The organism is Deinococcus misasensis DSM 22328 (assembly GCF_000745915.1).
Lineage (GTDB): Bacteria > Deinococcota > Deinococci > Deinococcales > Deinococcaceae > Deinococcus_C > Deinococcus_C misasensis.
In genome coordinates, this window is sequence record NZ_JQKG01000032.1 from 1 (window position 1) to 47,808 (window position 47,808).

A 47,808-nucleotide genomic window follows, 5' to 3' on the forward strand; every position below is an offset into this window, starting at 1 on the left:
AGGCTGGAGGACAGCGAGCATCAAGATGTTGAGGGGTGTTTGACCCAGCTCCCAGTTCGTACGGTCGAGAATGAGGGTCAGAGGTTCATCGTGTGGGAGGTTGTCGAGCAGGTAAGGTGCGGTGTGGTGCTGACTGAGGGGATGGGTGGAAAAGAAGCGTTCGACGCGTCTGAGCTTGGACGTGTTTTGAGCTTCTCCGGGGAGACGGTCAGCAATGCTCTGCTGGATGACATGTTTGCCCTCCAGGAGGGATTGGAGCACCTGACCGAGGGTATCGAGGTGATTCTTGCGGTAGGGAAAGTGTTCCCTCAGCAAGTCAGTTAGGGTATGCTGGTTTTTGCCAGACAGGGCGTAACTCATAGCAGATTTACTGTACCAGTCTGGCTTTTTTACGCCTCAATCAAACTGTCGGGTACTGAGCGATGCTCCTGAATTCGTGTTTGATGAACACGACCTTCCAGACAAGCAGCAGATCCTCGAATATTTCAAGCAAGGTCGCCAAATCATGCCCGGATTGATGATGGGACCCGTCACAGACATGATCGATCAGGAAAACACCGAAGTGATGGCTCTGAACGGCTTCTATACAGATGGTGTTTTTGTCTGGTGTCTGGATGTACCCTTTCATTTTAGGGCACACAACACTGCATTGCCCGAAATTCTTTTGAACCACATCAGAAGCTCGCAATACAAAGTACCAGAGCTGGATTCCGCACAACTTGACCTCATTGAGCATCAATACAGGGAAGAGATCAATGTGATTCTCGTGCATTCAAAAAAACACGAAAGCCCTTGCCAATAAGGCCCAAAGAGCAAAGCTCTGGAGTACATCACCATCCCTGAACAGCCTTTCTACGTCACTCAACCCAAACCCGAGGACCACCCAGACCGCAGTGACACTGAAGGTTGGGGAAAACTCAAGCAGGCCGATGGAACTCTGGGTGAGGTCAAGTACGTCAACACCATCCAAGAAGCAAGAACGATGTACAATCTGGAGGTTCAGGAAACCCACCCTTCTACGGTGGAACCCAGGGCTGGTTGGTACATAATGCAAAATGCAACCCCCTACAGCTTCATGAAAACGTAGGAGGACATTTGATTGAGCGGCACGTAGGCAGGACTCCCAATCAACTCTTTGATAGGATTCGTGCCAGTATAAAGCCAAACGGGCAATATAAGTTAAACACAACTTCTAGTTTTCTTGATCAACAGACCACACAGGCAGCTGTTGACCATATATTAAACGAGCCTAGTAATATTCAGTAAATTAATTCCTAGATAAATAGTGAATCGAATGTAAATTTAGTTCTCAAGTATCCAAGCAGATCAGGAGAAATGATCGGCTATGGCGTAAAGAGTGACGGCACTATGTTCCAGATCACAATGGCGCAGATAATCCTCAAGAAAGATGGAATTGGAAGTTGGTATATTCTCACTGATTACCCAACTCCTTAAAGAAAAATATTAGAATCAAATATAAGCGTTTTCTTGTTAATACTCTTGGTGGGGCATTCTATGATAGAGATGAAGATTTTGATGAAATTATTGGCGAGATAAAGACCTATGAAAAGAATATTGGTGATAAAATATTGGTGATAATTTCTCAGTATGATAACCAAGCGGACCATTACGAGATAAGAAATATTATTCAAGAGTATGTCAATTATAACTTCTCCGATGAATTTGAAGATCCTATTCAATGGTTGATTTATTTAGCTGAACTGCTTAATAAGTAATAAAGTGTATGGTTGGCTCTCCCGGTGCAGGGAGAGCTTTCATTTTGCCATAGCTGACGAATCAGCCGACCTCCAACCGATGATCTCACCCGAGCAGGAATGATCTCAGCCGACCAGAGGTGCAATTCCCTACGAATTTCCTCATTCATGACAAACAAACCCAATTCAGGGAGCAAATTTGAAACGAGAGCCTTTCTTCTATACCCCACCTCCATCACACCCCGACTTTCCCCCTCCAAATACACAAACGTCACAAAATCCCTCTCTTGAACCTTTGCAAATTTCATCCAGAGCTTCCTGCGCTGTTCCATCCACACGAAAACCTAGGTTTCTGTCCGTTTTCAAAACTTTCCCCAGTTACCATGAACCATGGTCATGCAAGCGTTTTCACTGTTTTTGCTGGGTGTGTATCCAGCATGAAATTCTTCAGCACACTCAAATCCCTGTTTCAAATTCCCGGTTATGGCGGTTTCAGTGCAGCCCTGATGATGTTCGGGATTGCCTACTCTTACGTGTTGCCTTACACCTCGCTTTTTGCGATCACCGAAGCCAAAATGAGCACCCGAGAACTCGGGATTTTCCTGACTTTGATGTCGGTGTCCAGCATCGTGATCAGCACTTACCTTGCGAGGGTGTCAGACCGAGGCAGCAACCGCAAGTGGATTTTGATGTTCGGCTTGCTTGCTTCTGCTGCGGGTTACTTGCTGTTCAGTGAAGTTCGCAATTTTTACCTGCTGGTCCTGATCGCTTGCACCTTGCTGGCGGTGGGTTCATCGGCTTTCCCTCAGCTTTTTGCTTTTGCAAGGACCCGACTCCAAGAGCAAGAGGTTGAGAAACCCGAGTTGGCCATCAGCACCCTGCGCACGTTTTTCTCTCTGGCGTGGGTGATTGGGCCTGCCACTGGAGCTTTGCTGCTGGGGGCTTTCGGGTTTCCGTGGCTGTACCGGGTTGCAGCTGCCTGCGCCATTGCTGCTGCTTTGATCGTGCTGCAATTCAAGACCACGCAGGCCAGAAACCAGAGCCAGACCCCTGTGCAACCGCTCGGGACGGTCCTGAGAAATCCCACGGTGGCTGCCATTTTTGGAGGGTTCACCTTGCTCAGTGTGGCTGGGGCACTCAGTCAGATTGCCTTGCCCCTCAGGGTGGTGAAGGACTTGCAGGGCTCTGAAACGCAGGTGGGTTTGCTGTTCAGCCTTGCTGCTGGATTGGAGATTCCTTTCATGGTGTTTTTTGGGGCGATTGCTTCCAGGTTGCCCAAAAGCCGTCTGATACTGGCGGCTGCGGTGCTGCAAGGGGTGTACTTTCTGGTGATCGGTCAGGCCACTGAAATCTGGCAGTTGTTCCCGGCGCAAATCCTGACTGCTCTGGTGGTGTCGATCACCATGGGACTGGGGATCAGTTACTTTCAGGACCTGCTGCCCGAGGCTCCCGGCCTTGCCACCACCCTGAATGCCAACAGCAGTCGGATGGGTTCGATCCTGAGTGGGTTGCTGTTTGGGACTCTGGGCAGTGTGCTCAGCCACGCACAGTTGTTTCTGGTGTGCATGGGGATGTGCTGGCTGTGCGCTGTGTTGTTGTTCTTTTTTGGCCGAGAAAAGCACCTGCAGGCTTACCACAAAGCCAGACTGTCTTGAAGTCTCAGGTCTTGCAGGCAACAAAAACAGCCAGAGGTTTTCTCTGGCTGTTTGCTTGCTGTGTTGAAATGCTTTAAAAGACAGGATTCAAACGGAAGCGACTTCTTTGAAGGCTTCGTCATCGAGGGTGGCTTGCACCCGCTCGTCCTGAGACAGTTTGGACAGTTCAATCACGCGGTTCAGATCGAGGTTCAGACCCTTGGCGACTCGGGTGCCGTAGTCCTCATCCACGAGGTAGAACAGGGCAGACTGGCGGTATTGCAGGCGTTTGATGGCTCCACCCAGCGCACCCACAATGTTCTCGATGAGTTGTTCACGCTTGTCTTCGGTCATGACTTCGCGGTACAGGATGCCGGGTTGCTCGAAGTCGGAGTTGGGGTGGGTGTACTCCTGACGCCCCATGTTGCCGATCATGGCCAGTTGGGGCACGGAGATGTCTGCTTTGACCTGAGGACCAGAGAAGGTGTTGGGGTAGTAGTTGGGGCTGCGTCCACCGTTGTTGCCGGTCATCATGGCCCCGTCACGCTGGTAGTTTTGCACACTGGTGCTCTTGGGGTTGTTGACGGGAATCAGGTGGTGGTTGGCCCCGAGGCGGTGGCGGTGGGTGTCTGCGTAGCTGAACAGGCGGCCTTGCAGCATCTTGTCAAAGCTGGGTCCGATGCCGGGCACCAAGTTGCTGGGGGCAAAAGCACTCTGTTCGGTCTCTGCAAAGTAATTTTCGGGGTTGCGGTTCAGGGTGAGGGTGCCCACGGGAATCAGGGGGAAGTCCTTCTGGCTGACCGTTTTGGTGACATCGAAGATGTCGTATTTGTAGTTGCGGGCCTCGTCTGGAGTGATGATCTGCACGAACACATCCCACACAGGGAAGTTGCCGTTTTCGATGTTATCGAACAGGTCGCGGGTGGCGTGGTCGGCATCCACGGCTTTCAGGCGGTCAGCTTCAGAGGCGTGCATGGTTTTGAAACCGCCTCTGGCCTTGAAGTGGTACTTGACCCACACGTAGTTGCTGGCATCGGTGTACCACATGAAGGTGTGGCTGCCGAAACCGTGCATTTCACGGTAGTTGGCTGGCGTTCCGCGGTCAGAGAACAGGATGGTGACCTGGTGGAGGCTCTCGGGGTGCAGGCTCCAGAAGTCCCACATCATGTTGGGGCTTTTCAGGTTGGTGCGGGGATCGCGCTTCTGGGTGTGAATGAAATCGGGGAATTTCAGGGGGTCACGGATGAAAAACACCGGGGTGTTGTTGCCCACCAGATCGTAGTTGCCCTCTTCGGTGTAGAACTTGAGTGCAAAGCCCCGAGGGTCACGCTCGGTGTCGGCACTGCCGCGTTCTCCTCCCACGGTGGAGAAACGCAGGAACACTTCGGTTTGCTTGCCGATTTCAGAAAGGAATTTGGCGCGGGTGTACTGGGTCACATCATGGGTGACTTCGAAGACCCCGTAGGCTCCGGCACCTTTGGCGTGCACGCGGCGCTCGGGGATCACTTCGCGGTCAAAGTGGGCCATTTTGTCAATGAAATGCACGTCTTGGAGCAAACTGGGGCCGGGCCAACCTGCGGTCTGGGTGTGGGTGTCGTTCTCAACTGGGGCACCATTGCTGGTGGTCATGGGTTTTTGATCGTCTGCCATCGTGCCCAACAGTCTAACACAAAACCATAATCATTATGAATATGAATAAAGTGCAGGCACAATCAGGCCGATTCCAGAGTTTCCTGCCCCTGACACTGGTTGCACAGGCCATCCAGATCCAACTGCACTTTGGAAACCTGCCACCCTTCCGCCTGCCCCAGAGCAGAAAGGCTGCCCAGCAAAGCCTCTGGCACTTCGATGTCCAGAATCCGGCCACAGGATGTGCAGTGCAAATGGTGGTGCACCCCGAGGTTGGCATCGTATCTGGAGGTGCCCTCCGAATCCACAAATTTGCGGATCAGACCGGCCTCTGAAAGCACCTGAAGGTTCTGGTACAACGTGGCAATGCTGATGGGACGCCCTTGCGCCTTGAAAGCGTCCAGCAATTCATAAGGGGTGGGATGGGTGCCACACGCTTGCAGATGTGCCAGAAGTGCCTTGCGCGGTGCACTCGGGCGGAGGCCACAGGCACTGAGTTTTCTGGCAATCTGTGAAAGGTCTTCCATAAAGTTTGATTGTACCAGACTCTGGAAACTGCAGGTGAAAGCCATCTGACCCACTTGCAGGGTAAGCACAAAGTCTGACTTTTGGCAGGTCACTTGAAAAAGCGTTCAGCGATCAGCCCTCAGCTTTCAGCAAAAAGCCCACCAAAAGGCTTTTGCAAACAGCAAAACAAAAAGCCACAAACGGAAAGCCACTCAGACTTTCCGTTCAAAAGGCAGCCAGAAAACTGTCCTGATTGCTGACGGCTGATCGCTGACGGCTGATGGCTCTCTCTGTTGGCATGGCCTGACAGTGACTTTGCGCTGACCCTGCATCTTCAAATCCAAGCGTTGGAAAAACACCAGATCGAATCGGCAAGTCAACACTGAAAACATTGTGGACAAAAACCACACATCAAGGACGAAACCACAAATGGGCCTGCTGCTCAGATCAACATGGCACATCGGGATGTTGTTTCAAGTTGTGAATGCGGTTCACTTGTGTGTCTTTTCCAGAGCAACTGGGTGAGCCCGGAACCAACACATCAATGGTTGTGCACCCAAACATTCAACCACAAAACACATCTTTTTGCCTGATCAAAATCAAACTCAACTTGTCAAGTCAACTTGCTGAAATCAAGCTGAAGACAGACTGATTTTAACTGTCTGGGATTTGATCTTGTAACCAAGTTCTTTACGATGCTTATCCAATCCATTCAACATGTTCTTGGGCTGTGGTTTTGAGAAAAATCACATGTCAGCCAAGAAAAAACCACCCCACAAAATCTTTTCACTCAGTTTCACTACAGCCAAGACGGGCCTCTTTTCACTTTAAAGTGCTTCCAAAAGCAAATATTCAAATGTTTCTGGTGATCTTCTTACACCATTTGACCTGTATCATTGATTTATAATTTTCGACCTGTTATCCTACACAACATGAAGCTACAAAAACTCAGTGAAGCCGTCAGTGGTCTGAATCATCCTCAACGCAGCGATCAGTTTGTTCGTGCATTTCGCAATGCTGTCCGCGATGAAATCTTTGATGCCGCAGAAATCGAAGGCCGATTCGAGTTGCCCAAAGAGTACAGCCGTCGCAGCAGTGGCGAAACCTACAAACGCCAGGCCAAAGAAATGATCTTTGAAGTCACCCCCGCTTACCAGAAATGGTACGAGGAAGTCATTCAGGACCTGAATTCCACCAAACGCCAGAAACGGGTCAAACCCACCCTCGAAGCATATGCAGCAGGCACCCTCGACTTCAAAGCCGCAGCCGCTGCCACCCGAGAAAAAATGAAGGCCAGCGAGCAAAAAGGCAAGAAGCTGGGCTCCAGCCGCAAGAAGAAATAAGCCTCCTCTGGCTGAAACCTCCTCTTCAATCCAGAGGAGGTTTTTTGTGGTCAAATCAACAGGACAATCTTCACATCACATGGCTGTTCGCAAAGAACAACTCAAATTGTCAAATCAGCTTTCGGAATCCATCATCATCTGACCCTGTTCTCAAAACCCACTTGACCTTTCATGACCCATGCGTCTTCTCTGATTCCATTCAGGTTTTCCAGACGGATGCTCACTTTGTCCTGTAACAATCTGTACATCCCTGCATCCCATCTGGTGTCAGCATGTCCTCGACAGACGGCTTGCCAAAACCGTCTGGAAAGGATGGTGAACATGCTTCGCACGAAGAAGTTTCTGCTGGTGATGACCACTTTGATGGGCACTGCTGTGGGGATGGCTCAAACCGATCCTGCTGCCCAGAGCACACCTCCCACCACAACCAATTTGCGGGTTCCCTTGCTGGACAAAGAACTGATTTTTTCTGACAAGCATTTTGTGACCATGCTGGCGCAAGGCAATGCTTACGAACTTGCTGCTGCTCAGATTGCTCTGGCCAAATCCAGTCGTTCTGAGGTGCAAACCTATGCCCAGATCATGGTCAGTGACCACACCCAAATGGGGGCCATGCTGCAAGCAACCGTGCAGCAGATTGATCCTGCTTTTCCGATTCCCAATGCTCCCAGCCCAAAACACCAGAGGATGCTGGAAGAGTTGAGTGCAGCCACCACCAACTTCGATGTGGTGTACAAAGCCCAGATGCTGATGAGCCACGCAGAGACCCTGAATTTGCTGCAAAGCTTCCAGATGAACGGCTATGGACATCCATTGCTCAAAGCCCTTGCACAAACGGCTGAGCCTGTGGTGACCATGCACCTGCAAATGGCCCAACTCCTGCCCTGAACCACCCACAAACAAAATAGGCGAAACCTCTGGGATTTCGCCTGTTTTGTTTGAAGCTCTGGTTTGGATCAGTCTCCGGGCACCACCACAGGGGCAGCCAGAGCTGGGGTTTTGTCTTCGCTGTAGGCTTCTTGAGCGTGTTCGGAGAGGTCCAGACCAGCCGTTTCATAAGATGGGGCGACCCGCACCCGGAAAGCAGCATCAAGCAGTTTCATGACCAGCCAAGTTCCAAGGCCTGAAAATACGGCTGCAGCCACCACCGAGAGGGCCTGAATCCCGAGCTGCGCCCAGTTGCCATCGATCACGCCAGAGTAGGCACCGTTGACCGCTCTGGAGGCGAACACCCCAGTCAAGAGTGCACCGACTGCACCTCCAACCGCATGGCAGGCGAACACGTCCAGAGCATCATCTGCTTTAAAGCGGGATTTGAGTTGCAGTGTCCAGTAAGAAGCGGAAGCAGCGATCAGACCGATCAGGATGGCCCACATGGGACCGACAAAGCCTGCAGCTGGGGTGATGGCGACCAGCCCGACCACAGAGCCTGTGGCTGCACCAATGGCACTGGGTTTTTGACCCCGCATGGCTTCCCAGAGCACCCATCCCAGCATGGCTGCAGATGCTGCAGTGGAGGTGGTGATGAAGGCCAAGGAAGCACTGCCGTTGGCTCCAAGTGCGGAACCTGCATTGAAGCCAAACCAGCCAAACCACAGCAATCCTGCTCCCAGCAGGACGTAAGGCACGTTGTGAGGGAGGCCTTGCCGTTTGGTGGTTTTCATGCGTTCGCCCAGCACCGATGCGGCCACCAGTGCAGCCACGCCAGCAGAAATGTGAACCACCGTTCCCCCTGCGAAGTCCAGAGCGCCCAGTTTGTACAGCCACCCTGAGGGGTCCCAGACCCAGTGGGCCAGAGGGGCATACACCAGCAGGCTCCACAGGGAAACAAAGAACAAGAACATTGGAAATTTCATGCGGTCGATCAATGCTCCGCTGATCAGGGCAGCAGTGATGATCGCAAACATCCCCTGAAACATCACAAACAGCAGCTTGGGTATGGCATTTCCCTTGGACGCTTCAAAAGTGCCGGTGAGGGTCTCTGGCCCAATGCCTTTCAGGAAAAGGTTGCTCAGGCTGCCCACCCATCCGCCCGAGGAGACATCTCCAAAAGCAAGGCTGTAGCCCAGCACAACCCACAAGACCCCCACCACACCGATGGTGCCAAACCCCATCATCAGGGTGTTGAGGACGCTTCGGGCACGGGTGAGCCCACCGTAAAAGAATGCCACGCCGGGGGTCATCAGCATCACCAGAGCGGTGGAGGCCAGCATCCATGCGGTGTCTCCGCGGTTGAGTTCGAGGGGGACGGTTTGCTGTGCGTGTGCCACCGACAAAAGAAACAGGATGAACATCAGGCTGTGCTTCCGGTTCATGGTTGCCTCCTGCGCTGCCTGCGGGCAGCAAATCACCACCAGAGGAGGGTCTCCCCTCCTGCTTTGACTGTTTTGGATGTTTCAGACAGACAGCAAGAACCCCTTTGTTTTCCAGCAAACCGCTTGCAGGATTCTTGCTGTCAGGATAACAGAAAAGCAAACCTTGTCAAGTTATTTTTTTGTTTTTTGATAAATTACTTTTTTGTAACAGCAAAAACTTCGCCTTGATCGTATTTTTTAAATTTTCTGAATTTTGATCTTCGAAACTTTTTTCTGAAATTTTAAGGTCTTGCCCTGCTCTGACCTCTGGCCACTCCTCCAGCAATCAGGTGGGCTGCCCTGAGGGGTTCTGGGATGTTGGAAGAAAAGGCAAACTTGCGAACCACCTGTTCGGCCTGCTCCAAGGTCAAACCTGCGCGTTGCACATGAACCCCTGCCACAGCCTCCATTTCTCCAGCCTGTTCGATCAACTTCCATTTGCGTGCCCCTCCGGGCACTCGGGTCAGCAAAGCATCCCGGATCCTGTCCATGTTGGGTTTGCGTCTGGACACCACCAGCACAGGACGCTCCAGATCGGCACTCAGACGGTGGATGTCAATCACATTGAAACCACCCAGCGCAATCCCTTGAAGGAAAATCAACTGGGTGTGCTCATGGAATTTGGATTGCTGGACCAGTTGGGTCAGCACACGGGTGCTGTTGGTGCCGTCTCGACGGACTCTGGCGCTCAAGACCCCTTGCAGCACATTTCCGGCATACACGGTGCCCACAATGGGGATGTCGCCCCTGTGGGCAGGATCGAAGGGAAAATCATCAAAGCCCATCGCATGGGAAAATCGGGATTCGCGCATCACGGGTCCTTCAGTGCTGGATGGGGAGGCGCACGTGCACGGTGGTTCCCTTGTCCAGCTCACTTTCCAGCCAGATCTGGCCTTTGTGGTGCTCCACAATCCATTGGGCAATTGGAAGCCCGAGGCCGGTCCCTCCGGGGTCTTCGCTGCGGTGGCGGCTCTGGTCGGCACGGTAAAACCGCTCAAACACCCGCCCGAGGTCTTCTTTACCGATGCCTTGCCCTTGATCCTGCACCCGCAAGTGAACCTGCCCATCATCGTGGGTCAGGGAAAGGGAGATGGAGGTGCCTGCAGGGCTGTACTTCACCGCATTTTCCAGCAGGATCAGGACCAGTTGCTTGAGGCGGTCCCGGTCTCCCACTGTGGAGATCGGCTCCATGCCCTTGACCACAAAACCATGGCTGGGGTTGATGCGTTCCATTTCACGCCAAGCATTGAGCACGATCTGGTCCAGTTCAATTTCCTCTTGCCGCATGGTGGCACCACTGTCTCCACGGGCAAGGGTCAGCATGTCATGCACCAGTCTGCCCAGCCTTGTGGCTTCACGGCGCACATCGGCAAGGATGTCCCAGTGGTCCTCTGGTGGAATGTCGCGGTGGCGGAACAAGATGTCCAGATTGCCCTGAATGCTGGTGAGGGGGGTTCGCAGTTCGTGGGCCGCATCGGCCACAAAACGCTTCTGGGCTTGCATCATTTGCTCCATGGCGTCTTCGGTGACTTTGCGGTCGTGGATGTCGATGCAGGCCCCCACAAACCCGAGATACGTTCCATCCGGGGCAAAACGCGGCATGCCCCGATCCACAATCCAGCGGTATGTCCCATCAAAACGCCTGAGTCGGAATTGAAGTTCAAAGGGCCGTCTTTCTTCAGCATGCTGGAGGAAAGCCCTCTGGCAGGCTTCGCGGTCATCAGGGTGGATGCCTTCAAGCCAGTTTCCTCCCAGTTCTGCTTCGCTGCTGCGCCCACGGAATTCCAGCCATTGTTTGCTGAAATAGGTGGTGTCTCCCGTTTCTGAGGACATCCAGATCATCACCGGAGCGGTGTCTGCCAGCTGACGGAACCGGCTTTCGCTTTCCTGCAAGGCCCGTTCTGCCCGTTTGCGTTCACTGATGTCCATCACGGTGCATCCCACCCCGAGCATGTCCCCAGACGGGGTTCTGACCGGAAAATAATTGGCCAGCCACCAACTGTCTGGAATGATCTGGGTGTTCACTTCCACATTCAGCAAAGGTTCTCCGGTCTCCAGCACTTTGCGAAAAAAGAAATCGGCCTGCCCATCGTAATTGTCGTACAGTTCGCCCAGCGTTTTGCCGAGGTGCTCCTGAACCGAATGACGGTTGTACCCAGCCAGTTTCTGGTTGATCAGCAAAAACCGCAACTGGTGGTTCATCAGGGCCATGCCAATCGGCGCATTGTCCATGATGGCTTGCAGTTGCGCGAGGATGTTCTCGTGGGCTTTCTGAAAGTTGGGTTGCCTTTCCAGCAACTCCAGCAGTTCATCTTGCAGCAATTCCAGCAAAGCTGCCACCCCCACCCAGAGCTCTTCTGAAGGGCAAGGCAGGTACACTTTGCCTCGGGTCACCAAGGCAGCATGGTGCAACTCCAGTGTCCGTGTGTGCTCTGGAAAGAGGATCTGGGATGTCAAGGGAAGATCAAAACAAGGGGGACACACACCAGCTTTGCCCACCACCACTTCTGTTGTGCCCTGCTGATGGGTGAGCACCACCCAGCACACCCCCTGCAAAGATTCCAGCAACTGGTGCAAGAGGGTTGCTGCTTCATCGGGTCCTTGTGCCCTCTGGATGGCATGGGCACAATCCCGGACCTGCGGCAAGACCTGCGCAAGCATGGAACCACTGACGGCTGGAGGAGAAAAGGCCATTTGCTTCAGTGTAAAAGAAAACCGATGCCCCCTGAGCGTTTCTTCAGCCCCAATTCAGGCAGCATTGTCCAACAGTGACAAAAAAGCCTGAACACTCTGGAGCATGTACCCTGCCAGAACACGTTTGAAAACAACGTTTGACCCATCTCCTTTTGAACCAAATTGTTTCTGAATCGAGAAATTGCATTTGGTTCTGTGCTGGTCAAACCTTTCGATATGACATTACATGTCGTACACTGAAAGGGACGCTCAGGAGTGTGCCGTCAAAAATATCACCCTCTGGACCAACCAGAGGGCTTTTTGTTGGCTTTCTCCCCCACTCAACTGCTCGTGGTGGTCGGACAGGAGTCAAAGAAAACACCCCTCACATGTTGAGGGGTGTTTTTGAGGTTCTGGAAGCTTCTTTTCAAGGAACCCGAGGATTTATCGGCGTTTGAGGTTCACGTAAAGCGTTTTGCTGTTGTTGAGGGTCACATAAGCAGCGAAGTTGGTGTAACCCTGAGCCACCACAGACACTTTGTACTCGCGGTTCTTGGTCAGGCTGGTGGTGAATTTACCAGTGTTGGTGGCTCCCACATACTGGCCGTTCATGTAAATCTTGGCGTTTTTGACGTTGAGCACCAGATTCAGGTTGGCTTTGGTGGTAGGGGCCTGACGCAGGTTCACGGTCAGGTTGATGCGCTTATCTGCCCTCACAGTGAGGGGAGCAGAGTACGTGACGTACCCAGAGGCCACCACTTTCAGTTGGTAGGTGCCAGGGGCAAGGTTGGCAATGGTGGTGCCAGCATCTCCGACCACACGACCATTCAGGTACACCTTGGCGTTTTTGACGTTGGTTGTGACGCTCAGCTCACCCACTTCCTGCACGGAGGCTTTGGTGCGGTACACCACAGTGCTGCTGTTCCACGAGTTGTCGGGAATGCTGTTCAGGACGCCACTGACTTCTCGGGCAAAGGCATCCTGTCCGCCACCAGAGTACACTGCGAACACGGCATTGTTTTTGATGTCCAGAATGTCGGTGAAGTCGAGGGGATCACGGCTGGCCACCCCGAACACTTTGCTCACCCCGAGGTCCTTGTCGGTTTCGAAGGTGTAAGGGTCATCGGCTCTGGGGAGGGTGATGGTCTGGCCCCCCTGCACAAAATTGTCATTGGCGTATTCGTTGGGGAAAATCTGGGTGATGTTGCCTGCCACGTCCACACTGAACAGGTAAAGGTAGGCGTCTTCGTTGACGCTGGCTTTGATCTGCACTTTTTCGCCAGGAACGTAAGTGGCATATCCAGAATTGTCGGCGGCTTTGTTCAGCCAGATGTTCACGTCCAGAGAGGTCTGGATGGGGTTCACAATGATGCGTTGAGGACTGATTTGAGGGGCAGCCATGGCAACGGTGCCGAGGGTTCCAAAAAGCATCAGTCCAGTCAGGACGTGTTTCATGTTGATGTGTTTCATGTTTCTGCCTTCCTTCTGGTTCTGTGGCCGGGCAAAGTTTGGATTTCTGAAAGCATCCAGCCAGAACCGTGGGTTGAAGATGCTGTCATCTTCCACCTTGCAGATGTGTCCACCATCATAAACCTGCGGCTTTTTCTTTAAGGGACGTTTATTTTTGATCTTTAATCAGACTTCATGAAAAAACCTTCATGGGGCTTTTGATTTGATCAGCTTCAATGGTGTCAATCCACACAGAAACCAAACCAGCCACTTTATTTGAATCAATGAAAACAGAGAGGCTGGTGTTTTATTTCCATGCCTCTTGAGATGAGCAAATCAATGCACAGAAAAAACATGGGTCTTCAAAATAAAAGGAGGCATCGATCAGCAATCAACCCATCTGGAAACGCAAGGTTAAAAAAACTTTACACATCTGAAATTTCAGAAGTTTTCAGGGATCCAGCCTATATTGATGGGGTTTGTGCTTGAAAAGGCCACAAAAGATGTACAGCACAAGCCTTGCAAACGCTTGTCGGGTTCAACACAGGTTATGCTGTAAAGTAAAGTTCAGTAAACAAGACCTTTTTCTGGTGGCAAGCTCCGCCCAGAGCACCCTCAGCAACAGGTCAAATTCTCCGAAAGCAGGAACCGGTACCATGCCCAAAACATCCAGCAAAACCCCCGGAAAGTACGCCACCATTCAGGATGTGGCAGCACGGGCAGGCGTTTCACCTTCCACTGTTTCTTATGTGCTGAGTGGAAAACGCTCCATCAGTGAAAGCACCCGGCAGAAAGTCCTGCAAACCATTGAAGAGATGAATTACACTGCCAGCAGCCTCGGGCAACGCATGCGGCAGGGGAAAACCCAGAGCATCGGGGTGGCCAGTCCTGCACTGCGGGCCAACGACTGGAGCTTGCCTGAGTTTTTCGGTTCGATTGCCGGGGCAGCAGGCGCACACGATTACACTGCGGGCTTTTTTGTGGACCGCACCCCCCAGCAACTGGTGGAACTTGGAAAAAGCCGTTTTGTGGATGGGTTTTTGCTGATCGACACCACCGCAGAAGACCCCCGAGTGGAGGCCCTGAAAAACGCAGGCATCCCTTTCGTGGTGATCGGACGGGTGCAGGACAACACCGGCATCCACTTTGTGGACTTTGAATTTGAGCAGGTGATGCAGGCCGCTTTTCAGCACCTTCAGGACCTCGGGCACCGCAAGATCGCTTACCACCGTCTGCCAGACCGCACCGCTGAAGACATCAACAACGGCTTTTACATTCAGGACAGTTTTGCACGGGCCAAAGAAGCTTTCCCTCTGGAAGTGATTGAGCAAACCGTCCCAATGTACCGCGATGAAGCGTTCACAGCCACCCTGGAACTGCTGGACCAGCATCCCGATGTGACCGCCATCATCACCCACAACCACATTGAGACCCTGCACGCCCTGCATGAACGCCATGTGCGCGTCCCAGAGGAGGTTTCGGTGATTGGCATCACCACTGCGGTGGCCGCAGAAGGCTGCATTCCCTCGCTCAGCAGTGTGGATGTGCCGATTTCGGTGATGACCAAACTGGCCGTGGATCAACTGATTCGCATCATCAACGGAGAGGCCCCTCTGGAGAATGTGGTCATGCCTGCCCGTTTGATTCCGCGCAAGAGCACCGCAGCACCGATGCCCAGCAAGTTGATGGCTGTGGTTCAGAATTGAACTGGGTCTGTTCAGGGCACAAGGGTTCGGCATGGCCCTTGACAATCGAATCGATTCGATCTTAACATGGAACCAACCCAAAACCACCTGCATGCCCTTTGCTGGACGTGCCAAGCCCTGATTCTGCCCGTTCGGGATGGAGGCGCACCCTGAAATTCGAATCGATTCAATTCAACCCCCTCTCCTCCCTCCACCCCTTCCCTTCCCACCCCCCGAGGTTCAGATGAAATTCACCGATGGAAACTGGCTTTTGCAGCCAGGCGTCAAAGCCAACTACCCTGCCGAAGTGTTTGAAGCCCAAGCACAGAACGGCGAACTGGAGCTTTACGTCCCCACCCGCCACATCCGTCACCGTGGAGACACATTGGAAGGTCCGGTGCTCACCGTCCGGGTTTCATCCCCCATGCAAGACGTGCTCAGGGTGCGCGTCAGCCACTTTGAGGGACTGCATCCCAGAACCCCCGACTTCCCCATTTTTGAAAGCAGTGATGTGCCCGAGATCCATCTGGATGAGGATTTTGCCACGGTGACCTCGGGTCAACTGACCGCCCGGATCCACCGCAAAAACTACAGTCTGGAATTCGTGGCCGGGGGGGAAGTCATCACCCGCAGTCCGTCCAGAGGAACGGGTTACATCCGCAGCGATCAGCATGGCACCTTTGTCCATGAGCAACTGACCCTTGGGGTTGGCGAAAACGTTTACGGGCTGGGGGAGCGTTTCACCTCTTTCGTGAAAAACGGCCAGAATGTGGAGGTCTGGAATCGGGACGGTGGAACCGGCAGCGATCAGGCCTACAAGAACGTGCCGTTTTACCTGACCAACAAAGGCTACGGGGTGTTCGTGCGCCAACCCGAGCAGGTGTCTTTCGAGGTCGCAACAGAGAAAGTCTCCCGTGTGCAGTTCAGTGTGGCTGGAGAAAGCCTCGAATACTACGTGATTTATGGCCCCACGCCCAAAGAGATCCTGCAAAAATACACCACCCTGACCGGAAAACCGGCCTTGCCCCCCGCATGGAGTTTCGGGCTCTGGCTCACCACCTCTTTTACCACCAGTTACGACGAGAACACCGTCAACAGCTTTCTGGACGGCATGCAGGAAAGAAACCTTCCCCTGTCGGTGTTCCACTTTGACTGCTTCTGGATGAAAGCCTTCCGCTGGTGCGATTTCGAGTGGGACAGCGAGGTCTTCCCTGACCCCGAGGGCATGCTGGACCGCCTGCATGGACGTGGCCTGAAAGTCTGCGTGTGGATCAACCCTTACATTGCTCAGCGTTCTTCTCTGTTCAGGGAAGCCGCTGAAAAAGGGTACCTGCTGAAACGCAAAGACGGCAGCGTGTGGCAATGGGACCTCTGGCAACCCGGCATGGGCATCGTGGATTTCACCAACCCTGCCGCCTGCGAGTGGTTTGCCGGACACATGAAACGCCTCAGCAAAATGGGGGTGGACAGCTTCAAAACCGACTTTGGAGAGCGCATTCCCACTGAAGACGTGCAGTGGTTTGACGGCTCAGATCCCCAGAGGATGCACAACTTCTACCCTTACCTGTACAACAAGGTGGTTTTTGAAGCCCTGCAAGAGGAAACCGGTGAAGCGGCCCTGTTTGCCCGCTCTGCCACCGCTGGATGCCAGCAATTCCCGGTGCACTGGGGCGGAGACTGCGATTCCACCTTCGAAAGCATGGCCGAAAGCCTGCGTGGTGGTCTGTCCCTGACCCTCTCGGGGTTCGGGTACTGGAGCCACGACATTGGCGGCTTTGAAGGGATGCCTCCGGCAGAACTTTACAAGCGCTGGACCGCTTTTGGCTTGATGAGTTCGCACAGCCGTTTGCACGGGTCCACCTCTTACCGGGTGCCTTGGCTCTTTGATGAGGAGTCGGTGGATGTGCTCCGTCACTTCTCGTACCTGAAAAACCGCCTGATGCCTTACCTGTTCCAGCAGGCCGTGCACACCCACCAGACCGGCATTCCCATGATGCGGGCCATGCTGCTGGAGTTCCCCGAGGATCCCGCCTGCCACATGCTGGACCGCCAGTACATGCTGGGGGATTCGCTGCTGGTGGCCCCGGTGTTCAGCAAGGACAACCTTGCTGAATATTACGTTCCAGAGGGCACCTGGACCGATCTGTTCACAGGCTTGCCTGTGGAAGGGGGCCGCTGGGTGCGGGAGCAGTACGGCTTTCTGAGCATGCCCCTGCTGGTCAAACCCGGCAGTTTGCTGGTGACTGGAAGCACCGAGGCCCGGGCAGAATACGACTACGGGGAGGATGCCGTGATCACCATTTACCAGCTCAGGGACGGAGAAACCGCCAGAGTGACCGTTCCCACCCTCTCGGGTGAAGTGGATTACACCCTGACCGTGACCCGCGTGGGAGATGCCTATCAGGTGCAGCAATCGGGCAACCTGCGTCCTTACGAACTGAAAGTGGCGGGCCAGAGTGGGCCTGTCAAGGTGCTTCCTGCTTCTGAAGTGGTGGTGCTCTGATTTTCGGGCCGGGAGGTTTCAGGCTTCCCGGCCTTTTGAGACACCCCATGTGGCAAGACCACAAATGCAGATGCAACTGTCCCGAGCATGTGGTTCTGAAAATTTGTATCATTGGCTCTGGAACGCGATTGAGAGCGTGAACATTTGATTTCTCAATTGACAATCGAACCGTTTCGATGCTATGGTTTGAACAGTCACCACAAGCCCAAAACGGCCAGAGCCCACCCCTCTGGGCCACCCTTTCAACTGACCTGATTCAGGCCAGACCCCCTGTCACAGGAGGCAGGCACATGCAGATGGAACGCACCATCCCCGCAGAAAAGAAAAGGAAAAAAGGGCTCCTCAGCACCCTGAGTGAACAGAAATACCTCCTGTTCATGTCCGTGCCCTTCATGGTTCTGGTGTTCATTTTCAGTTACATCCCGATCTGGGGCTGGACCATGGCCTTCCAGAGGTACCGCCCGAGCAAAACCTTCTGGGAACAGGAATGGGTGGGCTTCGCCAACTTCGTGAAGATGTTCGAAGACCCCAATTTCTACCTCGCCCTCAAAAATACCCTCGGGATGAGCGTGCTGGGCCTGATCATCGGGTTCACCATGCCCATCCTGTTCGCACTCCTGCTCAACGAGCTTCGCAACGGATTCTTCAAACGCTTCGTGCAAACCGTGTCTTACCTGCCCCACTTCGTGAGCTGGGTGGTGGTCTCTGGACTGGTCTACAAAATGCTCTCCACCGACGATGGACCCATCAACCAGCTGATCGCCATGTTCGGATACGAAAAAGTGCAATTCATGGCCAAAAGCGAATACTTCTGGTTCGTGGTGGTGCTGTCGGACCTCTGGAAAGAACTCGGCTGGAACACCATCATTTACCTCTCGGCAATCACTGCAATTGATGGAAGCCTGTACGAAGCCGCCAAAGTGGACGGGGCCAACCGCTGGCAACTGATGCGCCACGTGACCCTGCCCGGCATCAGCCGCGTGATCGTGATTCTCTTGGTGCTCTCCATCGGACACCTGATCTCGATTGGCTTTGAAAAACAAATGCTGCTGGGCAACCCTCTGGTCAGCGACGCCTCGCAGGTGCTGGACCTGTACGCCCTGAAATACGGCATCGGTGAAAACAACTTCTCGTTCGGCACCGCCATCAACGTGATCAACAGCGTGGTCGGACTGATGCTGCTGTTCGGGGCCAACGGCTTCTTCAAGAAAAGAACAGGAGAAAGCGTCATATGAGCCAGTCCCCTTACCGCAATCCCCTGCAAAAACCCTCTGTGATGGACCGGGTGGTGGACATTGGCATCGTGGTGGTGCTGCTCCTGGTGGTGATCGTCACGCTCTATCCCTTCCTGAACGTGCTGGCCATCTCCTTCAACGCCTCATCCGACACGGTCAAAGGGGGAATCACCATCTTCCCCAGAGCCTTCACCTTTGACAACTACCGCACCATCTTCTCTTTCGGCTCGATTCCGCAAGCCTTCCTGATTTCTGTGCTTCGCACCGTGGTCGGCACGGTCCTGAGCCTGATTGCCTGCTCGATGGTGGCTTACGTGCTGTCCCGCAAGGATTTTGTGTTCAGAAATTTCCTGAGCCGGTACCTTGCCATCACCATGTACGTCTCTGGGGGCATGATTCCCTTCTTCATCCTGATCCGCGACCTGCACCTGATGAACACCTTCACGGTGTACATCCTGCCCGGACTGGTCAACGTGTTCTTCATCTTCATGATCCGCTCTTTCATCGATGCCCTGCCTTACGAACTGCAAGAATCGGCCAAGCTGGACGGAGCCAACGACTTCACCATCTTCTGGCGGGTGATTCTGCCCCTCTGCAAACCCGTGCTGGCCACCGCTGCCCTGTTCATTGCTGTGGGCCAATGGAACAGCTGGTTTGACACCTACCTGTTCAACGGTTCCAACCCAGACCTGACCACCCTGCAATTCGAATTGATGAAAATTTTGCAGTCCACCCAGACCGGACAGGACGCCGTAAACGGCAACGACATGGCCCGCAACATGCAGCAGGTCAGCCCAGAGTCCATCAAGATGGCCATCACCATGGTGACCACCGTGCCGATCCTGATGGTCTACCCCTTCCTGCAACGCTACTTCGTGGCAGGCATGACCCTCGGGGCCGTCAAAGGCTGAGCCCCATCCCACTGTTTCAAACAGCAGGATTCAAACCCCTGAATGCTGCTGAAACCTTGAAGGAGAAACACCATGAAACGCACTGCTCTCGTCACCCTCGGACTCCTCAGCATCTCTGGCGCTTTTGCCCAGACCACCATCACCGGATTCTTTGCCGACCCCAACCCCAACTGGATGAACATGCAGGACGATGTGGGCAAGGAAATCACCAAACGCACTGGCGTGGTCCTCAAAGCCGAATTTGCCGTGGGAGACCCCAACCAGAAAATCAATTTGATTGCTGCCTCGGGTCAGTATCCTGACATCATCGCCCCAAAAGGTGCAGCAGGGGTGTTGATTGATGCCGGAGCCATGCTGGACCTCACCTCCATGATCAGCAAAAGTGCACCCAGCATCAAAAAAGTCATTGGCAATCAGCTCAACCGCATGAAGTTTTCCAACAAAGACCAGGGCATTTACTTCATCCCCAACAACGACACCATCGGACAGGTCAATTTTGACACCGACGCCCTGTTCAAAGTCCAGTTGGCGGCCCTCAAAGAAGCCAAATACCCCAAAATCAAAACCCTCAAAGACTTTGAGAAAGTCATCGCCGATTACGTCAAGAAACACCCCAAAACCGCAGACGGCAAGCCCACTCTGGGACTCTCCCTGCTGGCAGATGACTGGCGCTTCGTGATTTCTGTGACCAACCCCGCCTCTTTCGCCATTGGCTCTTGGGATGACGGGGAATGGGCCGTGGACACCAAAACCTACAAAGCCAAACCCCACTTCTTCCGCCCAGAGGAACGTGAGTACTTCCGGTGGCTGAACCACATGAACGACATTGGCCTGCTGGACAAAGAATCCTTCACCCAGAAATACGACCAGTACCTCGCCAAGATTGCCTCTGGCCGGGTGGTCGGTGTGATCGATGCCAACTGGGACATTGGTGATGCGGTCAACTCCCTGAAAGCTGCAGGCAAATTTGACCAGATGTACGGGCGGTTCGGACCCACCCTCAAGAGCACCATGAAAGCCGGATACAACGCGCCCACGGGCTTCCGTGGCGGTTACGGCGTGGGGATCACCAAGTCTGCCAAAGACCCCGCCAAGATCCTCAAGTTCCTCGATTTTCTGTCCAGCGATGAAGGTCAGGTGCTGATCAACTGGGGCATCGAAGGCAAGCATTACAAAGTGGTGAACGGCAAACGCGAATTCCTGCCCAAGTATCAGGAAATGAAAGAAAAAGACCCTGCTGCCTTCCAGCGTGAAACCGGAATTGGCAGTTATGGCCTGTCCCTGCGTTATGGGGACGGGGTGAAAGACAAGAGCGGAAATTACTACACCACCAACTTCCCAGAGCAAATTCTGGACGGCTACACCGACGCCGAAAAAGCTGCCCTGAAAGCCTACAAAGTCAGATTCTGGGGCGATTTGCTGCCCAAAGCCAGCCAGTTCAAACCCATCCCCTGGGCTGCTGCATGGTCGATTCCAGTTCCTCAAGACAGCGCACTGTCCGAATTCTGGAACCGTGAGCAGGAAATCACCCGCAAGTACATCCCGAAAGCCATTCTGGCCGATCCCAAAGACTTCGACAAAATCTACGATGAAATGCTGAACGTGATGGACAAACAACTCAGCAAGTACAACGACCTGATGACCGAACTGGTGCAGGACCGCCTGAAACTCTGGGGCGTGATCAAGAAGTAACCCCCTGTTTTACACCCTGCTTCTCGCCACCCCCTGCTTCTCGCAAGCTTGAAGCTGTCCCCCTTCACTGGGGGACGGTTTTTAAGGACCGGAACCCAAGATGACTCCACACCTGAGATACACCCGAGCTGCACAAAACTGGAATGAAGCCCTGCCTCTGGGAAATGGCTTGCTGGGGGCCATGGTTTATGGAGGTGTCCATCATGAAACCCTCGATTTGAACGAAGGCACCCTGTGGTCCGGTTTCCCCAGAGACGACATCAATTACGAAGCCAGACGGCACCTGCAAAAAGTGCGGGAATTGCTGCAAGACGGCCAGCACTTCGAAGCCCAGAGCCGAATCGAACAGCACATGCTGGGACGCTCCCCTGAAGCCTATCAACCTCTGGGCACCCTGAAAATCCATGCCCTGAATGCTCCAGAGGCATCAAACTACCAGCGCACCCTGAACCTGTCAGACGGCATTTTTGAGGTGCAATACCAGAGGGAAAACGGGACTCGGGAGTCGCGTGAGGCGTTCATCAGCCACCCGGATTCGGTGTTGGCCTACCGCTGGAAAGCCGAGCAGGGCACCCTTCCCGAGCTTTTCATCACGCTGGAGACCCCTCATCCTGCACAATTGCAACTTGAGCAGGCAGGTCTGGTGCTGAAAGGCCAACTGCCTTCCAGAGTGGTGGACAATTACCATCAGGACCACCCCGAGCCTGTGCTTTACGAAGACGGTCTGGGCCTCTGTTTCTGTGCCCTGCTGAAAGTCCAGACGGAAGGGGGAAAAGTCACCCCTCTGGCACAGGGCTTAAAGATCGAGGGGGCAAGGTCGGTGGTGGTGCTCCTGACGGCAGCCTCCAACCATCAGGACTGGAAAACCGTCCCAGATCCTCTGGATGAACGGCCCGAGGTGCAGTGCCGGGAAGTGCTGGAAGGGGACGGTCCCCTGTCTTGGGAAACCCTCAAAGCAAGGCACCTTCAGGACCACCAGAGCCTGTTTTCAAGGGTGTCCCTGAACCTGTACGCCGATTCCAGTCGGGACCACCTGCCCACCGACCAGAGGCTGCAAGCCTACAAGGCCGGAGAACAAGACCCTGAACTGGAAAGCCTGTACTTCCAATATGGGCGTTACCTGTTAATGGCTTCCTCCAGAGCCGGAGGGCAACCCGCCAACCTGCAAGGGCTCTGGAACCCCCACGTGACCCCGCCTTGGTGCAGCGATTACACCATCAACATCAACACCCAGATGAACTACTGGATGGCAGAAAGCTGCAACCTCTCCGAATGCACCGAACCCCTGTTCGCCTTGCTGGACGACCTTTCCCATGCAGGAAGGCGAACAGCCAGAGTCCATTACGGGGCCAGAGGATGGACCGCCCACCACAACACCGACCTCTGGCGCATGACCACCCCCACCAACGGCAGTGCCAGTTGGGCATTCTGGCCGATGGGTGGAGGGTGGCTTTCCCGGCACCTGTGGGAACATTACCTGTTCACGCGGGACACCGACTTCCTGCGGTATCAGGCTCTGCCTGTGCTCTCTGGGGCAGCAGAATTCCTGCTGGACTGGATGGTGGAACACCCGAACGGCACGCTGGGCACATCTCCATCCAGCAGTCCAGAAAACCAATTTCTGGACGCTCACGGACAGAAGTGTGCCGTGACCTCATCGTGCACCATGGATCTGGCCATTTTGAAAGATGTGCTGTCCTGCACTCTGGAGGCCTGCGAAATTCTGGACACCCACGAAGACCTGCAAGAAGAAATCCGGGCTGCCCTGCCCCGCATTGCCCCTTTCCAAACCGGGTCCAGAGGTCAGGTGCTGGAGTGGGATCAGGAATTCGAGGAGGCCGAAAAAGGCCACCGACACTTCTCCCACCTGTACGGTCTTTTTCCTGCCGACCTGTTCGATGCCCACTTGAAACAGGCCAGTCGGGTCACCCTGCAAGAACGCCTTGACCACGGCAGTGGACACACCGGATGGAGCGCAGCATGGGCCGCCAACCTGTTCGCACGCCTGCAAGACCGCGAAAAAGCCTACGAGATGCTGCACAAACTGCTGGCCCACTCGACGTTGCCCAACCTGCTGGACGACCATCCTCCCTTTCAGATTGACGGCAACTTTGGAGGCACCTCTGCCATCTCAGAAATGCTGCTGCAAAGCCACGGAGACGTGCTGCACCTGCTGCCTGCCCTGCCCGAGCACTGGGCCTCTGGAGAAGTCCGGGGCCTGAAAGCCCGGGGAAACCTGACCGTGGACCTGCTCTGGCGGGATGGAAAACTGGTTTCTGCTCAAATTCTTTCAGCCCAGAATTGCACGGTGGTTGTGCAGCACGGACATTTTTGCAAAAGCATGGATTTGAAAGCAGGGCGGAAGGTGAGGCTGGGAGGGGCTCTGGAAGGGCAGCTTGAGGGGCAAAAGGCTTTGTAGGGGCTAGGGATGCCTCGCCCTTTTGCCGAGAGCCGAGAGCCGAGAGCCGAGAGCCGAGAGCCGAGAGCATCGTCCCACACGTATAAAAATCTTCAAAGGGAACTGTAGGGGCGAGGCGTGCCTCGCCCTTGGAAGAACAGAAAGCAACATGCTCTATCCAAACAAAGAATCTTCAAAGGGAACTGTAGGAGCGCAGCGTGCTGCGCCCAACACAAAACCCAGAGCGTTCAGTCATTCGTACCAGAAATCGTCAAAGAGACCTGTAGGGGCGAGGCATGCCTCGCCCAAACCCACCAACCCCAGAGGGCTTTCAAAGCTGAACGCTGATGGCTGACAGCTGAACGCTTCTCTCAAACCAAGGAGCACCATGATCAACCTGAAAATCCCCAAAATTCCTTACGGCGGAGACTGGAACCCCGAGCAGTGGGACCGTGAAGTCTGGCTGCAAGACATCGAAATGTTCAAAGAGGCTGGAATTGACCTGCTGTCCATCAACATTTTTTCGTGGACCCAGTTGCAGCCCGATGAAGACACCTACGATTTTGCGATGCTGGATGACATCATCCGGCTTTTGAAAGAAAATGACATGAAAGTGTGCCTCGGGACGGGCACTGCTGCACACCCGGCGTGGATGGCCACAAAGCATCCGGACATCCTGAGGGTGGACTTTCAGGGGCGCAAACGCAAGTTTGGAGACCGGCACAACTCTTGCCCTTCCAGCCCCACTTACCGCCGTTTCGCCCCGAGGCTTGCAGAAGAACTGGCCAAACGCTACCAACATGAAGATGCGATTTCCCTCTGGCATGTGTCCAATGAGTACACCGGGGTCTGTTACTGCGAGAACTGCGAAAAAGCCTTCCGGGTGTGGCTCAGAAAGCGTTACCAGACGCTGGATGAGCTGAACCGTGCATGGAACACCCGTTTCTGGAACCAGACCCTCACCGATTGGGATCAGGTGGTGGTGCCCAACCAGCTCACCGTGCAGTGGTCGGACCGGGGGATGTGCCAGCAACCTCTGGTGCTGGATTTCACCCACTTCAGCTCGGACAACTTTTTGGAGGTGTACAGCCTTGAGCATGAAGCCATCAAGAAGCACATCCCAGAGGCTGTTGTCACCACCAACCTGATGGGGGCGTACCGGCCTTACAATTACCGCGAGTGGGCGAGGAAAATGGACGTGGTGAGCTGGGATTGCTACCCTCAACCCAGCCAGCCTCCGGCCCATGTGGGTTTCCTGCATGATCTGATGCGGGGACTGAAAAACGGCCAGAGTTTCCTGTTGATGGAGCAAACCCCCAGCCAGACCAACTGGCAGCCGTACAACTGGGTGAAACGGCCCGGTGCGATGCGTCTGGGCAGTTATCAGGCGGTGGCACACGGTGCGGATTCGGTGCTGTTCTTCCAGATGCGCCAATCGGTGGCTGCCTGCGAGAAATTCCACGGGGCAGTCATCGACCACACCGGACGCAACGACACGAGGGTGTTCAAAGAGGTGGCGGCTCTGGGCGCCGAATTGCAGAAACTGGGTCCAGAGCTGCTGGGTTCTGAACTCCAGAGCGAGGTGGCCCTGTGGTTCGACTGGGAAACCTGGTGGGCGCTGGAAAATTCTGCTGGCCCGAGTGTGGACCTGCACTACATGGAGCAGGTGGCCCGTTATTACAGCGCTCTACATCAGGACGGAATTTCTGTGGATGTGGTGGGACCGGGATCTGACCTCTCGAAGTACAAACTGCTGGTGACACCCACCCTGTACTTGCTGCACCCTGAGGACACGGACGCCATCACAGCTTTTGTGCAAAACGGAGGCACCCTGCTGTCCAGTTTCCTGACCGGTGTGGCAGACGTGAACGACCATGTGTTCCGTGGAGGGGCACCCGGCCCACTGCGTGAAGTGTTCGGGCTGTGGAGTGAAGAAATCGACGCCCTGCCTCCAGCACAAAAAAACCGTGTGGTGATGGAAGCCCCTCTGGGTGAGCTGCAAGGCAGTTACGAATGCAACCTCCTGTTTGACCTCTTGCGCCTGAATGGAGCGGAAGTGCTCGCCACTTATGGAGAGGATTTCTATGCAGGACAGGCTGCACTGACCCGCCACATTTACGGCTCTGGCACCGCGTATTACGTGGCCACCAGTCCAGAGGAAACCTTCTTGCAGGGGCTCATCCGGCATGTGTGCAAAGAGAAAGGCATTGCAGGACTGCTGCCAGAGGTGCCTGAAGGTCTGGAAATCACCCGGCGCAGCAAAGACGGCAAGGATTACGTGTTCCTGCTGAACCACAAACCGACAAAAATCACCGTGGATCTGCGTGACCTGCATCTGCATGATCTGCTGCTGGACGAAGAACTCTCAGGATCCATCATTCTGAAAGGCCGGGATGTGAAGGTGTGCAGGCAAATCCACGTACAGTGAATCAGCAAGAGCAAAGGGATCTTGAAATCCAGAGAGGGTCAGTCCTACAGACAAGGGATGTCTCGTTCGCACCTTTGAAAGTTTGACCCCAAAAGCCAGCACATCACTGGGGTCTTTTGCTTTCATAAACAGCAAGATCCACAGAAGAAAAGTGAAAGCCCACTCTGGTTTTGAGACTCAAGAGGAAGCAAGAAAACTTTCCTTACGGCTGAAAGCTGAATGCTGAACCCTGACGGCTCTTGATGCTGGCATCGCCCGAACAGCAACTTTGCATTGACCTTGGTCCATTGAAGCTTTGCCTTCAGTTGTTTCCAGAGGGGTGCCTTAAAATGAACAGGGTAAAATTTGTGTGCAATTTGCATTCCTGAAAGGTTCCATGTCCAATCCTGTCTCTGCTCTGGCACAATCCAGTTTCTCTTTTGATGACTTTTTTCAGCGTCACACCTGTCCGATGCTGCTCGTGCATGCCTCGACCTGCAAGGTGATGTCGGCCAATCCACAGGCAGTGAAGCAGTACGGCTGGACCCTGACGGAATTTCAAAACCTTGCCTTGCAGGACTTCACCCTTGCCCCTCTGGAGGACTTCGGTCAAAAACCAGAGGGGCAATTGCGTGTTCCCCAGAAGGCCATCGGGGGACAGGTGTTTCAGATGGAATTGACGTGGCAAACCCACGGTGAAACGGTGGTGGTCACGGCCCGCAACATGCTGCTGGAACAGGCATTGCAGCAAGAGTTGGAACACCAGATCTCCCAGATGCAGCGCATGGCCGAATTGCCACGCTTGCTCTACCCCGAGACCAGCATGGACGCCATCCACCAGACCATCACCGATGCTGCCCGTGAAATCATCGGGGCGCATCAGGCGGTCACCAGTCTGTCTGAAAACCAGAACTGGGAACAGATGCTCTCTGCCCTGTCCCTGAGCGAGAAATATGCCGAGTACCGGGATTTTGATCCTCCTCCCACAGGCAAAGGCATTTACGTGATGGTCTGCGAAAACAACCGTTCCATGCGCCTGTCCCAGAGCGAACTGGAGTCCCATCCCAGATGGCGAAATTTCAGCGAGCATCAGGACACCCACCCGCCCATGCGGGGTTGGCTTGCGGTGCCCTTGATCGGAAGGGACGGCAAAAACCTCGGGTTGATCCAGCTCAGCGACAAGTACGAAGGGGAGTTCACCGAACTCGATGAAATCATGTTGATGCAGTTTGCCCATGTGGCCTCCAGCATCATCGAATCCAGCAAAATGCTGCACCAGATTGTGTCCACCGAACGCCGCATGAACGTTGCCTTGCAAGCCGCAGAAGTGGGCTACTGGGAATGGGACATGCCGACAGGGAATCTGTTCTGGGATGAAAAAACCGCTGAATTGATGGGCGTTCCCCTCTCCGAATTCTCTGGGCGCATTGAAGCTTTTTACGATGCCCTGCGCGAAGACGACCAGAGCCGTGTGATGGAAAACATCAGCCACGCCCTTGAAAACCATGTGCCTTACTCGGTGTCCTTCCGGGTGAAAGGCATCACCGACCACCACCACCGGATGGCAAGGGGCCGCTTCCACTACCGGGACAATGGCACAGCTTATCTGTTCACGGGCATCATCATGGACATCACCGAAAGGGTGCAGGCCCTTGATCAACTTCAGGAAAGCGAACGCAAGTTGCGTGAACTGATGCAGGTTCAGAAGCGCTTCATCGCAGACGCAGCACACGAGTTGCGCACCCCCCTGACCGCCATTCAGGGCAACCTCGACATGTTCACCCGTTTTCCCCACATCCCCGAGCAGGACAAAAAAGAAATCCTTTCTGATGTGCAGCGTGAAGCCACCCGCCTCGGGCGTCTGGTGAATGACATGCTACAACTCGCCCGAGGGGACGCAGGCGCCGTTTTGCGCTCCGATGAACTGGAACTCCATCAGGTGGTGCAGGCCGCATGGAAACAAATCGAACGTGTTTCTGAACACCACACCATAACGCTCGGGCCTCTGGAGCACATCACCCTCGAAGGGGACAGCGACCGCCTGAAGCAACTCACCTTGATCTTGCTGGAAAACGCCCTGAAGTACACCCCGGAAGGGGGAACGGTCCACCTGGCTTTGCAACGCAACCAAAACTGCGCAGAACTGCGCGTTCAGGACAACGGATACGGCATTTCCCCTCAGGATCTGGAACGGGTGTTTGAACGGTTTTACCGTGCAGACCAGAGCCGCCACCGTGGAGAAGACCCCGGAGGGACCGGCCTCGGGCTTCCGATTGCCCGCTGGATTGTGGAGCAGCACGGAGGACACATCTGGCTGGAAAGCGAAGTGGGCAAAGGCACTGTGGCAGTGGTTCAATTGCCGATTCAGGAACCCGAGCAGGATTGAGACAACAAACCACCACAACAGCTGGGCATGCATTTGGTCAATTGAGACTGGGTTTTTGATATCCTTTTAGAAGGCACAAAGTGAAGCATCCGTTTTGGTTTGGCCATTCCTTTGCTGGCATTTCTGTAGTAAGCAATCATGAGCAGACGCCCCTGATCATCGAACTGCAAGAGCCCACCATGGCCAGTCAGGTGAACCCCAACTCCGTAAACATCCCAATACCATACGGCAAAAGGAACCTTTGCTCTGATCAACCATTTCAAGACACGCACCATCGTCAAATGTCAGGCAGGAGGAAACCATGACGCCCACTTGGACTCTGGTTCCTGCATCCATTTGAAGCGAATCGATTCAACCTGCCCACCCCAAAACACCACTTCCACCGTTTCATCCACAAACCCATAAAGATTTTGATCAACCTGATAGGCAATACCTCCAAAAAGGGCCTCAAGGTCTTCAACAGTCAAGCACAAGTTTAAATTTCTGGTTGTCCCAGTACGTAAAAAGGAGAGCAGGTCACGCTTCCAGAAAGCACTTTTAGGCATATCTGATCATATGGCATGTGGCCCAGAAGCTTGACTTGAAGCTCAACTTGAGGTTGAAAACCAGCAATCATGGCTTTGTCTTTTTGGTTCCAAGTTTCAGGTCTGGCAAAGCTTCAAGCGTGTCGACAGCTTCCCTCAAACCTGTTCCCACCTTTTGCAATTGGGGTTTGGCTTCAAAAAAGGGCGCAAAGAACCTCGCTTTTTCGCTGATTTCACGAACCAGATCTTTCCAAGACACCAAAATGCCTTCAGCCCAATCCTCTGGAGTCACTTCAATGCCATGCTCTTTCTTTTCCAGCCTCAAGCAGTAAGGGCCTTCCATGAAAACAAAGGTGGCCGATTTGCTTCCATGAAGGGTTAAAAGCGCATTCGCCCACCAGCCCAGAACAATCCCCGGATTGTCCCACCAACCTTGGTTGGGATAGCACCTGTCATTCAGGGTCAACCACATGGGACAAGACGAATGTGGCTGGTCTGGATCAAAAGGCAAAGCCTCTCCCAGAGTGATTTCAAATCGATGTTCCATCATGCCTCCACTGTAAAACAGGATCATGGTTTGACCCCTTGTGAAGTTCCTTATTGCCCATCATTTGAAGGGCCTGAAACACCCTGCCCCTTCTGCACATCTTCCCCATTGCCACAAACCTTGCAAGACCGATCAGGTATAACGGTACAGGAGGAACACAACATGCACAAAAGAACGCTGGGACGCACCGGCCTTGAAGTCACCGAAATCGGTTACGGGGCCTGGGGCATCGGACAGAGCATGTGGATTGGCGCAGACGACAACGAAAGCCTGAATGCCCTGAGGCGTTACGTGGAACTGGGCGGAAACTTCATCGACACCGCTCTGGGGTACGGCGACGGGCACAGTGAAAAACTGGTTGGAGAAATCGTCCGTGAACACCCCCATGTGCTGGTGGCCACCAAAATCCCCCCCAAAAACCTGATCTGGCCTGCCCCAAAAGGCATTCCGGCCAGTGACGCTTTCCCTGCCGAGCATGTGATTGCCTGCACCGAACAGAGCCTGAAAAACCTCGGGCTTCCCCACATTGACGTGCAGCAATTCCACGTGTGGGACGATGCATGGACCGATCAGGGAGACTGGCAGGACGCCATCACCCAACTGAAAAAAGACGGGAAAATCCGCCACTTCGGCATTTCCATCAACGACCACCAGCCCGAGAACGCCATCCGTCTGATCGAATCCGGTCTGGTGGAGTCCGTGCAGGTGATTTACAACGTGTTTGACCAGAGCCCGCAAGACCGCTTGCTGGACGCCTGCCTTGCCCACAACATCGGCGTGATTGTGCGGGTGGCCCTCGATGAAGGGGCCTTGTCCGGCAAAATCACCCCCGAAACCGAGTTCCCCGAAGGGGACTGGCGCCACCATTACTTCGGAGGCAACCGCAAGCAGGAACTGCAAGAACACCTGCGGGCCATTGAGCAGGACCTCGGGATCTCGACTGCGCAACTTCCAGAGACCGCTCTGCGGTTCGTGCTGTCCCACCAAGCGGTTTCCACAGTGATTGTGGGCATGCGCAGCGTGGGCAATGTGGAACGCAATGTGCTGCTGGCAGACGGTCAGGGCCTCCCTGCCGAGCAGGTGCAGAAATTGCACGGGCACCGCTGGGACCGCAACTGGTATCAGGCTGCCAAATAAAGGTTTCAAAAAAGGTTTGTTGGATCGATTCCCCTCTGGTTTCAGGGGGGAATTTCATTGCAAACGTCATTCCAGAGGAGGTTTTCTTCCCTCTGGCAGTCGGTTGATGCCTGCCTTTCGGTCATGAAGCACTTCACCCTCTGGTGTTTTCACCTGTACGTTGGTGATGGTGGGATGGGTGCGGGCCACTTTTCCAGACTGCACCAGACGTTTGAACGTCGCATCGGTGGCTTGCCTTTGTACAGAGTGCATCCACCAGAGCCCACCTGCAACCACCAGAAGTCCCAGCGCCAGAAATTTCAGGCTTGATTTTTTCTCTTTTTGGCGGCTCTGGCTGTAAATTTACCCACTGCCTCTGTTGATCGTGCATTACACTGGAGCCATGACGTTGCTTCAGCAGGTGGCTCCAGAGTGCAAGGTTTTCGCGGAAACCTGTGAAAGCCTGCTGAAAAGAAGGCAGGCCGGGCCAGTGCACCTGTTCAAGCAATGGACCCGTGATGAGTTGTGCGACCTGTCCTACAGCTCTTACAAGGCTCTACTGAGGGGTGTGGTTCGCAATCCCCCGAGGCGCAATCAGGTGTTGGACCTTGCAGATTACTTTGAGTGCAATTTGACGGAACGCAACCAGTTGCTGGTGTCTGCGGGTTATGCCCCACTGAACCTTTATCTGACCGGTTCAGAGTTGCAAGACGCCCTGAAAGTGGGTTTTGAAACCCTTCACCTGATGCCGTGGCCTTCCATCCTGATCACGCGGGATTGGACCATCCATGGGGTGAATGCAGCGGTTTTGCAGCTGTTTCAACTGGACCAGCAGCAGTTTGAGAAGCTGCCTCTGGAAAAAAGGCATGTGCTGCACCTGACTTTTGATCCGAATTTGCCCCTCTATCCCCTGTTTTGCGGAGGCACTGCAATCTGGAAGGAAGCAGCCCGCAGAGATGTGCTCACTTTTTTGCGTGAAAACCCGTTTGCCCTGCAAGAAGAGTGGTTCCAGTTGTGCGTGCAGCAACTGATGCAGCTTCCCGTTTTCCCTGAACTCTGGAAACATGCCTCTGAAGACCATGCAGAGGTGCCCCTCAGCCCCCTACACCTGTTGCATTTGCAGATGGCGTCAGGTGAAACCTTGCAACTGCGCCTGACCTACACCTTGCTGGGTGAGCTCGATTACCCGAGGATCCTGAGTTACATTCCGGTCTCCAGAGACACCTGACAAGAAAAAATTTTTCTGGTCTTTTGGGCAGGGGTCTTGCACACTGGACCCATGAAAGAACTGAAAACCGCTGTGCTGCCCGCAGGTTCCATCCAGTATCAGGATTCCGGCTCTGGCCCCGTGCTGCTGTTTTTGCACGGCATGATGGTGGACCACCGGCTCTGGAGGAAAGTGGTTCCAGCTTTGGAAACCCGTTACCGCTGCATCGTGCCCCTGTTGCCGATTGGAAGCCACACCCTGCCCATGCCCGAAGATGCAGACCTGAGCCCTCAGGGGGTGGTGCGCTTGATCGTGCAGTTCATGGATTTCTTGAAGCTGGACCGGGTGACCCTGATTGCCAACGACACCGGAGGGGCATTCAGTCAGTTTTTGATGGTGCAGTGCCCTGAGCGCATTGAAAAAGTGGTGCTGAGCAATTGCGACGCTTTTGAGGTGTTTCCGCCCAGACGGTTTGAATATCTGGTGTCTTGCTCCAGATGGCCGGGTTTCATGGACCTAATGGCCCTGATGATGCGGATTCCGGGATTGGCTGCCCTGCCCACCACCATGGGAGACATGAGCCAGACCCGCCTGGAACTTTTGCCCGCTTACCTGAAACCCATGATCCGGAGCAAAGCAGTGCGCCGGGATCTGGCAAAAGCCTTCGCTGGGGTGCGCAAGAAAGACATGCTGGAGGTCACCCAACAACTGTCCCGCTTTCAGAAACCCGTGTTGATCCTCTGGGGCAAGAAAGACCCCCTGTTTGGAACACATCTGGGAGAAAGGCTGCATCGAGCACTTCCCCAGAGCGAACTGGTCTGGATGGAGCACAGCAAAGTGCTGGTCCCTGAAGATGAACCCGAGCCTATGGCAAAGTGGATCCAGCACTTCTTGCAGGGGCCTTTGCAGCCTCAAGGTCAGGCAACCACCCATCAAAAAGCTTTCTTGCAATAGGCAAGATCAACTGGGGTGGTCCTAAGCTGGTTTTCCCTGCTGTTTGCCGTTTTCTTTTGATAGGATGAATCCGTGATGAAACAATTACATTTTAAATGGCTCCTGACCGTCGTCCTGCTCTCTGGCGCAGCAAGTGCTGCCTCGGTGGATTCCCTGCTCAAGGACCTGAAAAGCACCAGCAAAGAAACCCGAGAAAAAGCCCTTGATGCACTGGTAGACATGGCCGATGCAGGCTTCACCGAAAAAGAAAGCCTGAAGGTGCTGGACGCAGCAGCCCAGAAATACGAGGCCACTGGAGAATACAGCGTCAGCGCAGAATTGATCTCTTTTTTGCGGTATGACCCCAAGCCTTCCATGATCAAGCCCATTGTCAATGTGTTTCCCAAACTGGATGCCGATGGCAAGTGGTTCGCGCTGGATGTGCTGACCCGACTGGAAAAAAACACCACCGCCCTGAAAACCTATCTGGGTCTGGTTGGAAAACATGCAGCTTCTCTGGACAGCCTGCCCATCCGCAACCTGAAAAATCAGGAAGGGGTCGCGGACCTGCTGATTCCAGAGCTGTTCAAGTACACCAAATTCCCCAAATTGCAGTTTGACATTTACGATCTGGCCCTGTCTTACCTGTACGACGAAGAACTGACCAGCGAAGACATCCGCAAACACGAAAAAACCATCCTGAACGACTACAAAGTCCTGTCCGCCAAACTGAAAGCAGCCCAGCAGGACTCTGGAATTGCATGGCGCTGGGCAGAACCCTACAACACCGACCGGTACCTGGGCGGAATCATGCTGGACATGGTGGGTTTCATGAAAACCAAAACCGGGGATGCGGTCTTGAAAGAAGCCCTGCAATTCAAAGACCCCCACCTGCAAGCCTGGGCTGCCATTTCTCTGGTCTACAACGAACAGAATGTGCCCTCAGAGGTCTTTGAGAACATCGCAGCCAGCAACGAAATGCGCTGGACCCTGTACGAGTACCTCGAAGATGCAGAGAGGCTTGACCTGTTCCCTCAGGCTTACCGCAACCAGCAGGCTCTGGCCACTTCGGACCTGACCAACCTGTTGATTGGTTCGGATTACCTCGGTTATGAACCCGAGAACATTGAGTTCGTGCAGAAATTCACCCGTCAGGACGAAGACACCCTGAACGATTACTACCTGTTCAAATTCACCGATGAGGATGGCGTCGAGTACGCTGGCCTTGCCGGTCCTTACTCTCCAGCCAAAACCGCCACGGTGCAGGGTGGAGACGACACCTACACCCTCTTTGACGAGTGGGACAGCCGCACTGCGGAAGGCCACTATCAGGCCATTCTGGATGAGCTTTACGCCGAAGGCGACATGGACTGATTCCAACCCAAAAAGGACCGCAACCTGAAAAAGTTGCGGTCCTTTTTTGTGCGGGTTCAGAGTTGCAGCACACTGCGGGCAGCAGGCACATTCATGTTGCGGGCAAAGACGTTTTGCGGATCGTACTGGGCTTTCAGGGCAGACAGGCGTTCCAGATGGGTCAGGCCGTACGTTTCCTGCACTTTGTAGGCTTCACGGCTGCTGGCGAAATTGCCGTACATTCCGCCCATGAAAGGTTCAAGGGCCGTCCACATGCGTTCGGTTTCGTACCAGAGGTCAGGCAGGTGCTCTCTGGAGGGGGACATGTTGGACACCAGCAGCAAGAAGTTCTTGTCGCGGTGGGCAAAAGCAGCACTGCCAGAGGGGATGCGGGCCATTTTGCCACCCAGCACCCTGAGTTGCACCAGTTGGGTGGGGGCCATTTCCAGCACACAGGCTTTCACCAGAGCTGGAATGAAATCCGGGTGCAGTTCTTTCATGAAGCCCGAGCGGACCGTGTGACAGTGTCCCTGTTCTGATCCAGCAGCCATCAGGTGAAAGAGTCCGGTGTAAGGCATCACCCCTGAAAGGTCTGCAACGGCATGACCCAGTTCGCGGAAAGGCTGGAACACTTTTTCGGCCACTTGCAGGTCTCCGGTGCAGCAACCCACGATGCCCACCACGGGTTTGCCCACGGCTTCGGCAGGAACGAATGGGGCAGGAGGGGCAGGCATGAGGATCACCTGTGTGGTGAGGTCCTCTGGGGCCATCTGGGCCAGTCGGGCGTATTCGGTGAGTACATGTTCGGCTTCCAGACCAGGGTAAAACACGATTCCGGCGTAAATCAGACCACCTTCGTGGGCCTGGTATTCCAGCCGGGTGATGATGCCAAAATTGGCCCCGGCCCCTTTGAGGCCCCAGAACAGCTCGGGGTTTTCGGTCTGGGAGGCACGCACCACTTCGCCCGAGTGGGTCACCAGTTCAACGGACAGCAAACGGTCGACGTTCAGGCCGTGCTTGCGGACCATCCAACCGATGCCTCCCCCCTGAGCGAGTCCAGCCACACCCACCGTTCCGGTATCTCCAGCGGTGATGGCAAGGCCGTGTGCTTCGAGTTTTTCGGCGACCTCACCCCAGGTCCAGCCTGCGCCAAGGGTAACTCTGGCACTGGCAGGATCCACTTCGAAGGTTTTCAGGCCAGAGGTGTCGATCACCATGCCGTCTTGCACGGTACCAAAACCTGCGGGGCTGTGACCTCCAGAGCGAACCGCCACAGGCATCCCCTGTCCGAGGGCAAAACGCAGGGCCAGAGCAACGCTTTCGGTGTTCTGTGGACGCACCACCAGTGCAGGGGTGGCCTGTTCAGCGTTGTTCCAGATTCGGGAGGTGGCCGTGAATTCTTCCATGTGGGGAAGCAAAACGGCTCCATCAAAGTTGGAAATCAGGTGAGCGATGCTGTTGGGGTAAAGGTCTGGGTTCATGGTGTTCTCCTGTGACCGCAATGGACGGTCTGTGATGTGGTTTGAAAGGCAGGATCTTCTTGAAGAATGTCCTTTGCTCTGGATACAGGTTAGAAAGACCTCCATGGTCAAAGCATGGTTGGGTTTTCCCGGAGAACTGGACAGCCTGAAGGCTTTTTGCAAAGGATGGGTGGATGAATGGCAACCCACAACCCCATCCAACAAGCACAAGCCCACGAAAAACCCCTTCTGCATGCAGAATCATTTTTGAATCATGGAAGGTGAACAGGTGCCAGATCCTCTGGAACGCCTGAGTTCATGTCCACAAAACGGCAGGTTGGCCCATGGTCAGCACATCCCTTTCTTCCATTCTTGACAGTTGTCTCATTTGAGACTCATGTGAGATGGATCTCAGTTGAAGTGAGGCTGAAACAGCATCTGGAACGTGCAATCCACTGAAAAAATGCTGGCTTTTTTAAGCCGTTCTAGAGGATTTCTTAATGCACGTTTTTTTTCATGCTCACCTGTTACATTGAGGATAACCATGTCTCTTCCGTCTCTTGCGCAACTGGGTCAACTGATTCACTCACCTGTGGATTACCTGCACCTGTACACCCAGTGCGAACGGGAAGGGAACCTGACCGAACTGCTGACAGCACTGGAAACCTTGCCTTTCAGCGAAATCCGCGAGGCCAGAAGGGCAAGGATCTTGATTCGCCTCGGGATGTCTGAAGAGGCCAAAATCCTGCTGGCACCCCACCTTTCAGAACCCCTCTGTTTGGCGTGGTACCTGGCTTTGCTGGTGCGAGAAGTGGACGAAACCCAACTCAGGCGCATCATCACCCGGTATCCGGTCACCTGGCCCCTCAATGCCAGACCCACCAACATGGAAGCCAAAGCCCGCATGCACATCGTGAGGGGTGCGGCCTTCGTGACCCTCAACATGACCGACTCGGCCGCCAGAGAATTCTCTGAAGCCGTGCGTCTGTCCGAACTGCTGGGCGACCGCTTGACCCGCAGTGTGGCAGTGGTAGAATTTGCCCGCAGGGACTTGTTCAACAACAAGCTGGAGAAAGCAGCCACCACCTACCGGGATGTTTTAAGGGACGTTCCGGCCAGTGCCACCATTGCCGAGTACAGCATGTCCTACCTGACCTTGCTGCATTGGCTCTTGGGCTGGGGCGAAGACGGTCTGTCCGACTGGGCAAGGCATGCCCTGTGCACCGCCAGCCTCGGAAAATGGTCGGGAAAACCGGTTCAGTACCCTCCAGAGATCACCCTCTACAAACTGGGAGAGGTGCTGCACACCCTGCAAGAATTGCGCAGCCTGTGTGATGCACAGATGCTTTACACGCAGTCGCCTGCAGATTCAAGCATCCAGCAGCTTTTGGCACACATCCAGAGCATCCATCTGGACCCCGAAGCCAACGAAATTGTCCGGCAGATGGTGCAATACGCTTTTGCTCTGGCTCTGGGTTTGACCGGTCAGCCTGAAGCATTGGAGGTGCTGGGAGATGGTGTTCCTGCACCCACCAACGGCATCTTGCAACTGGCCCTTTTGCACCCCGTCTGTCAAATGGAAATCCAGATTCGCCAACAGCAAGAAAACCTGGAAAGCTTCCAGAGGCACCAACAGGACTTTGCTGCAGGCTTTCCACGCCTGAGTGAAGCTGCACAACACTGGGTGGCACGCTGGATGCAGCACTTCACCCCTTATGCCCTGCATGTGGTGTCTCAGGAATCCGTCCTGTTGCAGGAGGCCACCCAGAGCTGCCTGCGGATTGAACAGGGTCAGGCTTTCCATCAATCCCAAATTTGGCCCCTTCACACCATCACACCTGTGTGGGTTCAGGCTCTGGGACAACCTGCAGTGGTTGTGGCAAATGTGCTGGATGCCCACTTGATCCACAGGAAAGATAAAGAAAAGAGTAAGGCATTTCCCCGGTTGGCTTCAGCTTCTTTGGGTAAACTCGATGCATGAAGAGAAAACTGATGATTCTGATGGGAGTGTTGGCCATTCTGGGAAACCCAGCCGCTTTTGCTGAACCCGGCCAGAACAACGGTCAGGGCCCCAACAGCACCACCTACTCCACCCAAACCGATCCTGCCAAGCCTTGCACCACCTGCTGATGCAAGAAGCTGTGAAAACCGCTTTCTGCCCACCTGCTGTGATCAAACCACCTGACCACCCACATGTGTCCTTGAGACCATCACCCAACTGACTCCAGAGGCTTACCCGTTAACATTCGGAAGCCTCTGGTTTTGTTTTGGTCCCTGAAGATGTTGGATTGAACCTTGGGTGTCAATCCTCTGCGAGGTTTTGCCCTTCTGGAGATGAACATTCCAAATGACGGAATGATGGCCAATCAAGCCAGCACCACTTCAGGCACCCACTCCTGCCACCCTTCCAGGTTCCCATCGGTGACCAGCACATCAATCTCAGAGGTGGGCGCAATGAAACTGGAGGACACCAGCCCGAGTTTGGTGTGGTCGGTGAGCACCATTCTGCGGATGCTGCTGGAAAAGATCGCCCGTTTGACCAGAGCATCTTCCTGATAGGGGGTGGTGTTTCCAGCGGTGGGGTGCAGGGCTGCTGCGCCAATCAAGGCCACATCGGCGCGGAATTCCTGAATGGTTTGCACGCAGGTGTGCCCGTGGAAGTGCCTCAGGGTCTGGTTCCAGAGCCCCCCGGTGACGATGAGTTGCACGGTGGATTTGTGTTCGAAGCAGTGGGCCACTTCGAGGGAGTTGGTGATGACAGTGAGGTGCAAGTCCTGTTCAGAGAGGGCTTGGGCAGCAGCGAGGGTGGTGCTGCCTGCGTCGATGAACACGGTTTGCTCGGGTTGGATCATGCGGGCTGCAGCTTGACCGATGCGGACTTTGTTGGTGCTGAGCACGCTGGCCCTCTGGGTGTAGGTCAGGCGTGGGGTGTCAAGCATCACGGCCCCACCGTGGGTTTTTTGCAGGTATCCGTGGTCTGCAAGGTGTTTGAGGTCACGGCGGATGGTGTCTTCAGAGACCTGCAGGTGGCTGGCAAGGTCTTGAACGGTGACCCGACCCAGACGGATCAGGTCATCGAGAATGCGTTTTCGGCGCTCTTCGGCAAACATGGGCAAGTTCATTGTAGCAAAAATGCAGGAGTTTGCAGGTTTTTGCGTTTTTTGTCGTACAATGGTTCCCATGAACGAGATCTTGCCGAAATTTGCCGATTTGAGAGCAGTGCTCTTTGACATGGACGGGGTACTGACCCAGAACACCCCCTTCCATGAACTGGCCTGGAGACAGGCCGCAGGGCAGCAGTATGGAATCGACATCCCCGAGGGAGACCTGCGCATCCATGCAGGCAAAAACAGCGAAATCCTGCAAGTGCTGCTGAACCGTGAAGTGCCCGAGGAAGAAGTGCAGCACTTTCACCACCTCAAAGAATCCACCTATCGGGACCTCGCCAGAGGAAGCCTTGAACCCACCCTGGGGCTGAAAGCCTACCTGAACTGGTTGCAAGAGCAGAACCTGCAAGTGGCTCTGGTCACAGGAGCAGACCGGCCCAATGTGGATTTTGTGCTTCAGGCCCTCGGGCTGACAGACACTTTTGCAGTGCAAATCACCTCTGAACTGTTCGAAAAAGGCAAGCCCGATCCCACCTGTTACCACCTCGCACTTCAACAACTGGGGCTCACCCCTGCTCAGGTGCTGGTTCATGAGGATTCTCCAGCAGGAACCGCAGCCGCGGTGGCTGCGGGATGCACCGTGCTGGCCCTCGGAACCACCACCACACCAGAGGTCCTGCAAACCCGAGGGGCTGCAAAAGTGTTCCGGGATTTCACGGACATCCTGCCCTTCATGCAACGGCATCAAAGTGCCGTGACAGGCAGATAAGTTCAACCATGCAGAACGCACCCCTTCCTCTGGAACGCCAGACGGTCAACGCACGTCTTGCCGTCTCAACCGTGTTTTTTCTGCTGGGTTTGCTGTTTGCCAGTTGGGTGTCCCGCATTCCTGCCGTGGCAGAACACCTGAACCTCAATGAAGCCCAGCTGGGGGTGGCCCTGCTCGGGGTGGCAGTGGGGGCACTGCTGGCCTTTCCCCTCTCTGGATGGGCCACTTCCCGTTTTGGCTCCCGGATGCCCACCTGGGTGGGCATCACCTTCATGGCGGTGGCGTTGCCTCTGGTCACTCTGGCACAGGACCTGATCGGCTTGACCTTGCTGTTGTTGCTGCTGGGTGCAGGCAATGGAGGCACCGATGTCGCCATGAACAGCCACGCCGTCGAAGTGGAAAACCGTTACCACAAACCCATCATGTCCAGCTTTCACGCCCTTTTCAGTGTGGGAGGCATCGCTGGAGCCCTGCTGGGCGGCTTGATGGCCAAACTGAACATTGATCCTCAAATGCACTTCCTTGGGGTGTCCCTTTTCTCGATGCTGCTCACTTTTGTGGTGCGTCCCATGCTGCTCAAGCTGCCCGGCTCTGGTGAACAAGGCCCAGTGTTTGCTGCCCCGCCTCGCAAACTGCTCGGGCTGGGCATCGTGATTTTCTGCGTGGCCATCGGAGAAGGGGCCATTGGGGACTGGTCTGCTGTGTATCTGAAGGAAACCCTCAAGACCACCGAAGCCACCGCCACCGCAGGTTATCTGGCCTTCTCGGTTGCCATGGTGCTGGGAAGGGTGCTCGGGGACAACATGCGTGCCCGCATGGGTGCAGTGATGCTGGTGGGCAGTGGCTGTCTGGTGGCTGCAATGGGTTTGCTGATGGGGCTTTTGATTCCTCAACCGTGGGCTGCCCTGCTGGGATTTGCAGCTGTCGGATGGGGCCTGTCGAGCGGTTTTCCTGTTGCATTCAGCGCAGCAGGAAAATTCCCCGGCGTGCATCCCGGCATCGCCATGGCTGCCGTGGCCACCATGGGTTACACCGGTTTCCTGCTTGGCCCGCCAGTCATCGGGTTTCTGGCCCACCTGACCACCCTGACGTGGGGGCTTGGTCTGGTGGTGCTGCTGGCTCTGGTGGCTGCCCTGTTCTCCAAGAATGTGCAAGTGGCCGATCAACGCACCTGATGCCCAATAAGCTTTACTGCGTTGATCCATGAACTGAGAGGTTCCTTGGCATCCTCTCAGTTCAAAAAACCTCGACCAGAGAAACAGCCTTTTGTTCTTCCGTCAAATGCCACAAAAGCCCCCAGGGTAAGCGCAAAATCTGGCTTTTGGCATGTCACTTGAAAAAGCGTTCAGCGATCAGCCCTCAGCTTTCAGCAAAAAGCTCACCAAAAGGCTTTTGCAAACAGCAAAACAAAAAGCCACAAACGGAAAGCCACTCAGACTTTCCGTTCAAAAAGCAGCCAGAAAACTGTCCTTATTGCTGACGGCTGATGGCTCTTGGTGTTGGCATGGCCTGACAGTGACTTTGCGCTGACCCTGAAACTGTAACACCACTGTGCACCCCAGAGCCTATAGTGAAAGCATGACCACCACCATTGCACTGGTCACTGGAGGCACCAGTGGCATCGGACTGGGCATTGTTCGCAGGTTGCAGCAAGACGGCATGACCGTGGCCGCTCTGGATCTGGACACCGACAAAAACCGTCAGGTGGCCCAAGAAGCAGGTGTCCTGTTCATTCCGGCCAATCTGGCAGAGCGTGAAGCGTGCAAAAAAGCCATTGAGATGGTGTCCACCGAACTGGGCGGTCTGGACGTGTTAGTGAACAACGCCGGGTTTCAGCACATCAGCCCCATCAAGGACTTCCCCGAGGACACCTGGGACACCATGCTGCATGTGATGCTCACCGCTCCATTTCTGCTCTCCCGTTACGGCTGGGATTTGCTGGGAAGGTCCGGGCGTGGGCGCATCATCAACATTGCTTCGGTGCATGGACAGGTGGCAAGTCCCTTCAAAAGTGCTTACATCAGCGCCAAACATGGTTTGATTGGCTTCACCCGCACGGCAGCCCTCGAAGGGGCGGAAACCGGCATCACCGTGAATGCGATTTGTCCGGCTTACGTCAGGACCCCTCTGGTGGACAAACAACTTGCCGATCAGGCACGCACCCGCAACCTGCCCATTGAAGAGGTTGTGTCCAGAGTGATGCTGGAACCCGCAGCCATCAAACACCTGTTGGAACCCGAGGATGTGGCAGCTCTGGTGTCTTATGTGGCTTCCAGAGCCGCGTGGGGCATGACCGGATCGGTGCTGAATCTGGATCTGGGCTGGACGGCAAGGTGAAGGGGCATGTGGCGCGATCACATTGCTGAACACCGCACCCGCCCGCCCCAACTGCGTGGGGTGATGGACCGTCCTCAACTGCTGCAAGACATCGGGCGTTTCCGGCTGTGTGTGGTGCAGGCCCCAGCAGGTTACGGCAAAACCAGTGTGCTTTACCGCCTGTACCACGCCCGAAAGTGCCTGTGGTACACCATGGACACCGAAGACGTGCCCCCTGTTCATTTGCTGGGGGCTCTGGCCCTCGGGTTGGAAAGGCTGGGATTGGGGGACCGCCTGATTCACCTCTTGGAAGAGCAAGCCCCGGTGAACCGTCTGGTGGATGTGCTCATCGACACCCTGCTCCAGCAGGACATCACCCTGATCGTGGACGAAGCCCAGCACCTGCCCGAGAGCCCCCTGCAAGGGGTGGTGCGCAAACTGCTGGAGCAAAACCGGGTGGTTCTGGGCACCCGCAGGCCCCTCAACCTGCCCGAGTTGGTGCGAAGTCGGGCTTCGGGGGACCTCGGGGTGGTCAGTTCGAATGAACTCAGTTTCAGCACGCAGGAATTCATGGCCCTGCTGCATCAGGCGCAGGTTTCCCTCTCCCCTGCCGAAATTCAACTTTGCATCAATGTCACCGAAGGCTGGCCGATTGCTGCCCGGTATCTGGTGCAGGCCCTCTCCAGTGGCCGGGTCACTCCGCGCACGCTGGAAGACCTGGAATTGCGTGGGGCAGGACTGGGCGAACTGTTCGCTTACGTGGCGCAGGAGGTGCTGGAACCTCTGGACACCGCTTTGCAGAGCTTCCTGAGGCGCAGCAGTGTCTTTGAGGTGCTCACTCCAGAGATCATGGAAGAGGCCCTTGAAGAGCCGCTTTCCCGCAATTTTCTGGAAACGCTGGCCCGCTCTGGGACGTTCTTAAGCCGGGATGCCAGTGGGGCTTATCAGGCCCATCCCCTCCTGCGCACCCACCTGCGCAACACCCTGCCAGAAGAGGAACAGCAGCACATTGCAGCCAGAGGGGCAGCTGCTTACGAGAAACGCGAACGCTTCAGGAACGCTCTGAATGCCCATTTGCTCTCTGGAAACCTTCAAAGGGCAGCCGGGATTTTGTGCCAACATGGCAAACGCTGGCTGCGCGAAGGCCGCACCCGTCTGGTGGGCCGCGCCCTGAACCTGCTCTCGGGGCAGTTTGCAGATTTTCCGTTTCTATACGTGCTGCAAGGGGATGTGCTGAGGCACGCCTCCCGTTACCCAGAGGCCACCGCAGCCTACCGACAAGCCCCGACCTTTGAAGGCTTGCTGGGGGAAGCACAGGTGTATCTGGACACCGTGAACCCGGCGCAGGCCCAACCCCTGCTGGAACAGGCAGCACCTCTGGCCCAGAGCCCCGAGGAACAGGAACGCCTGAGCACCATGCAGGCCGAGAACCTGCTCAATCAGGGCAATGTGGAGGCTGCCAGCAAGCACCTCCAGCACCTGCTCAGCCCTGCACGTTTGCACTTGCGGAGTGGAAGGCTGCAACAAGCCCTGCATGCTGCCAACCACGCCTCCAGAGATGAAAAAGGACACCCCCGTGTGGCTGGAGGGCACCGGGAAGGCTTGCTGCTTTCCAGTTTGCTGCACGCCTTCCTCGGGCAACCTGAGGCAGCCATTGAAGCGGCCAGAGAAGGCATCCGGGAAAGCGAGCGCCTGCTGAGTCCATTCAGTCTGGCACTGGCCTATGCCCGTCTGGGACATGCTTTGATTGGTGCTGGACGCTTCGAGGAGGCCCGAATCGCCTACCAGACTTCTCTGGAGCACGGCCAGAACACCGTCGCCCCGAGGCTGATGATCGAAGCCCGCATGGGCCTTGCCCACCTCGATGCCCGGTTTTATGGTCGGGGGGAAGAACACGCCCAGGCTGCCCAGCAGGTGCTTCTGGACTCTGGAGACCGCTGGATGCTGGCCCTGCTGCAACTGATTTACGCCTATGGCTTGCACCGCTCCAGTGCCCACAAAGCCCGTCTGGTTCTGCAAGAGGTGCAAACCACCCTGCAAGACCTCTCCGATCCCTTTTTGCAGTGTGCATCGGATGTGCTGGCCTACCTGCAAAGCCCGAGCCCTGAACGGGCACAGGTGCTTTTGAGTGGCATGCAAAGCCACGATTACGGATTCATCCTGCTCAAACCGTCCCTGTTTTATCCGTTTGAAGGCAGCACCGAACGCATGCAAACCCTGATTGCCTTGAAGGCCCACAGCCCAGAGCACGCACCTGATCTGGAACATCTGGCTGCCCAACTCGGGTATTCCAGCCTGCCTGAAAAGCATCCCGGTTACCGTTTGCACATCCACCTGCTCGGGCCACTGAAGGTCTTCAGGGACCAGATGCAGATTGAAGATTGGGGACGGGCCAAAGCGCGCGATCTCTTGGCCCTTTTGGTGGTCTCTCCTGAAGGGGTGGTGCGGGATCAGGCCATCGAGACCCTTTACCCCGAAGAATCCCCCGAGATTGCCGAACGCAACTTTCGCATCGTGCTGCACGCTCTGGGTCAGATCCTCGAAACTGAAGAGGCCAGAGGGTACTTTCTGGAACGGGGCGATGTGCTGCGCCTGAAACCCAGCCCGGACCTCCGCATCGACCTGTGGGAAGCCCTGAAGCTCCTGCAAGAAGAAGCGCACAGCGAAGACCTGCTGAAATTGCCCCTCGACCTCTCCAGCCAGTTTGACCTTGCCCCACTGGAAGACCAGCGTTCCCTGTACCGCAGCCGACTGGAACGGGCTCTGGTACAGGCCGGAGAACGGATCTTGCAGCAAGACCCAGCCAGAGCCGCTTCCTTTGCAGAACGGGCTTTGATGCTGGAACCCGCCTCTGAAGACGCCACCCGACTGCTGATGCGCAGTGCCCACCTGCAAGGCCAGATGGATGTGCTGCACAGAAGTTACCAGAGGTGTGAGCAGGCATTGTCGGACCTCGGGCTCAGGCCATCCAGTCAGACCAGAGGGTTGTACTCCGAACTGAACCGCACGTTGTTGCATTGAGGCTTCAGGAGTTCACCTTGTTGGGCTGGAATCCTGCGTGGGTTGGAACCGTGCAAAACCATATTCTTCTTCAGCCAGAGCCAGAATGCGCTGGACAAACTCTGTTTTGCCAAGGCTGTAGGCTTCACGGTCATGACCCAGCACAGAGGCAAGTTGTTTTTTGAGGGCTCCATAAGCCTGAGCTTCTTCGGGATGTGCCCGCAAATAATCCCGGAAAATCAGGTGGTTGTGCAAATTGGGCGTGTCTACAGAACACACGTACAGGTGATGCTTTTTGACCCTTTCCTGCTTGAAAACCTCTCTGCCCGGCACCTGTTGATTTCCCACATGCACATACCCCAGAGCCGTGAGCCGCCGAATCACCTCGGGCAGTTTCAAACGCGAAGACAAAATCACATCAATGTCCACAACGGGCTTTGCAGCAAGGCCCACCACACTGGTGCTGCCCACATGCTCGATGCTCAGGACCAGACCCTGAAGCACCTGATGGAGTTGTTGGGCCAGATGTTGGTATTCGTTGTGCCACTCTGGATCGTATTCCACGATTTCAACAGGACTGTTTTTCCGGGATGAAGGCATGCTCTGGTTGTACAGCATACCCAAAGCATCTGACAGTTGAACCGTCCACTTCACCCTTTTCAGGCACTGTGAATCACCCATGAATTGCACACTCCTTCAGGCATTACACTGTAGGGATGGTCGAAGTCATCGAAAGCACCCTGCCCGGCGTGGGCCGCAAATACGTCATGAAACTGCGCACTGGAGGCAGCGTCACCGTGATCTCCAAGCCCGACGGAACACGGGAAATGTACCACTTCAAAGGCAAAGACGACATCCCCTGCGACACCGTGCACTTCAATCCAGAGGAAGCCCAGCAGTTTGCCACCCTGCTCGGGGCCAACTTTGCCCGCCCTGCCCTGAAAGAGGAAATCGAACTGGTGCTGGGCAAACTGCAACTGGAATGGATCACCCTTGAAGAAGGTTCCAGTTCCATCGGTCATTCTCTGGGAGCGCTGAATTTGCGTGCCCTGACCGGAGCCAGCGTGATTGCCATCATGCGTGGCGAGGAGGCCGTTCCCAACCCCCAGGTGTCTGAAGTCCTGCAACTGGGCGACACCCTTGTTTTGATTGGCAATGACCTGCAAATCAAAAAAGCCTCTGTGCTCTTGATGTAAAACCAAAAAACGAAGTCAAACACTTTCCCCCTGCCCCTCCTTCCCAACGACCCCCTTCCCTTCACGTCTTTAAGGACCGTGGATGGAGATTTCAAGGAGTTGAACGTTGCCTTACGCAGAAGGATTGAAACATTTTGTGGAATCGCTGGGCGCACTGGGCGAACTCGGGTTGATCGGACTGGGTTTGTGGCTGAGTGGCCTGCTTGCACAGCTTTTGAGGCTCCCGGCTTTGCTGGGATACATCGGACTGGGGTTCATTTGCGGTCCGATGGGGCCTTTTCCCATCATTTACCCTTCGGAAATCACTGCTGCCCTGTCAGAAATCGGTGTGGTCCTCCTGATGTTTTTCATCGGACTGGAATTCTCGCTGAAAAGGTTTCTGGAGGCCAGAGGCACCATCGTCAAATCGGGCCTGTGGGACCTCCTGAACCTGCCTCTGGGCTTTTTGGCAGGTCTGGCTCTGGGTTTCAGTTTGTGGCAGTGCATTTTTCTGGCGGGCATCACCTACGTCAGCAGTTCAGGGGTGATCATCCGCATGCTGACCGAACGCAAACAGGTGGCCTTGCCCGAGGCCGAACGCACCCTCGGGGTTCTGATTTTTGAGGACCTTGCCATGATCCTGTATCTGGGCACCCTGAGCGTGTTCACCGGCGGAAACGTCTGGCAGAAACTGCTGGGCGTGGTCACCTTCGGGGTGATTTATGTGGTGCTGCTGCGCTTCGGACGGCCTTTTCTGGAAAGGATTCTGGAAGGGCAATCCAGAGAGCAACTGGTGCTCCTGATGCTTGGAGGGGTTGCGATGTTTGCGGCCATGGCACACCTGCTGTCTTTTCCAGACGCGGTTGCAGCGTTCTTGCTGGGTGCTCTGGTCGGTGAGTTGTCCCGCATGCACGACATTGAAGAGGTCCTGACCCCGTGGCGGGATGTGGCGGTTGGGGCGTTCTTTCTGGGTTTCGGCCTGAAGGTGGAGGCTCTGGCTTTGCTGGGCAGTTTGCTGGTGGCGGTTCCTCTGGTGCTGTTCACCAGTTTCACCAAAAGCATCACAGGGTTTCTGGCCGGGCGTGCCACCGGACTTTCTTTGCGTGCAGCGGTGGGACACGGTTTGATGCTGCTTCCCAGAGGTGAATTCAGTCTGGTGATTGCGGGTCTTGCGGTCAGCAGTCCCCTCATGACCCAACTGCAAAAACAGGACCTGTACGAGCTCACCAGTGCTTACGTGCTGGTCAGCATCCTGCTCGGGGTTCTGGTGAGTGCATACCACATTCCACTCACCCGCTGGTTTGCAGAAAGGAAACTCTTGCAAAAGCTGGAATCCACCTGATCCAGCCTTTCACTGTGTTTGTGAAGGAGAGGCCAAGCCAGAAGCCTCTCCTTTTTTCTTGTAACAAACGATTTAGAGCATTTGCCCTCAGTACCCGACAAGTTTGGGGAACAAAAGCTGAAGGCCTTCCAGTAAAGCCCACAATGGCTTCCTGAATAACTCCAGCAGCAGAGAAATCCCCACCCGAAAGACACTCCGGGCCAAACGACCATGTTTCTTTTTTGGAATCTGAACCCTTTCGCCCAGTTTCACCGCCCACACGAACACCACTGCCAGTAGGCACACCAAACGTTCCAGGTGCCGAGCATCCGTCATGTGGGTGTTCTCCAGCCGAAAACCCAGAGACTTGAGGTTCTTGAAAAGACATTCAATCCGGAACCTTTTCAAATAACGTTCAAGCAAAAGGCCATCTGGAACGTTGGAAATCACAATCACCTT

At 54.9% G+C, this 47,808-nt stretch carries 38 protein-coding genes and 2 pseudogenes; 26 read left to right on the top strand and 14 right to left on the bottom strand.

Annotated features, from left to right (window positions below; translation table 11 throughout):
• Nucleotides 1-360: pseudogene (locus tag Q371_RS16840) on the bottom strand (hypothetical protein); the annotation flags it as partial.
• 76 nt (nt 361-436) lie between these two features.
• On the opposite strand from Q371_RS16840, the gene Q371_RS27115 reads away from it, so the two are divergent.
• The 3 genes from Q371_RS27115 (at nt 437) to Q371_RS16865 (ending at nt 3,370) form a co-directional block, all read left to right on the top strand.
• On the top strand, nt 437-802 hold the full coding sequence (locus Q371_RS27115) for a hypothetical protein (RefSeq protein WP_157442770.1): 366 nt from the start codon (nt 437-439) through the stop codon (nt 800-802).
• Between the two features lie 293 nt (nt 803-1,095).
• On the top strand, nt 1,096-1,266 hold the full coding sequence (locus Q371_RS28225; RefSeq protein WP_169743877.1) for an RNase A-like domain-containing protein: 171 nt from the start codon (nt 1,096-1,098) through the stop codon (nt 1,264-1,266).
• A gap of 886 nt (nt 1,267-2,152) precedes the next feature.
• Nucleotides 2,153-3,370, top strand: coding sequence for a sugar efflux transporter (locus Q371_RS16865; protein ID WP_051964654.1), 1,218 nt, complete (start codon nt 2,153-2,155; stop codon nt 3,368-3,370).
• 87 nt (nt 3,371-3,457) lie between these two features.
• On the opposite strand, the gene Q371_RS16870 is transcribed toward Q371_RS16865, so the two are convergent.
• Together Q371_RS16870 and Q371_RS16875 are read right to left on the bottom strand one after the other, a co-directional pair.
• Nucleotides 3,458-4,999, bottom strand: coding sequence for a catalase (locus Q371_RS16870; protein WP_034342422.1), 1,542 nt, complete (start codon nt 4,997-4,999; stop codon nt 3,458-3,460).
• 62 nt (nt 5,000-5,061) lie between these two features.
• Nucleotides 5,062-5,505: a Fur family transcriptional regulator gene (locus tag Q371_RS16875; protein ID WP_034342495.1), complete on the bottom strand. Its 444-nt coding sequence runs from the start codon at nt 5,503-5,505 to the stop codon at nt 5,062-5,064.
• A gap of 912 nt (nt 5,506-6,417) precedes the next feature.
• Here Q371_RS16875 and Q371_RS16880 point away from each other — a divergent pair.
• Together Q371_RS16880 and Q371_RS25900 are read left to right on the top strand one after the other, a co-directional pair.
• Complete coding sequence (locus Q371_RS16880; RefSeq protein ID WP_034342425.1) at nt 6,418-6,828, top strand: hypothetical protein; 411 nt, start codon at nt 6,418-6,420, stop codon at nt 6,826-6,828.
• Between the two features lie 321 nt (nt 6,829-7,149).
• Nucleotides 7,150-7,716 carry a DUF4142 domain-containing protein gene (locus tag Q371_RS25900; RefSeq protein WP_051964658.1) on the top strand — a complete coding sequence of 189 codons (567 nt, stop codon included), beginning with the start codon at nt 7,150-7,152 and terminating at the stop codon, nt 7,714-7,716.
• Nucleotides 7,717-7,784: 68 nt separating this feature from the next.
• On the opposite strand, the gene Q371_RS16895 is transcribed toward Q371_RS25900, so the two are convergent.
• The 4 genes from Q371_RS16895 to Q371_RS16910 all read right to left on the bottom strand — a co-directional run bounded on the left by Q371_RS16895 (nt 7,785) and on the right by Q371_RS16910 (nt 13,325).
• Nucleotides 7,785-9,143, bottom strand: a complete 1,359-nt coding sequence (locus Q371_RS16895) for an ammonium transporter (protein ID WP_034342431.1) — start codon at nt 9,141-9,143, stop codon at nt 7,785-7,787.
• A 281-nt stretch (nt 9,144-9,424) separates the two neighbouring features.
• Nucleotides 9,425-9,994 (bottom strand): endonuclease dU, encoded by a 570-nt coding sequence (locus Q371_RS16900; protein WP_034342435.1) that lies wholly within the window; start codon nt 9,992-9,994, stop codon nt 9,425-9,427.
• 10 nt (nt 9,995-10,004) lie between these two features.
• Nucleotides 10,005-11,876 carry a PAS domain-containing sensor histidine kinase gene (locus Q371_RS25905; RefSeq protein ID WP_051964659.1) on the bottom strand — a complete coding sequence of 624 codons (1,872 nt, stop codon included), beginning with the start codon at nt 11,874-11,876 and terminating at the stop codon, nt 10,005-10,007.
• Between the two features lie 423 nt (nt 11,877-12,299).
• Nucleotides 12,300-13,325, bottom strand: coding sequence for a DUF4384 domain-containing protein (locus tag Q371_RS16910; protein WP_157442772.1), 1,026 nt, complete (start codon nt 13,323-13,325; stop codon nt 12,300-12,302).
• Between the two features lie 635 nt (nt 13,326-13,960).
• On the opposite strand from Q371_RS16910, the gene Q371_RS16915 reads away from it, so the two are divergent.
• The 8 genes from Q371_RS16915 (at nt 13,961) to Q371_RS25910 (ending at nt 28,521) form a co-directional block, all read left to right on the top strand.
• The gene (locus Q371_RS16915) at nt 13,961-15,010 is read left to right on the top strand and encodes a LacI family DNA-binding transcriptional regulator (protein WP_034342437.1); all 1,050 of its coding nucleotides are present in this window, start codon (nt 13,961-13,963) and stop codon (nt 15,008-15,010) included.
• Nucleotides 15,011-15,233: 223 nt separating this feature from the next.
• On the top strand, nt 15,234-17,492 hold the full coding sequence (gene yicI / locus Q371_RS16920; RefSeq protein WP_034342440.1) for an alpha-xylosidase: 2,259 nt from the start codon (nt 15,234-15,236) through the stop codon (nt 17,490-17,492).
• A 176-nt stretch (nt 17,493-17,668) separates the two neighbouring features.
• Nucleotides 17,669-18,727: an ABC transporter permease gene (locus Q371_RS16925; RefSeq protein ID WP_211253858.1), complete on the top strand. Its 1,059-nt coding sequence runs from the start codon at nt 17,669-17,671 to the stop codon at nt 18,725-18,727.
• Complete coding sequence (locus Q371_RS16930; RefSeq protein WP_034342444.1) at nt 18,724-19,638, top strand: carbohydrate ABC transporter permease; 915 nt, start codon at nt 18,724-18,726, stop codon at nt 19,636-19,638. Before Q371_RS16925 ends, Q371_RS16930 begins: the two co-directional genes overlap by 4 nt.
• A gap of 72 nt (nt 19,639-19,710) precedes the next feature.
• Nucleotides 19,711-21,330 carry an ABC transporter substrate-binding protein gene (locus Q371_RS16935; RefSeq protein WP_051964663.1) on the top strand — a complete coding sequence of 540 codons (1,620 nt, stop codon included), beginning with the start codon at nt 19,711-19,713 and terminating at the stop codon, nt 21,328-21,330.
• A gap of 100 nt (nt 21,331-21,430) precedes the next feature.
• Entirely contained in the window at nt 21,431-23,749 is a 2,319-nt protein-coding gene (locus tag Q371_RS16940; protein WP_051964665.1) for a glycoside hydrolase family 95 protein, read from the top strand.
• A 367-nt stretch (nt 23,750-24,116) separates the two neighbouring features.
• On the top strand, nt 24,117-26,156 hold the full coding sequence (locus Q371_RS16945; RefSeq protein ID WP_034342448.1) for a beta-galactosidase: 2,040 nt from the start codon (nt 24,117-24,119) through the stop codon (nt 26,154-26,156).
• 376 nt (nt 26,157-26,532) lie between these two features.
• Entirely contained in the window at nt 26,533-28,521 is a 1,989-nt protein-coding gene (locus tag Q371_RS25910) for a sensor histidine kinase (protein WP_051964666.1), read from the top strand.
• 284 nt (nt 28,522-28,805) lie between these two features.
• Here Q371_RS25910 and Q371_RS16960 read toward each other — a convergent pair whose 3' ends face one another.
• Both Q371_RS16960 and Q371_RS16965 read right to left on the bottom strand, forming a co-directional pair.
• Nucleotides 28,806-28,988, bottom strand: coding sequence for a hypothetical protein (locus Q371_RS16960; protein WP_034342453.1), 183 nt, complete (start codon nt 28,986-28,988; stop codon nt 28,806-28,808).
• 145 nt (nt 28,989-29,133) lie between these two features.
• Nucleotides 29,134-29,619 (bottom strand): hypothetical protein, encoded by a 486-nt coding sequence (locus tag Q371_RS16965; RefSeq protein WP_034342456.1) that lies wholly within the window; start codon nt 29,617-29,619, stop codon nt 29,134-29,136.
• Between the two features lie 135 nt (nt 29,620-29,754).
• On the opposite strand from Q371_RS16965, the gene Q371_RS16970 reads away from it, so the two are divergent.
• Complete coding sequence (locus tag Q371_RS16970; RefSeq protein ID WP_034342459.1) at nt 29,755-30,729, top strand: aldo/keto reductase; 975 nt, start codon at nt 29,755-29,757, stop codon at nt 30,727-30,729.
• Between the two features lie 66 nt (nt 30,730-30,795).
• Here the strand turns inward: Q371_RS16970 and Q371_RS16975 are convergent, their stop codons facing one another.
• On the bottom strand, nt 30,796-30,981 hold the full coding sequence (locus Q371_RS16975; protein WP_034342462.1) for a hypothetical protein: 186 nt from the start codon (nt 30,979-30,981) through the stop codon (nt 30,796-30,798).
• Nucleotides 30,982-31,111: 130 nt separating this feature from the next.
• On the opposite strand from Q371_RS16975, the gene Q371_RS16980 reads away from it, so the two are divergent.
• The 3 genes from Q371_RS16980 (at nt 31,112) to Q371_RS16990 (ending at nt 34,222) form a co-directional block, all read left to right on the top strand.
• Nucleotides 31,112-31,936 carry a hypothetical protein gene (locus Q371_RS16980; RefSeq protein ID WP_034342465.1) on the top strand — a complete coding sequence of 275 codons (825 nt, stop codon included), beginning with the start codon at nt 31,112-31,114 and terminating at the stop codon, nt 31,934-31,936.
• A gap of 51 nt (nt 31,937-31,987) precedes the next feature.
• Complete coding sequence (locus Q371_RS16985) at nt 31,988-32,869, top strand: alpha/beta fold hydrolase (RefSeq protein WP_051964668.1); 882 nt, start codon at nt 31,988-31,990, stop codon at nt 32,867-32,869.
• A gap of 75 nt (nt 32,870-32,944) precedes the next feature.
• Nucleotides 32,945-34,222 carry a hypothetical protein gene (locus Q371_RS16990; protein ID WP_034342468.1) on the top strand — a complete coding sequence of 426 codons (1,278 nt, stop codon included), beginning with the start codon at nt 32,945-32,947 and terminating at the stop codon, nt 34,220-34,222.
• 56 nt (nt 34,223-34,278) lie between these two features.
• Here Q371_RS16990 and Q371_RS16995 read toward each other — a convergent pair whose 3' ends face one another.
• Complete coding sequence (locus Q371_RS16995) at nt 34,279-35,682, bottom strand: FAD-binding oxidoreductase (RefSeq protein ID WP_051964670.1); 1,404 nt, start codon at nt 35,680-35,682, stop codon at nt 34,279-34,281.
• Between the two features lie 523 nt (nt 35,683-36,205).
• Between Q371_RS16995 and Q371_RS17005 the strand changes: the two genes are divergently transcribed.
• Nucleotides 36,206-37,642, top strand: coding sequence for a hypothetical protein (locus Q371_RS17005; protein ID WP_034342473.1), 1,437 nt, complete (start codon nt 36,206-36,208; stop codon nt 37,640-37,642).
• Nucleotides 37,639-37,791 carry a hypothetical protein gene (locus Q371_RS27120; protein ID WP_157442773.1) on the top strand — a complete coding sequence of 51 codons (153 nt, stop codon included), beginning with the start codon at nt 37,639-37,641 and terminating at the stop codon, nt 37,789-37,791. Before Q371_RS17005 ends, Q371_RS27120 begins: the two co-directional genes overlap by 4 nt.
• Before the next feature lie 236 nt (nt 37,792-38,027).
• Here Q371_RS27120 and Q371_RS17010 read toward each other — a convergent pair whose 3' ends face one another.
• Nucleotides 38,028-38,771 carry a DeoR/GlpR family DNA-binding transcription regulator gene (locus Q371_RS17010; protein ID WP_051964672.1) on the bottom strand — a complete coding sequence of 248 codons (744 nt, stop codon included), beginning with the start codon at nt 38,769-38,771 and terminating at the stop codon, nt 38,028-38,030.
• A gap of 70 nt (nt 38,772-38,841) precedes the next feature.
• On the opposite strand from Q371_RS17010, the gene Q371_RS17015 reads away from it, so the two are divergent.
• The 5 genes from Q371_RS17015 (at nt 38,842) to Q371_RS17035 (ending at nt 44,874) form a co-directional block, all read left to right on the top strand.
• Complete coding sequence (locus tag Q371_RS17015) at nt 38,842-39,537, top strand: HAD family hydrolase (protein ID WP_169743878.1); 696 nt, start codon at nt 38,842-38,844, stop codon at nt 39,535-39,537.
• A gap of 8 nt (nt 39,538-39,545) precedes the next feature.
• On the top strand, nt 39,546-40,712 hold the full coding sequence (locus Q371_RS17020; RefSeq protein ID WP_034342476.1) for an MFS transporter: 1,167 nt from the start codon (nt 39,546-39,548) through the stop codon (nt 40,710-40,712).
• Nucleotides 40,713-40,863: 151 nt separating this feature from the next.
• Nucleotides 40,864-41,067 (top strand): hypothetical protein, encoded by a 204-nt coding sequence (locus Q371_RS17025; RefSeq protein WP_034342479.1) that lies wholly within the window; start codon nt 40,864-40,866, stop codon nt 41,065-41,067.
• Between the two features lie 48 nt (nt 41,068-41,115).
• Nucleotides 41,116-41,874: a 3-hydroxybutyrate dehydrogenase gene (locus Q371_RS17030; RefSeq protein WP_034342482.1), complete on the top strand. Its 759-nt coding sequence runs from the start codon at nt 41,116-41,118 to the stop codon at nt 41,872-41,874.
• 6 nt (nt 41,875-41,880) lie between these two features.
• Entirely contained in the window at nt 41,881-44,874 is a 2,994-nt protein-coding gene (locus Q371_RS17035) for an AfsR/SARP family transcriptional regulator (RefSeq protein ID WP_034342485.1), read from the top strand.
• Nucleotides 44,875-44,886: 12 nt separating this feature from the next.
• Here Q371_RS17035 and Q371_RS17040 read toward each other — a convergent pair whose 3' ends face one another.
• On the bottom strand, nt 44,887-45,534 hold the full coding sequence (locus Q371_RS17040) for a GrpB family protein (protein WP_051964676.1): 648 nt from the start codon (nt 45,532-45,534) through the stop codon (nt 44,887-44,889).
• A 35-nt stretch (nt 45,535-45,569) separates the two neighbouring features.
• On the opposite strand from Q371_RS17040, the gene Q371_RS17045 reads away from it, so the two are divergent.
• Both Q371_RS17045 and Q371_RS17050 read left to right on the top strand, forming a co-directional pair.
• On the top strand, nt 45,570-46,049 hold the full coding sequence (locus tag Q371_RS17045; RefSeq protein WP_034342488.1) for a cation:proton antiporter regulatory subunit: 480 nt from the start codon (nt 45,570-45,572) through the stop codon (nt 46,047-46,049).
• 106 nt (nt 46,050-46,155) lie between these two features.
• On the top strand, nt 46,156-47,370 hold the full coding sequence (locus Q371_RS17050; RefSeq protein WP_034342489.1) for a cation:proton antiporter: 1,215 nt from the start codon (nt 46,156-46,158) through the stop codon (nt 47,368-47,370).
• A gap of 87 nt (nt 47,371-47,457) precedes the next feature.
• Here Q371_RS17050 and Q371_RS27780 read toward each other — a convergent pair.
• Nucleotides 47,458-47,808 (bottom strand): annotated as a pseudogene (locus tag Q371_RS27780) (IS4 family transposase); the annotation flags it as partial.

Bases quoted from the DNA above. Each gene is read 5' to 3' on its own strand.
- Q371_RS16995 (WP_051964670.1), bottom strand. From the start codon at position 35,682: ATGAACCCAGACCTTTACCCCAACAGCATCGCTCACCTGATTTCCAAC.
- Q371_RS16910 (WP_157442772.1), bottom strand. From the start codon at position 13,325: ATGAAACACATCAACATGAAACACGTCCTGACTGGACTGATGCTTTTT.
- Q371_RS16915 (WP_034342437.1), top strand. From the start codon at position 13,961: ATGCCCAAAACATCCAGCAAAACCCCCGGAAAGTACGCCACCATTCAG.
- Q371_RS16900 (WP_034342435.1), bottom strand. From the start codon at position 9,994: ATGCGCGAATCCCGATTTTCCCATGCGATGGGCTTTGATGATTTTCCC.
- yicI (WP_034342440.1), top strand. From the start codon at position 15,234: ATGAAATTCACCGATGGAAACTGGCTTTTGCAGCCAGGCGTCAAAGCC.
- Q371_RS16925 (WP_211253858.1), top strand. From the start codon at position 17,669: ATGCTATGGTTTGAACAGTCACCACAAGCCCAAAACGGCCAGAGCCCA.
- Q371_RS16870 (WP_034342422.1), bottom strand. From the start codon at position 4,999: ATGGCAGACGATCAAAAACCCATGACCACCAGCAATGGTGCCCCAGTT.
- Q371_RS17020 (WP_034342476.1), top strand. From the start codon at position 39,546: ATGCAGAACGCACCCCTTCCTCTGGAACGCCAGACGGTCAACGCACGT.
- Q371_RS16980 (WP_034342465.1), top strand. From the start codon at position 31,112: ATGACGTTGCTTCAGCAGGTGGCTCCAGAGTGCAAGGTTTTCGCGGAA.
- Q371_RS16880 (WP_034342425.1), top strand. From the start codon at position 6,418: ATGAAGCTACAAAAACTCAGTGAAGCCGTCAGTGGTCTGAATCATCCT.
- Q371_RS17040 (WP_051964676.1), bottom strand. From the start codon at position 45,534: ATGGGTGATTCACAGTGCCTGAAAAGGGTGAAGTGGACGGTTCAACTG.
- Q371_RS16895 (WP_034342431.1), bottom strand. From the start codon at position 9,143: ATGAACCGGAAGCACAGCCTGATGTTCATCCTGTTTCTTTTGTCGGTG.
- Q371_RS16875 (WP_034342495.1), bottom strand. From the start codon at position 5,505: ATGGAAGACCTTTCACAGATTGCCAGAAAACTCAGTGCCTGTGGCCTC.
- Q371_RS16940 (WP_051964665.1), top strand. From the start codon at position 21,431: ATGACTCCACACCTGAGATACACCCGAGCTGCACAAAACTGGAATGAA.
- Q371_RS16970 (WP_034342459.1), top strand. From the start codon at position 29,755: ATGCACAAAAGAACGCTGGGACGCACCGGCCTTGAAGTCACCGAAATC.
- Q371_RS16945 (WP_034342448.1), top strand. From the start codon at position 24,117: ATGATCAACCTGAAAATCCCCAAAATTCCTTACGGCGGAGACTGGAAC.
- Q371_RS16930 (WP_034342444.1), top strand. From the start codon at position 18,724: ATGAGCCAGTCCCCTTACCGCAATCCCCTGCAAAAACCCTCTGTGATG.
- Q371_RS16975 (WP_034342462.1), bottom strand. From the start codon at position 30,981: ATGCACTCTGTACAAAGGCAAGCCACCGATGCGACGTTCAAACGTCTG.
- Q371_RS16935 (WP_051964663.1), top strand. From the start codon at position 19,711: ATGAAACGCACTGCTCTCGTCACCCTCGGACTCCTCAGCATCTCTGGC.
- Q371_RS16985 (WP_051964668.1), top strand. From the start codon at position 31,988: ATGAAAGAACTGAAAACCGCTGTGCTGCCCGCAGGTTCCATCCAGTAT.
- Q371_RS17045 (WP_034342488.1), top strand. From the start codon at position 45,570: ATGGTCGAAGTCATCGAAAGCACCCTGCCCGGCGTGGGCCGCAAATAC.
- Q371_RS17015 (WP_169743878.1), top strand. From the start codon at position 38,842: ATGAACGAGATCTTGCCGAAATTTGCCGATTTGAGAGCAGTGCTCTTT.
- Q371_RS17035 (WP_034342485.1), top strand. From the start codon at position 41,881: ATGTGGCGCGATCACATTGCTGAACACCGCACCCGCCCGCCCCAACTG.
- Q371_RS16965 (WP_034342456.1), bottom strand. From the start codon at position 29,619: ATGATCCTGTTTTACAGTGGAGGCATGATGGAACATCGATTTGAAATC.
- Q371_RS16865 (WP_051964654.1), top strand. From the start codon at position 2,153: ATGAAATTCTTCAGCACACTCAAATCCCTGTTTCAAATTCCCGGTTAT.
- Q371_RS25905 (WP_051964659.1), bottom strand. From the start codon at position 11,876: ATGGCCTTTTCTCCTCCAGCCGTCAGTGGTTCCATGCTTGCGCAGGTC.
- Q371_RS27120 (WP_157442773.1), top strand. From the start codon at position 37,639: ATGAAGAGAAAACTGATGATTCTGATGGGAGTGTTGGCCATTCTGGGA.
- Q371_RS25900 (WP_051964658.1), top strand. From the start codon at position 7,150: ATGCTTCGCACGAAGAAGTTTCTGCTGGTGATGACCACTTTGATGGGC.
- Q371_RS17010 (WP_051964672.1), bottom strand. From the start codon at position 38,771: ATGTTTGCCGAAGAGCGCCGAAAACGCATTCTCGATGACCTGATCCGT.
- Q371_RS17005 (WP_034342473.1), top strand. From the start codon at position 36,206: ATGTCTCTTCCGTCTCTTGCGCAACTGGGTCAACTGATTCACTCACCT.
- Q371_RS17025 (WP_034342479.1), top strand. From the start codon at position 40,864: ATGTCACTTGAAAAAGCGTTCAGCGATCAGCCCTCAGCTTTCAGCAAA.
- Q371_RS25910 (WP_051964666.1), top strand. From the start codon at position 26,533: ATGTCCAATCCTGTCTCTGCTCTGGCACAATCCAGTTTCTCTTTTGAT.
- Q371_RS16990 (WP_034342468.1), top strand. From the start codon at position 32,945: ATGAAACAATTACATTTTAAATGGCTCCTGACCGTCGTCCTGCTCTCT.
- Q371_RS17030 (WP_034342482.1), top strand. From the start codon at position 41,116: ATGACCACCACCATTGCACTGGTCACTGGAGGCACCAGTGGCATCGGA.